The organism is Streptomyces liliiviolaceus, assembly GCF_018070025.1.
Taxonomy (GTDB): Bacteria; Actinomycetota; Actinomycetes; order Streptomycetales; family Streptomycetaceae; genus Streptomyces; species Streptomyces liliiviolaceus.
Genome location: NZ_JAGPYQ010000001.1, coordinates 4,291,962 through 4,349,632 on the forward strand (window position 1 = coordinate 4,291,962; position 57,671 = coordinate 4,349,632).

The 57,671-nt window shown below is 69.6% G+C and carries 46 protein-coding genes and 4 pseudogenes (1 of these 50 only partly in view); 35 read left to right on the plus strand and 15 right to left on the minus strand.

The genetic code is table 11. From position 1 onward, the window contains the following. Nucleotides 1–259 precede the first annotated feature (259 nt). From J8N05_RS18810 to J8N05_RS18905, 20 genes and pseudogenes are all read left to right on the plus strand, one after another. The gene (locus J8N05_RS18810) at nt 260–1,198 is read left to right on the plus strand and encodes a conjugal transfer protein (RefSeq protein WP_210884251.1); all 939 of its coding nucleotides are present in this window, start codon (nt 260–262) and stop codon (nt 1,196–1,198) included. Further along, complete coding sequence (locus J8N05_RS18815) at nt 1,195–1,536, plus strand: hypothetical protein (protein WP_210884254.1); 342 nt, start codon at nt 1,195–1,197, stop codon at nt 1,534–1,536. The genes J8N05_RS18810 and J8N05_RS18815 overlap by 4 nt, the downstream gene beginning before the upstream one ends. Beyond that, complete coding sequence (locus J8N05_RS18820) at nt 1,533–2,096, plus strand: hypothetical protein (protein ID WP_210884255.1); 564 nt, start codon at nt 1,533–1,535, stop codon at nt 2,094–2,096. Before J8N05_RS18815 ends, J8N05_RS18820 begins: the two co-directional genes overlap by 4 nt. Continuing rightward, nucleotides 2,093–4,828 (plus strand): ATP-binding protein, encoded by a 2,736-nt coding sequence (locus J8N05_RS18825; protein WP_210884256.1) that lies wholly within the window; start codon nt 2,093–2,095, stop codon nt 4,826–4,828. The genes J8N05_RS18820 and J8N05_RS18825 overlap by 4 nt, the downstream gene beginning before the upstream one ends. Before the next feature lie 342 nt (nt 4,829–5,170). Continuing rightward, nucleotides 5,171–7,894, plus strand: coding sequence for a hypothetical protein (locus J8N05_RS18830; protein ID WP_210884257.1), 2,724 nt, complete (start codon nt 5,171–5,173; stop codon nt 7,892–7,894). 38 nt (nt 7,895–7,932) lie between these two features. Then, nucleotides 7,933–9,042: a C40 family peptidase gene (locus tag J8N05_RS18835; RefSeq protein ID WP_247706327.1), complete on the plus strand. Its 1,110-nt coding sequence runs from the start codon at nt 7,933–7,935 to the stop codon at nt 9,040–9,042. Continuing rightward, nucleotides 9,039–9,689: a hypothetical protein gene (locus J8N05_RS18840; protein ID WP_210884259.1), complete on the plus strand. Its 651-nt coding sequence runs from the start codon at nt 9,039–9,041 to the stop codon at nt 9,687–9,689. Before J8N05_RS18835 ends, J8N05_RS18840 begins: the two co-directional genes overlap by 4 nt. Continuing rightward, the gene (locus J8N05_RS18845) at nt 9,665–12,286 is read left to right on the plus strand and encodes an ATP/GTP-binding protein (protein ID WP_210884260.1); all 2,622 of its coding nucleotides are present in this window, start codon (nt 9,665–9,667) and stop codon (nt 12,284–12,286) included. Before J8N05_RS18840 ends, J8N05_RS18845 begins: the two co-directional genes overlap by 25 nt. 379 nt (nt 12,287–12,665) lie before the next feature. Then, the gene (locus J8N05_RS18850; RefSeq protein WP_210884262.1) at nt 12,666–13,475 is read left to right on the plus strand and encodes a hypothetical protein; all 810 of its coding nucleotides are present in this window, start codon (nt 12,666–12,668) and stop codon (nt 13,473–13,475) included. Nucleotides 13,476–13,572: 97 nt separating this feature from the next. Next, a pseudogene (locus tag J8N05_RS18855) lies at nt 13,573–14,121 on the plus strand (hypothetical protein); the annotation flags it as partial. Between the two features lie 799 nt (nt 14,122–14,920). Then, nucleotides 14,921–15,382, plus strand: a complete 462-nt coding sequence (locus tag J8N05_RS18860) for a hypothetical protein (protein ID WP_210884263.1) — start codon at nt 14,921–14,923, stop codon at nt 15,380–15,382. Further along, nucleotides 15,328–16,266: an ATP/GTP-binding protein gene (locus tag J8N05_RS47345; RefSeq protein WP_247706328.1), complete on the plus strand. Its 939-nt coding sequence runs from the start codon at nt 15,328–15,330 to the stop codon at nt 16,264–16,266. The genes J8N05_RS18860 and J8N05_RS47345 overlap by 55 nt, the downstream gene beginning before the upstream one ends. A gap of 137 nt (nt 16,267–16,403) precedes the next feature. Next, nucleotides 16,404–17,006, plus strand: coding sequence for an SAF domain-containing protein (locus tag J8N05_RS18870; protein WP_210884264.1), 603 nt, complete (start codon nt 16,404–16,406; stop codon nt 17,004–17,006). Nucleotides 17,007–17,008: 2 nt separating this feature from the next. Beyond that, complete coding sequence (locus tag J8N05_RS18875) at nt 17,009–17,911, plus strand: hypothetical protein (RefSeq protein ID WP_210884266.1); 903 nt, start codon at nt 17,009–17,011, stop codon at nt 17,909–17,911. A 253-nt stretch (nt 17,912–18,164) separates the two neighbouring features. Continuing rightward, the gene (locus J8N05_RS18880) at nt 18,165–19,526 is read left to right on the plus strand and encodes a CpaF family protein (RefSeq protein ID WP_210884268.1); all 1,362 of its coding nucleotides are present in this window, start codon (nt 18,165–18,167) and stop codon (nt 19,524–19,526) included. Beyond that, the gene (locus J8N05_RS18885; RefSeq protein WP_210884272.1) at nt 19,523–20,440 is read left to right on the plus strand and encodes a type II secretion system F family protein; all 918 of its coding nucleotides are present in this window, start codon (nt 19,523–19,525) and stop codon (nt 20,438–20,440) included. Before J8N05_RS18880 ends, J8N05_RS18885 begins: the two co-directional genes overlap by 4 nt. Then, nucleotides 20,437–21,336, plus strand: coding sequence for a type II secretion system F family protein (locus tag J8N05_RS18890; RefSeq protein WP_210884273.1), 900 nt, complete (start codon nt 20,437–20,439; stop codon nt 21,334–21,336). The genes J8N05_RS18885 and J8N05_RS18890 overlap by 4 nt, the downstream gene beginning before the upstream one ends. 51 nt (nt 21,337–21,387) lie before the next feature. Next, the gene (locus J8N05_RS18895; protein WP_210884275.1) at nt 21,388–21,594 is read left to right on the plus strand and encodes a DcrB/PsbP domain-containing protein; all 207 of its coding nucleotides are present in this window, start codon (nt 21,388–21,390) and stop codon (nt 21,592–21,594) included. A 2-nt stretch (nt 21,595–21,596) separates the two neighbouring features. After that, nucleotides 21,597–22,013, plus strand: coding sequence for a TadE family protein (locus tag J8N05_RS18900; protein WP_210884277.1), 417 nt, complete (start codon nt 21,597–21,599; stop codon nt 22,011–22,013). Beyond that, the gene (locus J8N05_RS18905; protein WP_210884285.1) at nt 22,010–22,525 is read left to right on the plus strand and encodes a TadE/TadG family type IV pilus assembly protein; all 516 of its coding nucleotides are present in this window, start codon (nt 22,010–22,012) and stop codon (nt 22,523–22,525) included. The genes J8N05_RS18900 and J8N05_RS18905 overlap by 4 nt, the downstream gene beginning before the upstream one ends. Before the next feature lie 20 nt (nt 22,526–22,545). Here J8N05_RS18905 and J8N05_RS18910 read toward each other — a convergent pair whose 3' ends face one another. After that, the gene (locus J8N05_RS18910; protein WP_210884287.1) at nt 22,546–22,881 is read right to left on the minus strand and encodes a hypothetical protein; all 336 of its coding nucleotides are present in this window, start codon (nt 22,879–22,881) and stop codon (nt 22,546–22,548) included. A 36-nt stretch (nt 22,882–22,917) separates the two neighbouring features. Further along, complete coding sequence (locus J8N05_RS18915; RefSeq protein ID WP_210884289.1) at nt 22,918–23,451, minus strand: DUF4262 domain-containing protein; 534 nt, start codon at nt 23,449–23,451, stop codon at nt 22,918–22,920. A gap of 113 nt (nt 23,452–23,564) precedes the next feature. On the opposite strand from J8N05_RS18915, the gene J8N05_RS18920 reads away from it, so the two are divergent. Then, nucleotides 23,565–24,008 (plus strand): hypothetical protein, encoded by a 444-nt coding sequence (locus J8N05_RS18920; RefSeq protein ID WP_210884291.1) that lies wholly within the window; start codon nt 23,565–23,567, stop codon nt 24,006–24,008. A 5-nt stretch (nt 24,009–24,013) separates the two neighbouring features. After that, entirely contained in the window at nt 24,014–27,409 is a 3,396-nt protein-coding gene (locus J8N05_RS18925) for a LysM peptidoglycan-binding domain-containing protein (protein WP_210884295.1), read from the plus strand. Between the two features lie 509 nt (nt 27,410–27,918). Here J8N05_RS18925 and J8N05_RS18935 read toward each other — a convergent pair. From J8N05_RS18935 to J8N05_RS18965, 9 genes and pseudogenes are all read right to left on the minus strand, one after another. Beyond that, on the minus strand, nt 27,919–28,194 hold the full coding sequence (locus J8N05_RS18935) for a hypothetical protein (RefSeq protein ID WP_210884296.1): 276 nt from the start codon (nt 28,192–28,194) through the stop codon (nt 27,919–27,921). After that, nucleotides 28,173–28,826 (minus strand): SbtR family transcriptional regulator, encoded by a 654-nt coding sequence (locus J8N05_RS18940; RefSeq protein ID WP_407699972.1) that lies wholly within the window; start codon nt 28,824–28,826, stop codon nt 28,173–28,175. Before J8N05_RS18940 ends, J8N05_RS18935 begins: the two co-directional genes overlap by 22 nt. Continuing rightward, nucleotides 28,750–28,977: pseudogene (locus J8N05_RS48140) on the minus strand (TetR family transcriptional regulator); the annotation flags it as partial. The pseudogene J8N05_RS48140 and the gene J8N05_RS18940, both read right to left, overlap by 77 nt. Before the next feature lie 177 nt (nt 28,978–29,154). Continuing rightward, nucleotides 29,155–29,679 carry a S1 RNA-binding domain-containing protein gene (locus tag J8N05_RS18945; RefSeq protein WP_210884297.1) on the minus strand — a complete coding sequence of 175 codons (525 nt, stop codon included), beginning with the start codon at nt 29,677–29,679 and terminating at the stop codon, nt 29,155–29,157. Nucleotides 29,680–29,833: 154 nt separating this feature from the next. After that, nucleotides 29,834–31,192: a hypothetical protein gene (locus tag J8N05_RS18950; RefSeq protein WP_210884299.1), complete on the minus strand. Its 1,359-nt coding sequence runs from the start codon at nt 31,190–31,192 to the stop codon at nt 29,834–29,836. 458 nt (nt 31,193–31,650) lie between these two features. Beyond that, a complete protein-coding gene (locus J8N05_RS18955; RefSeq protein ID WP_210884305.1) occupies nt 31,651–32,412 on the minus strand; it encodes a hypothetical protein in 762 nt (253 codons plus the stop codon). 391 nt (nt 32,413–32,803) lie between these two features. Continuing rightward, entirely contained in the window at nt 32,804–33,016 is a 213-nt protein-coding gene (locus J8N05_RS47350) for a hypothetical protein (RefSeq protein WP_247706329.1), read from the minus strand. Next, a complete protein-coding gene (locus J8N05_RS18960; protein WP_247706330.1) occupies nt 33,013–33,915 on the minus strand; it encodes an ISAs1 family transposase in 903 nt (300 codons plus the stop codon). The genes J8N05_RS47350 and J8N05_RS18960 overlap by 4 nt, the downstream gene beginning before the upstream one ends. Before the next feature lie 223 nt (nt 33,916–34,138). After that, a complete protein-coding gene (locus J8N05_RS18965) occupies nt 34,139–34,555 on the minus strand; it encodes an ATP-binding protein (protein ID WP_210890250.1) in 417 nt (138 codons plus the stop codon). 249 nt (nt 34,556–34,804) lie between these two features. On the opposite strand from J8N05_RS18965, the gene J8N05_RS18970 reads away from it, so the two are divergent. From J8N05_RS18970 to J8N05_RS19015, 10 genes are all read left to right on the plus strand, one after another. Continuing rightward, on the plus strand, nt 34,805–35,074 hold the full coding sequence (locus J8N05_RS18970) for a chaplin (RefSeq protein ID WP_210890251.1): 270 nt from the start codon (nt 34,805–34,807) through the stop codon (nt 35,072–35,074). A gap of 275 nt (nt 35,075–35,349) precedes the next feature. Beyond that, nucleotides 35,350–36,966: a sulfite oxidase gene (locus tag J8N05_RS18975; RefSeq protein WP_210884307.1), complete on the plus strand. Its 1,617-nt coding sequence runs from the start codon at nt 35,350–35,352 to the stop codon at nt 36,964–36,966. A 98-nt stretch (nt 36,967–37,064) separates the two neighbouring features. After that, nucleotides 37,065–37,724 carry a fasciclin domain-containing protein gene (locus J8N05_RS18980; RefSeq protein WP_210884309.1) on the plus strand — a complete coding sequence of 220 codons (660 nt, stop codon included), beginning with the start codon at nt 37,065–37,067 and terminating at the stop codon, nt 37,722–37,724. 297 nt (nt 37,725–38,021) lie between these two features. Then, nucleotides 38,022–38,768 (plus strand): anti-sigma factor, encoded by a 747-nt coding sequence (locus J8N05_RS18985; RefSeq protein ID WP_210884311.1) that lies wholly within the window; start codon nt 38,022–38,024, stop codon nt 38,766–38,768. 588 nt (nt 38,769–39,356) lie between these two features. Beyond that, nucleotides 39,357–41,447, plus strand: coding sequence for an ATP-binding protein (locus tag J8N05_RS18990; protein ID WP_210884313.1), 2,091 nt, complete (start codon nt 39,357–39,359; stop codon nt 41,445–41,447). A gap of 91 nt (nt 41,448–41,538) precedes the next feature. Next, the gene (locus tag J8N05_RS18995) at nt 41,539–41,787 is read left to right on the plus strand and encodes a DUF6368 family protein (RefSeq protein ID WP_210884315.1); all 249 of its coding nucleotides are present in this window, start codon (nt 41,539–41,541) and stop codon (nt 41,785–41,787) included. Between the two features lie 247 nt (nt 41,788–42,034). Then, nucleotides 42,035–42,589, plus strand: coding sequence for a hypothetical protein (locus tag J8N05_RS19000; protein ID WP_210884317.1), 555 nt, complete (start codon nt 42,035–42,037; stop codon nt 42,587–42,589). A 116-nt stretch (nt 42,590–42,705) separates the two neighbouring features. Beyond that, complete coding sequence (locus J8N05_RS19005) at nt 42,706–43,122, plus strand: DUF4259 domain-containing protein (protein ID WP_210884319.1); 417 nt, start codon at nt 42,706–42,708, stop codon at nt 43,120–43,122. Between the two features lie 268 nt (nt 43,123–43,390). Then, the gene (locus tag J8N05_RS19010) at nt 43,391–43,702 is read left to right on the plus strand and encodes a hypothetical protein (RefSeq protein WP_210884321.1); all 312 of its coding nucleotides are present in this window, start codon (nt 43,391–43,393) and stop codon (nt 43,700–43,702) included. Nucleotides 43,703–44,018: 316 nt separating this feature from the next. Further along, complete coding sequence (locus J8N05_RS19015; protein WP_210884323.1) at nt 44,019–46,772, plus strand: SpoIIE family protein phosphatase; 2,754 nt, start codon at nt 44,019–44,021, stop codon at nt 46,770–46,772. Between the two features lie 110 nt (nt 46,773–46,882). Here the strand turns inward: J8N05_RS19015 and J8N05_RS47355 are convergent. Next, nucleotides 46,883–47,102, minus strand: a pseudogene (locus J8N05_RS47355) (IS30 family transposase); the annotation flags it as partial. Between the two features lie 120 nt (nt 47,103–47,222). Continuing rightward, nucleotides 47,223–48,173: a helix-turn-helix transcriptional regulator gene (locus tag J8N05_RS47360; RefSeq protein ID WP_247706331.1), complete on the minus strand. Its 951-nt coding sequence runs from the start codon at nt 48,171–48,173 to the stop codon at nt 47,223–47,225. A 299-nt stretch (nt 48,174–48,472) separates the two neighbouring features. Between J8N05_RS47360 and J8N05_RS19025 the strand changes: the two genes are divergently transcribed. Next, nucleotides 48,473–49,408 (plus strand): helix-turn-helix domain-containing protein, encoded by a 936-nt coding sequence (locus J8N05_RS19025; protein ID WP_247706729.1) that lies wholly within the window; start codon nt 48,473–48,475, stop codon nt 49,406–49,408. Between the two features lie 380 nt (nt 49,409–49,788). Beyond that, nucleotides 49,789–50,760, plus strand: coding sequence for a helix-turn-helix transcriptional regulator (locus J8N05_RS19030; RefSeq protein WP_210884325.1), 972 nt, complete (start codon nt 49,789–49,791; stop codon nt 50,758–50,760). Between the two features lie 1,013 nt (nt 50,761–51,773). On the opposite strand, the pseudogene J8N05_RS19035 reads toward J8N05_RS19030, so the two are convergent. Together J8N05_RS19035 and J8N05_RS19040 are read right to left on the minus strand one after the other, a co-directional pair. Further along, nucleotides 51,774–52,445, minus strand: a pseudogene (locus J8N05_RS19035) (transposase). 111 nt (nt 52,446–52,556) lie between these two features. Continuing rightward, nucleotides 52,557–52,847, minus strand: a complete 291-nt coding sequence (locus J8N05_RS19040) for a hypothetical protein (protein WP_247706332.1) — start codon at nt 52,845–52,847, stop codon at nt 52,557–52,559. A gap of 496 nt (nt 52,848–53,343) precedes the next feature. On the opposite strand from J8N05_RS19040, the gene J8N05_RS19045 reads away from it, so the two are divergent. Continuing rightward, a protein-coding gene (locus J8N05_RS19045; protein ID WP_210884328.1) for a non-ribosomal peptide synthetase crosses the window boundary here: on the plus strand, nt 53,344–57,671 show its 5' portion. Its footprint extends 6,154 nt past the window's final position; the window shows 4,328 of its 10,482 coding nt (coding positions 1–4,328); it begins with the start codon at nt 53,344–53,346; its stop codon lies off the right edge, out of view.

Sequence of the window (57,671 nt, forward strand, 5' to 3'; positions counted from 1 at the left end):
ACGTTGGTGTTGTACGGCCGTGTGTTCCATCCCGTCAGCTCACGTGCCGGCCCCGACCAGGGGGACGGCCACCAGAACCGACCAGCGGGCACGATCCAGCAACAGCCCGCCGAGCTGCTGTGGTCGGGCCCATCTCCCCGACCACGGGCTTCGTGTCTTCATCGTGACCGTGGTCGGCCTCTCGTGGTCGGTGGTCGGGTTGGGGCGGACAGGTTTCCTCCAGGGCAGCAACATCCGTTCCTGAACTGGGAGTTTGACCATGTCTCCTGGAAAGCAGGCTGCCAAGAACGAGGCCGAGGCCGGTGTTTCGATGGCGGCCGGTGTCCGGCTGGAGGCGATGCAGCGACGCGTGCGCCTGTCGCGTCTGGCGCTCTGGATCGCCATCGCGGCCGGACCGGTCGCCCTGGGCGTCGCCGTCACCTCGTCCCCGGCCACGGTCGAAGCGGCCGCCACGGGCAGGCCCGCCACCGTGCGCACTACGGCAGCGACTGCCGACCCGGCCGGCTATGCGCAGCTGTTCGTCGGCTCGTGGCTGCGCAGCAGTACGAGGGACGACATGAGTGCGCAGGCCCGTCTTGCGCAGTCGATGGCGCCGGACATCAAACTGCCCGAACCGGTCACGGGCGGGCGATCAGCGCACCGGTCCGTGACGGCGGTGCGCAGCGCGCGGCGCGCGGGCGGTGTGTGGTCGGTGACGGTGGCTGCGCAGTCCGCGGACGGTGCGGTGCGCTACTACGCGGTGCCGGTGGCCGCCGGCCGCACTGGCAACTCGTTCACTGTGACCGGTGCGCCGGCCGTGGTGGCCGGCCCGGCCCGGGCCGAGGTACCGAAGACGCCGTACGGCGTGCGTGTTCCGCAGGGGCCGCTGTCGTCCGCGGTCGGGGAGTTCCTCGCCGCCTACCTGACCGGCGCGGGTGGGGTGGACCGCTACCTCGCCCCCGGGGTGCGGCTGACGGCTGTCTCCCCCGCCCCGTACACGGCGGTCACGGTGCAGCAGGTCCTCGCCGTGGAGAAGGCCGCGGCCGGCGGGCGGGTGCCGGCCGACCACACGAAGGTCCGCGTGCTGGCACGGGTGGAGACCCGGGATGCGGGCGGGCGGTGGCCGCTGGCGTACGAGCTGGCGCTCACAGCCCGCTCGGGCCGGTGGGACGTCGCGGCCCTGGAATCCGGCACGGCGCGCACCGGGAATGAGCGGTGAACGCCGTGAACAGCCCGCTGCTCGCCGGGGAGCTGGACGAGTTCGGCGACGCGTGGATCGGCATGCTCCAGGACTGGGCGACCAAGGGACTGCAGGCGGGTCTGCTCGCCCTCGTCGTCGTGATCATGATCCAGAAGTTCTCACTGAAGGCCGGGATCGGCGCACTCCTCCTGATGATCATCGCGCTGGGGCTGTACAACTCCCGCGAAGACCTCTCCGACATGTTCGAGGACGAGGTCAAACACCCGGCAGGCGGCGCACCCACCGCTCCCGGCATCGTGCACGGTGTGGATCCGGCTGCACAGGTGCACGCCGCCGGCGCCGGGAGCCGGTGGTGAGCGCGCCCGCCGGGCGGGTGGGACGCTTCTACACGGCCGCCCGCCGTCACCCCTGGGTGCTGGGGAAGGTCGCGGACTGGAAAATCCCGCTCGGCCCGTACACGCCCGCGCAGATCACACTCGCCGTCGGCGGCGGCTTCCTCCTCGTCAAAACCGCCGGCTGGTGGTCGTGGATGGGGCCGGTCCCGATCGTGGCCTGGCTTCTGGCGATCTGGACGGTCCGCCGTCCCACCGTCCGGGGCCGCGCCCCGGTGAAGGTGCTCTGGGGCTGGCTGCTGCTGGCCTGGCAGCCGCGCGGGGGCCGGATCGGCGGCCGGGCGGCCCGCGACCGCGCTCCCCGCCCGCTGCTCGGCGGCTTCACCATCGAGGAGGCGCCCGGGCCCCGCCCTGCATCTCGGCCCCGCGCCGTGCAGGGAGCAGGCCCGGCCCCGGCCGCGGGCCGCCCGTTCCGGCGCCGTCGCGCGCAGCCGGCTACTCCGGCAGGGCCGCCGGCGAGGGGCCCGGTGTCGGGTGTGCAGCAGCTGCGCGCGCTCGCCGGGCGGGGCGGGGGCGTGCGGTGAGGGTGCCGATCCGGCACATCGCCGGACACCTGCTCTGGTCGACGCAGGGCAGCGTGTGGGCCCTCTACCGCCTGCACCCAGGCCACGACGCGCGCGGACCGGGCGAGGAGAGCGTCCAGGGCACCTATGTGCCCGCCGCGGTCCGCGACGAACAGCTCGCCAGGATCACACATCTGGTGCGGTCCCTGTCCGGAGCGCCGCGGCTGTTCGGGCTGTGCGCGCAGGTCGATCCCGGGGAGATCGCCCTGCGCATGATCGAGGGCATCGAACCGGCCGACACGACGCCGGACGACGGCCCGCATCCGTGGGTGGAGAACGTCGAGGCGGCCCTGGATCTGCTGGCCGGCCAGGAAATGCACCGCCGCACCCTCTGGCTGGCGGTGCCACTGCAGAGCGACGCATCCGCCCTGCAGCTGTCAGCGGTCCTCGGCGCGGTGGGGACGGAGCTGTCTGCAGGCCTGGGACTGCGGACCGCGCCGGTGGCCCGTCGCGAGGTGAACGCCTACCAGCAGCAGGCCGGCCGGGTGGAGGCCGCGCTCGGCGGCGGCATCACCTTCCGCCCGGCCCGCCCGGCGGAGATCGTATGGATGATCCAGCACGCCCTCCACCGCGGCCTGACCGAACCCCTCCTCACCGAAGCCGAAACCAGCACCCGGTACGGCGGGCGCCTGCACCAGGGAGTGCTGCACTCCCCCAGCTACGCCGACCTGGGCCAGGCCCGCCTACAGGAAGGCGGCACCCATCCCGGCCCCGACGACGACCCTGACGGCAATGCTGCCGCCGGCGGCGAGCTCAGGAGCGGCGGCAAGCTCAGGAGCGGGCGCGGGACCAGGCGCTCAGGGCGCCGGGCCTGGTGGCGGCTGCACACCGGCTCACCGCTTGGACGGCGCTGGCTGCAGGTCGAGTCCGACGCCGGGGTGGGCTACCAGGCGCAGGTGGCCTTGGCGGAGTGCCCGCCCGCGGTCGGCCAGGACGCCGCCGACCTGTTCGCCCAGCTGGAGAGCCTGGACTTTCCCGTCGACTACACCGTCGACCTCACCCTCGTGCCCGCGGAGAAGGCACGTGAGCAGGTGCGGCGCAAGAAGAACGAACTCATCGACCAGGCCGACCAGTACGACGCCCGCCCCACCGGCATGCCCGCTTCCCTGACCGAGGCGGCCCGCGATCTGGGCGAGCTCGATGCCCGGCTGTCACGGACGTCGGTCGAGGTCGAGGTGCAGTCCGTCACGGTCCTGACGGTGTGGGGGCCGACTGCCGCCGTCTGCGACGCCCGCGCCCGGGCCCTGGCCGCCCTTCTCGGCGGGGCCGACTACCGGGCGGTGCGCCCGGTAGGCCTGCAGGAAACCCTGTTCACCCTCGGGCTACCGGGCACCGTACGGCCCGCGGTGGTACGGGAGTTCACCCAGCACCAGGTCTCCGAGGACTGGGCGCTGAACGGAGCCTTCACCACCGCCGAGACCGGCGACCCGAACGGAATGTTCCTCGGCATCGACCTGGACGCGGGAACCACCCGCCCCGTCATGATCAACATGGCGGACGCGCCCAAGGTCGACGCGTCGGCCTCGATGGGCATCGTCGGCGACCTCGGAGCGGGCAAAAGCGTCCTGCAAAAACTCATCGCGGAAGCAGTGTGGGCCCGCGGCGGCTGCGCCATCTGCATCGACCGCACCCCGATGCGCGAGTGGGCCGCCTTCGCCCGCACCGCCACCGCCGGCCGCGTCCAGATCATCGACGCCGCACAGGCCGAAGTCTCCATCGACCCGCTGCGCATGTTCAACGGCCCCCAGGGCCGCCACTACGCCCTGTCCTACCTCACCCTGCAACTCGGCATCGGCCCGATGAGCACCAGCGGTGAAGTGCTGCACCACGCCGTCGAACAGGCCGCCGCCAGCGACGCCCCTTCCATGCACCGCGTGCTCCAGGCCCTGCAGGAGACGGCCGCCGACGGGGCGGGCACACGGCAGGACACGGCCGCGAGCCTGGCCGGCCTCATCCGGGTCGTGGCCGCCAACTCCCTGGCGCGGATGGTGTTCGACCCCACGCTCCCGCCGGTGACACCGGACCCCTCCAGCACCTCCGACATGATCGTCATCACGACGGCCGGCCTGACACTGCCGCCCCGGGCCGCGTTCGACCACCCCGAGATCCTGCACCAGCAGCCACTCGAAGCACTCATCGGGCGCGCCGTGCTGTATCTCATCGCAGCACTCGCCCGGCAGACCGCGTTCGCCGACCCCGCACGATTCACCGCAGTCGTCCTGGACGAGCTGTACTGGCTCACCTCATCAGCCGAAGGCACCGCCCTGGTCCACGAAATCCTCCACGACGGCCGCAAACACGGCGCCGGACTCCTCGCGGGCGCACACACCGCCCCCGAACTCGGCCCCGACCGCGGCCTCATCGCCTACCGGGCACTCGCCCGCACCACCGACCGCGAACACGCCCGCCGCGGCCTGGAATTCATCGGCCTCGACCCCAACAGCGCACAACTGGTACGGCTGGTCACCACCAGCCTGTCCCCCGTCGGCCGCACCGGCCGGGAGGGCGAACTCCTGCTGACCTGCCCACGCCAGAACACCGGCCGCGTCAAGGTCTCCATCCCCCGTATCCCACGCATCACCACCTCCATCACCACCACACCCGGACACCGCACCAGCACAGCCTCGCGTTCAGAGCCTGAGCCGCAGTCCGAGGAGCACGCGGGTGTCAATCCGAAGGAACCCATCCGATGACCTCTTCTTCAGGGCGCGTCCGGTGTCTGGCCGCCGCGGGTGTCCTCCTTGTGATCGCCGCTGCTCTCGGGGTGCTCGTCCTGACGATCGAGGCAGGTGCGGACGCGTGGTGGCCACGCACAGGGCAGACCCTCGCATCCCGCTCACCAGGGCAGGATCCGTGCGACCTGATCGTGGGCCCGGGCCGGGACTACTGCGAGCGGGACACCTCCCCCACTCCCCCCACCCGGGACCCGGATACGGCCCGCGCGGTGTCGCGGCTGATGCCGGCCAGCGCGGGCCTGGCTGCCCTAATGGTGTCGCGGCGCCGGAACACTGGTGCCAGGCGAAAGCAGCACTGACATGAACCGCCCCCACCGCACCACCCTCCGCCCGGCCAGCCTCGTCGTGCTGCTCGCCGGGGTATTCGTCCTGGTGAACAGCCAGGTCGTGTACGCGGCCAGCAGTGACAGCGGGACAGGAGACTTCCTCGCTCCGCTGAACATCACCTCCTCCGAGGGCGTGCCGATCAACGGCTACGAACTGAACGCCGAGGGCGGCTCCATCGTCAGCTTCAAGACCCAGGCCCTCGCCTTCGCGCTGTCCGGGCTGTTCACCCTCATCCGCCTGCTGGTCGGTCTGGCGGGCTGGGCGATCGAGATGGCCTTCAGGTTCCCGCTGCTGAAGATCCTGATCCGCCCGGCGCAGAAGGTCTCCGATGCCTACAGCACGGTGGTCGTCGACGCGCTCGGGCTGAAAGGGCTCCTGCTGGCCTGGGCATTTGTTTTCGCCGGTTTCATGATCGTGCGGGGGCGGGTGGGCCGGGGGCTGGGTGAGATCTTCCTGACGCTGCTGATCGCGGCGTTCGCCGCGTCCGCGTTCGTGCGCCCCGACTACCTGCTCACCCAGGACGGCCCACTGGGGCAGTCCCAGCAGGTGGCCGCCGAAGTCGCCAAGGAGAGCGTCAACTCCTACCACTGGGGCGGCAAGCTCGCCGCCCTCGGCCCCTGCGACGGCATGGCCGGCATGCAGGAGACCAAGTGCCAACGGCGGCAGAACGAGGCCCCCGTCTCCTCCACGGAGGTGGCCCGCCCCCTGCAGGACGCCATCAGCAACGCGGTGATCGTCAAGCCGTACATGCTGCTGCAGTACGGCCGCATCCTCGATCCTGCCAAGGCCTCCGACGCCAAGGCCTACGCCGTCCATCTGAAGTGGGTCAGCGGCGGCTACAGGGGCGGCGCCGAGAAGGGCGGAGGGAAGGACTACTGCGCCAGGCTGGCCGGTCCGGCCAGGGATTACTGCCGTGAGCGGGCCGACGACGATCCCTGCCGCTGGGTCATCGGGAAGCAGGCCAAGAAGTGGTGTCAGCGAGAGGACGACGCCGGTCGTGGGCTGCCCGAACTGACGCCCGGCGGTGAGCTGCTGGATTCCGTCAGTCCGATCCTGTCCGAAGAGGACCGGGAGTTCGCGTCCTTCCTCGCCGATCTCAGCCGGGCCGGGCCGGTCGGCAAGGCGGCTGCCGCCTATGCCGAGAAGCCTACCTGGTGGCGGGTGGGCGGTGCGGCCTTGCTGCTGGTCGCTGCCCTGTTCATCTGCGGCATGCTCCTGTCCTCGGCGATCGTCCTGCTGGGCATCCAAGGCATCTGCGCCGCGGCCGCGGCTGCGGGGGGCGTCGTCTTCGTCGCAGGCATGCTGCCCGGGCCCGCCCGGCAGTCGGTGTGGAAGTGGCTGTCGCTGTGGGGGGTCTCGGTCCTCGCGCTCGTCGGTGTGTGCGCGTTCATCCCGGCTTTCGGTATCGCCGTGGACGCCACCATCACCGACGGACCCGACCTGATGGTCGAGCGGATCCTGATGATCGACGTGCTGGCCATCGCGGGCGCGGCCGGCCACCGACGCCTGCTCACCGGCATCGCCTCCTTCGGGCGGCGCATGGCGATGCGGATGCGCTACGCCACGGTCGGCGGCACCCACCTGCCCGGCGACACCTCCGAACTCGGCGCCGCCCTCGCCATGAACTCCCCCACCGCGATGGCCGGCTACCGCGGGCTGCGCCCCCTCATCGGTGTCGGTGCCGGTGGGGGCCGGTACGGGATGCTCGGCACCCGGCATCGGCTGATGGGGGCTCTCGGTGCTCTGAGTGACGGGGCGGGCCTGCCCGTGGACACCGGCAGCATGCTCGCCGATGCCACTGCCGAGGCCGGGCGCGGGCTGGCCCCGCTCACCGCGGCCGCGGCAGTAGGCGGGCTGGGGGTACGGCTCGGCGGGAAGGGCGCGTACGGGCTGCTGATCGGCCGTCGGCCCGACACCGAGCAGTTGGCCAAGTGGCGCAAGCCCACCGCCGACGGAGATCCGGGGGCGGGCGGCCCACCGGCTGGCGGCGCCGGTTCCGGCGGCACAGGGCCGCTGCGGCCTCAGGGCCCGCCGGACCGGTACCGCAACGAGGACGGCGAGGTCGTCGACCGCACCACCGGTCAGGTGCTGCACGACCAGCACAGCGACCGCACCCTGCTGTCCACCCGCGCCCACAACCGGCTGGTCCGGTTCCGCGGCTACCGGATTGTGCACCGCGCAGGCCGCACCGCGTACGGGGCGACGGTCGGTCTGCCGCCCCATGTACAGCAGGCCCGCGCAACCGGCTCGCGGTACTCCCAGGACGCCCGCCAGCAGGTACGGGTGTGGGCGAACACCGTCCGCGAAGACAGCCGGGCCTGGGCCGACACCGGACGTCACGTCGCCCATACGTTGCGGGACCACACCAACGACCGGGGCGGACCCGGTCCCTTCACCACCCGACGCCTGCCGGCTCCTCCGGCACCCGCCCCGCGGCCGGCCGGGTCGTCCAGTTCTCCCGGACGTGGGAGGCCGGCGTCCCCGCAAGCCAGCGCGGCCCCGCCTGTGGCCAGCCCACCACCGGCCCGTTCGCGGCCCCTCTTCCCCGGGGGCAAGGGCGCGAGCAGCAGCACCCGTGCCCGCGCGCTGGACCGGTTCCAGGAGCTGCTGCGGCGGACCTCGCCCGACGCCGAGCGGGCGCGCCAGCAACGGGAACAGCGCCAGCGCGGCGATGACGACGGTGGTGAGGACGAGTGAGGCGGGCCCGGCGCCGTATCGCGCGATACGGGTGTGTGGTGCTGCTGTTGGGGTTCGCGGCCGTGTGCTGTGCCGTACCGGCAGGGAACGCGATCAGTGCATACCTGGCGCTGACGACGGGTGGTCGGGGTGACGCGGGGATCGCTGAGGGCGGCAGTGCCGCGGACATCCCCGACCGGATGCTGAGCGCGTACAAGAAGGCCGTCCGGCAGGCCGGAACCTACGTGCCGGCGTGCCAGGGCTTACGCTGGCCGGTCCTGGCCGGCGTCGCCAAGGTCGAGTCGAACCACGCGGTGGGTCGGAGCATCGCCGCAAGCGGCGACATCCGCCCGAAGATCTACGGGGTGCTCCTCAACGGCTCCGGGCAGGGCGGGAACACCGCCGTCGTGCCGGACACCGACGGCGGCACTTGGGACGGCACCGCCGCGGGTGAGCGTGCGGTCGGCCCGTTCCAGTTCCTGCCCTCCACCTGGGAGGCTGTCGGAAAGGACGCAGGCGGCGACAAGGTGGCCGATCCGCACAACGCCGACGATGCCGCTCTCGGCGCCGCGGTCTACCTATGCGGCCAGGGCCGGGACCTGACCAGGCGTGCCCAGCTCACAGCCGCCCTGCTGCAGTACAACCACTCCAGCGCCTACGTCTCGAACGTGCTGGGCTGGATCGGTCAGTACACCGCGGCCGCCCACGATCCGGACCTGAAGAACGTGTCGGGGAAGGTCCGCACTGTCATCGAGGCGGCACTCGCCCAGCGGGGTGTCCCCTACGCGTGGGGCGGCGGCAACACCGCAGGCAAGTCGACCGGCATCTGCTGCTCGCCGAGCGGGAAGAGCGGCGCGCACATCGAGGGCTTCGACTGCTCGGGCCTGACCCAGTACGCGTACGCGAAAGCCGGTGTCCGCCTGCCGCGCACCGCGGCCGCCCAGGCAGGAGTCGGCCGGCGGATACCCGCCGGCCGCGGCACCGGTGCGCTCAGGCCCGGGGACCTCGTCTTCTACGCCACCGCTCCCGGACGCGATCAGACGATCTACCACGTCGGGATCTACCTGGGCAGCGGACAGATGATCAACGCCGCCCGCCCGGGGACCGTCGTGCGCCTCGACGCGGTCCGTGCCATGCCCGGCTACGCGGGCGGAGCGCGGCTGCTGTGACCACCACACCACCATCACCGCGCCTGCTGCTGGTGAGCTCACTCGTGCTCGCCGCCCTGGGCGTCGCCCTGCTGGGCCTGCCGCACGGCCCGCACCCATCGGCATCCGAGCCGTCGTCGGCCGCGACCGCGAAGCGGTCATCAGCGACTGCTGCACCCGCCGCCGACAAGACGGCCGACGGGCGTGCTCGCTCCGTGGCTCCCACTGCTCCCACCGGATCGGCGCCGCGGGTGCGGGAGCCGGCGCTGCCGCTGCTTGGCGAGGGGGTGGCCGGCGACCGGGTCGTCCAGCGGTCGCTGGAGACGGCCTGGCCCGCCGGCCTTCCCGTCCACGACGAACGGGAGTTGCTGGCCGCCGGCCGTGAACTGCTGCGTGCGGACGCCACCGGCGTCGGCCGTTCGCGGTGGCCCCTCGTCTTCCCCGGCCGCTCGGGTAGGGCGGTGGCCCCGGCGTTCGCCACCGCCCGCTTCCGCATCCAGGCCGCCATCGCACGTTCCAATGGCAGCCGCGACAGGGCGGTAGTGCACCTGGTGTGGGCGGGCACGGACCGCGGCGGCACCTTCACCGACCTGCGCATCACCGACTGGCACTTCACCCGCACCATGACGAAGGGATCACCGACGTGGACTCCGCTGCCCCCAACCTGACGGACCGTGCCATCGAACCGCTGAGCGGTGAAGTACTCGGCCTGGTCACCAGCCTGGCCAAGACTGCCGACTGGCTCTACGACCACTGGTACCTGCCCGCACTCGCCCTCTGCGTGTGCTGGGGCGGGGGCGAGATGCTGGTGCGTCATCTCGCCGCCCGGGCCTCGGCCCAGCGGATGGCCCTGGAACTGCGCTCCAGCCGCCACTTCGACCCAGGTCTGGAGGAGATCTTCCGCCGCGGCGTGCAGCTCGCCCGGGCGTCCACCTCCGTGCCCTGGTCGGCGCCCCGCCGGACGAAGACCGTCCAGATCCGGCTGCGCGCCGACGGCTCCCACCCGCTGCGCTACCGCATCGAGGGCCCGGCCGGCGGTGAACGGCTGCTGTCCATCACCCCGTTCGGGCCGGACGTCACCGTCCACCGCGCCCGGCCCATCACCGACAAGCCGCGTGAGCATGTGGTGCGGGCGGAGTTCATCCTCCGCGGCAAGACCACCGCTCCGCTGCGCGACGTCCCCCTGGCCCCTGATCCGCTCCAGCCGCTCGTCGACGCCGTGGCCGACCTGCGTGCCGAACTCGGCGACCTCGCCGAACTCCGGCTCGACATCCAGCGCGCCCCGAAACTGGTACTGCGGGCGCGCCGCCTGCAGCTGATGGGCGCCGCGCGCCGCACCGAACGCCGGGAGGCCCAGCGGGCCGCACGCTGGCTGCGCCAGGACGCCAGCGGCGTCGAAGACTCGATGGGCTGGCACCTGCAGCAGCTCCTCAGTGGCACGCCCGGCGCGCGGTCCGGACGACGGCTGGTGATGCCTCCGGTGCCCCGCCGGGTGGAACCGGCCGAAGCCCTGGGTAAACTCGCCGAGAACGACCACCTGGTCCGCGTCCAGCTCCTCGTCATGTGCGCCTCAAACATCGCCGGCCGCGCCCAGGCCCGGCTCGCCCAACTCCAGGCCGCTCTCGACGTGTTCGGCGGCCGCTCCCGGTGGGCCATGCGCGGATGGCGGATCGGACCGTGGCGGATCGGCGCGGACCACTGGCCCACCCGGCGCGGTTTCGAACGCCGCTGGGATCTGGGGCACTGCCAGCCGCCCCGCGCGAACTGGGTCAGGCTGGAAGAGATCACCGGTCTGCTCAAGCCCCCGACCGTGCACTGCCGTATGCCCATGTTCGCCGGGGACCTGCCCGCCTTCACGTTCGGGGATCCCGCGCTGCTGCTGCAGGGCCTCTACCGCGGCCCGGACGGCAGACCACGGCTGGTCGCCACCTACGCCGAGGAAACCCTCTTCGAGGTCGCCGTCGGCAAAGCGGGCGGCGGCAAAACCGAACGCGCCCTCGCGCAGGCGATCGGCTGGGCACACGCCGGCGGAGGACTGGTCTTCGTCGACCCGCACCGCGACTCCTGGCCCCGGGCCGCCCCGTTCCTGGCCCACGAGGATCTGATGGAACGGATCGCACTGTTCGACCTCAACGCCCTTGGCCCCCACCCGCGGTTGAGTTCGTGGAATCCGCTCGGCATGCACCACGGGCAGAGAGCGCACGAGGTCGTCGAAGCCGTCGCCGACGCCTACGCCTCCGTACTGGCCTGGGACGACGCCACAGCCCCCCGCGCACTCACCATCCTCACCGCCGCACTCACCGTCCTCGTCACTGTCAACGAGGCGGCCTGCCGGGCCGGCCGGCCCGAGGACCAGGCCACGCTCTTCCATGTCCGGGCCCTGCTCACCTCCGCCGCCTTCCGCCACGCTGCGCTCGCCGCGGTGGCAGAGCAGTTGGATGCGGAGACGCGGTCCTGGTGGCAGGCGGTGTTCCCGACCCTGCCGCCCGACGCGTTCGCCGTGGTCCTCAACCCGATCGCCCGCCTCGCCGCCAACCCCGTCACCCGGGCCTTCCTCGGCCAGCCCACCGGCGCCTACAACATCCGCACAGCCATGGACACCCGAAAGATCGTGTGGCTGTGCCCCGGCGGCAACGGGCCCACCGACCGGCTCGTGACCGCACTCCTCGCCCGCGACCTGCTCCGCGCCGCACGCTCACGACGCGACACCCCACAAGAGCGGCGAGTACCGTTCCGCCCCTACTTCGACGAACTGATCACACTGACCGGCGCGGCCCCGGAGACCATCGCCGCGATGTTCGAGGACTTCCGCAAGTACCGGTGCCACGTCCACGGCATGACGCAGTTGCTGGCCCGCCTGCCCACACCGGTCCGGCTGTCGCTGGTGCAGAACGCGTCCACGCTGGCTACCACCGCCGGCTCGATGTCCGCGATCGCACCCGTCACCGCCGAATGGGGCGATGACCCCAGCCCTCACCGGATCGCCACCATGGAGCGCTTCGAGCACTACGTGTCCATGAGCGTCCACGGACATCGCATCGGCCCCGTCCAACTGAGCGGGCCCCATCTCGACGACGTCTTCGCCGACTACGCCCGCCCGCAGGACGTCCCCGCACTGGAACAAGCCGCCCGCGCACGCGCCGGGGCCCTCCCCCTCAATGAGCTCACCGCCAGCGCCACCGCTCAGCTCGACCGCGTCACCACCCTCCTCACCGACCTCACCCCCACCGGAACCGGCCCCTCGGCGACGAAACAATACGAATAACAACCCAAAAACTCACACGCTATGCCTAATATTCCCAAACCCCTCGAATGTGACATTCAACCCGCCCCATGCACACGGACACCAGACAGGGCGTATCCCCGAGGCGTCACTACTCTCGCCGTACCACGATGCCTAGGAGAGACATCCGCCGTCGTCCAGACAGACCTGGAATTGCCGGCGGGCTTACAGTCCCTCACGAAATGGTGCGCCGCGGCTTGCGCTGTTCCAGGTGAGAGAAGAGTGCTCGGCCCTGCTGCCTGGGCCACGCGGCGGTCTGGAGACGCTGTTACCGCCGGTGTCGGATTCTCCTTCGCCGCGAAGTTCATTAAGTACCTGTACGGATAGAAGCCGTCCGCACAGGTAGCGAACGATGGACGCCATGACCACCACCCTCTGGATCGTGATCCTTCTCCTGGCCGCGCTCCTGGTTTCTGCCACTTCGACATGGACCGGGTCTCGGGTTCCACGGCACCGGCACAGGTCCCGGCTACGCCGCGTGATCTGCTTACCTCTCACAATCATCGTGGTGCTCGTCCTCGCAGCGTGCGGGCGCGCGACCAGTGCAAAGACCGTACACAGACTGGCTGGCAGCCCAGAAGCAGTGAAGGCACGCCAGGAGGCCGAGTTGGCGACCCGAAATACCATCGCCGTCTGGGACAGTGATACGCCGCTCACGCTAGGGCTCGTTGTTCTGGAGGATGTGTGCGTCGGCGGGAAAGCGAAAGAGTGGTTCTTTCACACAGGTGACGACCAGTACAAGATCCGCTGCATAATGTCCGTCACGGCCTACTTCGGTGCAGACCCCCAAAGCATGGCGGACACCATAGACGGAATCCTTACCGCAGGAGACCGCACAGGACCCCCCATCCCTTTCAACCACGACTTCCAGTACGCGCGCACAGTCGTCGAGTACTACCGCGGCAAAACAGGCGACCCTCAAGGGCCAGGTACCGGCGAACCGACCGGGCTGTTCAGTGCAGGCACCATCGAGGTCAGCTGGGACCAGATACGCGGCGGGCAAACGTCTCAGCTCATCGAGGAACCAAGGCCGTGCCCCCCTCATGATCCGCCGGAACGACGGTGCCTCAACGAGCCGACTTCTACCAGCGTGTCCGAGCTGCGCCGCACGTACGGGATGGTCTTCAGAATCACCCTCCCCGTCAAGGAATACTTCACTCTCCGGAAGTAGCCAAGCCGGGGCTCACGACCCGGCAGCGGCAGCGTCTCAGGAGCAGGCCCGCCACGACAGCCGTTGAGGTACAAGGACCGAAGCCCTCGCAGCCACTGGGTTCGACGACGTCGTGGTGGGCAACCACTGGAACGGCGACAGGGTCCAGATCGCGTTCGGGTCGGCCCCTGGCCTGTCCACGGAGCGCGTACAGACCTTCGACCAGGACCTGCCCGGCTTCCCCGGCGTGGAGGAGAAGGGCGACGGGATCGGCTCCAGGGTCTCGATGGCAGACGTCAACGGTGAGAGCTTCGGCGACATCGCGCTCGGCATCCCGGGCGAGGACATCGGCGACATCACCGATGCCGGGTCCGTCACCCTGGCCCCCGGCAGCGCCTCCGGTGGCACGGACGCTGGCACGCAAACCTTCCACCAGGACACCGCCGGGGTACCCGGAGACGCCGAGAACGACGACCAGTTCGGCGTGAGCAGCGCGCTCCTGGACGTCAAGGGCGACGGCCATCTGGATTTCGCGGCCGGCTCCACTGCCGAGAACGGCGCGGTCTGGGTGCTGAACGGCACGGCGACCGGCCTCACGGTCACGTCGTCCCTCGCGTTCGGCGCCGGCGACCTCTCGGCGCCCGCCACGGGCGCCCGCTTCGGCGCAGAGCGAGCCGATCGGGCAGCGGGGGGCCGGTGGGGCGGCCTGGCGCCGCCCCACCGTCGAGTCCGGCTGGGGCGCGCCGGCTTCGGCCGAGGTGCACGGGCCGCCTCACCGCCTCGGTACAGGTGTGTCGGCACGAACATCCGCAGCACCGCAGGCAGCACGACCACCGAAGGGCCGGGCGTGGCAGGGAACTTGGCGAGGACGGGCGCCTGTCGCCGAGGCTCGACCGCTGAACCATCAGGCTGATGCCCATGGTCTGAGGTCCGAAGCGCTGGACGGACTCGGGCAGGTCCAGTGCGAGGGAGCGCGGCGTTCGCTGGGCGTTCAGCCGGGAGGGGGCGGCGTGCTCAATCTGTGGTCCTCACGCTGAGCTACCCACTCATTTGTGGCCTGCGCCACACCTTTCGAGGCGACCAGGAGTGTCTATATCGGCTTGCCGATTTACCATCTCACAGACGCCCCAGTATATGTCGCTATTGGCCATTTGGTTCGCTGTCTCTGCTGGGATGCCGAGCGTGGGTTCCCTAGCCTCGAACTACACAGGCACAGCGGGCCTGTTGAACCCGTTCGATCCGACATCCTCGCCGTTTACCCGGCGGACGGATCACAGCCGGCGGCAAAGCTGCCGTAGGGGGCCATCGTGGCACGCGAGCAACGTCATCAGCGGAGACGCCCCATTCACACGTGGCACCGTGTCCGTGTGCTGGCCCTCGCGGGCAGTTGCCTCACTGCGTGCAGTCTGTCCGGCAACAGCACGGACGGCTCGCCGTCCCAACCATCCACCTGGGCGCCGAACACCGTGCCGTCGCACTCCCCTTCACCGACCGACGCGAAAGCCGTCGAGGAGAAGGCCCTCCTGGATGCCTATCGCCACTACTGGGCCGAACAGGTCAAGGCCTACAGGACCGGCACCATCAGGGGAACTGCCCTGCCGAAGTACGCCGTGGGTGAGGCCTTGGCCCGGGTCGAAGGCGACCTGCAGACGATGAGGGACATCGGCGTCGTCGCAGCCGGGGCTCCTCGCAGCGACGTCCGCGTAACTCGGCTGAATCTGCAGGCCAGGGTTCCCTCGGCGGCCCTCACGGACTGTCTCGACATCTCTGCCTGGAAGCGGCTGTACCGCAGCACCTGCAGGGAAGTGCCAACGCCCACTGGGCACATCGATCACTACCGGACTGACGTAACAGCGGAGAAGTGGGGGAAGCAGTGGAAGATCCTCAGCGCAACGCCGCAGCAGCAGCAGGAGTGCGCCACTGGCTGATCAGGGCTGCTGCCCTGCTCGGGTCTGCCGGTCTGTTCGCCGTCGGGGTGCCGGCCCCTCCGGTCTTCGCCGCGCCGCCCGACGGCGGCGGTGTGTGCCGTAAGCACACGGACACCTGGGTGTCCGTGTGCGCCAACGACGCAACCCAGCACGCGGGCTCCTCCGCCGCATCCAGCCAGCCGGGCCACACGAGAGCCTCGAAGGCCGTGCCGCCGCCGTGCTCGGTGCAGAGGCTGGTGCCTCAGCCACCGACGAACAGCGTGCTGTGGCAGGGACACCAGCCGGGCGACGGCGGCGTGTACACGCGCATCTGCCCGGTGGCCGCCTCCGGATCCCAGGCTGTCGGCGGGCTCAGCATGGCAGCGTTCGACACCTTCTGGGCGGCCGCCGCCCCCGCGCCCGCCATGGATCCCCGTGTCCTGGCCCAGCAGGCCGTCGACAAGATGCTGCTCCAGGGACCGGACATCGACATCAGTCCCAGACCTGGCGGCACGGGCCTCGTGGGCATGCCGGTGTGGATGGCCGTGGACGAGTCGCAGACGACCTGGGGGCCGAACACGGCGAGCGCTTCGGCCGGCAGGGTCACCGTGACCGCAACGGCGAAGGTGGCGAGGGTCGTGTGGGCGATGGGTGACGGCTCCTCGGTCACCTGCACAGGTCCTGGCACGGTCTACCGGACGTCGTATGGCCTGAAGGCTTCGCCGGACTGCGGACACGTCTACACCCGGCCGTCGGCCGACACATCCGGTGGCACGTACACGGTCACTGCGACGTCGACCTGGGTCATCGACTGGCAGGGCGGCGGCGCGAGCGGCCAGCTGACCGAGATCCGCACCTCCTCGGTGACGGTGGCCATCGTCGAGTCGCAGGCCGTCAATTCGTAGACGTCGCACGCTATCGAAGGGCCGCAGCCATGATGGACAGCACTCGGACCGCTTTCGCGCCGCGTCATGACGCACAGCGGCCACCCGACCTGCCCGTCAGCACTGGCACGAAGAAGCGATCAGGCCGCAGGTGGTCGGTGCCCGTTCTGCTGATGCTGGTGACGCTGATCGGCGCGCTCGGTGGTGCGGTCGTCGTGGCACGAGCCGGAAACCGGGTCGATGTCCTCGCCGTCGCGCGGGATGTCCCGGTCGGCCAGCAGGTCACCGCACGGGACGTGAAGGTCGTGTCGTTCGCGGACGATCCCGGCTTGTCTCCGATCCCCGCCACCCAGCGCGCCTCGGTCGTAGGCCAGCGCGCAGCAGTTGACCTGCACCCCGGTGAGCTGTTCACCCGCAAGCAACTGCGGGTGCGCGGCGGGCTGGGAGACACCGATCAGGTGGTCGGCGTCGAACTCAAGCGGGGCTTCGTGCCGCGCGACGAGCTGCGGCCGGGCGACAAGGTAGCCGCCGTAGTCCTTCCCGCCCAGGGAACGGACACGGGATCTACGGGATCTGGGGTCACGGGGAGCGAAGCCCCGGACACGATCGACGCGACGGTGAAGTCGGTCGGCACCCCGGACTCGACCGGCGCCCTGGTCGTCAACCTGGCGGTGGCGCCCGCGGACGGTCCCCTGCTGGCGACGAATGCGGCGGCCAAGCAGATCGCGCTCGTACGGCAGCCCCGGCAGAGTGGAAGCTGACTGTGACTCTGATCGTTTTGGTGTCCGCGAAGTCGGACGGCGCGACGACGTCGGCGGCGGCCCTGGCCCTGGCCAGCCGCAGGCCGGTGCTGTTCGCCGAGCTCGACATGGCCGGCGGATCCCTGCGCCACGGGCTCCTGCGCGACGTGACCCGCGGGGAACATGGCGAACGCCTGGACGGGACCATCGGCTTGCACCGCCTGCCGCAGGCCGACTGGGAACGCGCCAGCGCCGAGCAGGACTTCGCCCCGCACGTCGCGCAGCACCTGTGGCCGCTGGACGACAGCGACTACCGGACGGCGCTGCCCGGCTTGACCGATCCCCGGCAGGCCGCCTCCTTGACCTCGACCTGGCCGACTCTGCTCAACGTCCTGCAGCTGACAGACCAGCAGTTGGGCTGGGACGTCCTGGTCGACGGCGGGCGGATCGTGCTCGACGGCGGCCACCTGCACCCGGTCCTGACCCCTGCACCCGTGCTGCGGGAAGCCGATCTGGTGCTGCTGGTGGTCCGCACGACCGAGGCGTCCCAGGCGCTCGCCCATCCGATGGTGCGCGCGCTGCAGGACGACCTCGCCGCGCAGGGAACCAGCGCCCGGGCCCTGGGGCTGCTCGTACTCGGCGAGGGCTACCGGCCCGGCGATGTCACCCGGGGCCTGGAGGCGCCGGTGCTGGCGGCTCTGCCGTGGGACGAGGCGGCCGCCGCCTGGCTGCGCACCGGCGGACGGATACCGCGGGGAGTGACCCGTTCGAGACTGATGCGCGCCGCCCGGGACGCCATGGAGCCGCTGCGGGAGTACGCCGACCGGCGGCGCCTGCACCTGCAGATGCGGCAGGTGCAGGCGGCCAACCCAGCAGTGCAGCAGATCGTCCACCAGCTCGGACAGCGGGCGGTGCGACATGACTGAGCAGCCAGGCCTAGGCGGAGTCAACAAACGAGACGTGGCCACCCGGTTGGGAGGTCTGCTGGCCGACCACGCCGCAGCCCGCCCGCCCGCGCATCCTCCGCATCCGGTTCCTGCTCCGGTGCTCCCGGCATCGTCGGGAGGTCCTGCTCCGATGGTTCCGGCATCGTTGGGAGGTCCGGGACAGGTGCATGCCCCGCCGGGGGCCGGTCCTGCCAATATCACCGCGCCGGCTGCGCTGCCCGGAGCTCTTCCAGTGCCCTGGGGCGAAATCACTCAGCTGCGGCAGCAGGTCGCCGAGGACGTCGACCCGGTCAAGAAGGACCGGCGCCAGACCGGTGCCCCGCTGGCTGCCAAGGACCTGGAGGAGGCCGTGCGCGCGAGGGTGCGCTCCCGGGTCGCCCAGTGGGCCCAAAAGTGGTCGCTGACGAACCCGCCGCTGTCGGGCGAGGAGTTGGAGCGCGTCCGCACCGAGGTGTTCAACCTGATCTTCCTGGCAGGTGCGCTGCAGCGGATCCTTGACCGGCCGGGTGTGGAGGACGTCCTGGTCGACGGCGCCTGGATGTACATCGACTCCCACGGCACACCACGGGAACGGGTCCGCTCGCCGTTCTCCGGCAGGGCGCAGGCTGTGGAGTGGGTCAACCAGATGGCCGCGACGTCCGGGCATGGTGAGCGGCTGCTGTCGTACGCCACCGGCACAGTGGAGTTCGATCTGCCGGACGGCTCGCGTGTGGCGGCCACGCTGCTGACCGACGACGTGACGATCGCGATCCGCCGCCACGTGGCGGAAGCGGCCACCCTCGCCGACCTGGAGGCGTGGGGTGCCGTCGACACGGTCGTCGCCTCGTTCCTGTCCGCGGCGGTGAAAGCCGGACTGTCCATCATCATCGCGGGCGACATGGCGACGGGGAAGACCACGTTGATGCGGGCCCTGGGCCGTGAAGTCCCCGCGCATGAACGGCTGGCGACGCTGGAGAGCGAACCGGAGCTGCGGCTGAACTACGACGCCCCGGACCGGCACGCGCACGTGCTGGCTTTCCGCACCCGGCAGGGCAACGGCGAAAAGGGCGCCGCCGGGCAGGTCACGCTCGCCGACCTGGTGCCCGTCTCGCTGCGGTACAAGGCCACCCGGGTCATGGTCGGCGAGGTCCGCGGCCAGGAGGCGGTGGCCATGCTGGAGGCGATGATCGCGGGCGGTGCGGGCTCGATGTGCACGCTGCACGCCAAGGACCCCGAGGCCGTCATCGGCCGGTTGATGGTGCCGCTGGCCCGGGCCGGGCTCAGCGACCAGGCCTCCTACCGGCTGATTGGCGCGGCCATCGATCTGATCGTGTACGTCGACGCGATCGACGAGACCGACCGGGGCGGCACGGTGCACCGGTTCGTCTCCCACGTGTGGGAGACGGCCGGCCGCGGCGAAGGCGGCGGTGTGGCGTTGTCGCAGCTCTTCGCGCCGCGCGAGGACGAGGGCGAGATGCGCGCAATGCCTACCCGGACGCCGATGAACGAGCGCCGGATGCGCAAGCTAGAACGTAAGGGCTTCCACCGGCGCTGGCTGGTCGACTACCCAAGCGGACAGTGGCGGCCGCTGCACCGGGCGGGAGGTGCCGCATGATCTCTTCCTACCTGTCCGCCCTCGGCATGTTCGCCGGCGTGGTGGTGGCCCTGGGCCTGACCGGGATCGTCGCCGCACTGCGCGGCTGGCGGCCCGCCACACGGCGGTCCCGGCGCGGCCGGATACGGGGCCGCCTGGTGCGGGCGGTTGAGGAGTTGCCGCCCGGCTGGCGGGACAACTACCGGCTGCTGCTGGCCGGGGCGGCGGGCGCGGGTGCCCTGATGTGGGCGGTCACGGGATGGCCCGTGCACGGGCTGCTCGCCTTCGCGGCGGTGGCCGGGCTGCCGTTCGTGCTGTATCCGGGTGGTTCGGGCCGTGCGGAGATAGCCCGGCTGGAGGCGATCGCGGAGTGGCTGCAGCAGCTCGCCAGTGTGCGGGCCGGCGGTAAGCCGCTGGAGGCCACGATCGTGGATCTGGACACGGTCCCTGCGCTGTTGGAGCGGCCCGTCGGCCGGCTGGCCGACCGGCTGAGGTCCGGGATGCCGGCGCGGCGCGCCTACCGTGAACTGGCCGATGACCTCGGCAGCCGGATCGGCGACGACATCGCCCAGTTGTTCATTGATCACCTCACCAGTCGCGGCCCGGGCCTGGCACGCGCGCTGTCCGCACAGGCCGCCCTTGTGGCCCGGCAGAGCGCGGATCTGCGGGACATCGACGCCGAACGCGCCAAGGCCCGTTCCGAGGCCCGGCGGGTGTCCCTGTTCGCGATCACCGTAGTCACGGTGATCCTCGTCAACGGCTCCTACGCACAGCCGTTCGCGACCCCTTCCGGCCAGCTCGGGCTGCTGGTGGTGGGGGTGCTGTTCGTCGCATCGCTGCTGTGGCTGCGCCGCATGGCCGTGCTGGAGGACGAGCCGCGCACCCTGCTCACCGCCGAGGAACGGGCGAAGGAGATAGAAGGTGAGGAGGCATGAGTGTGTCCGCCCCCGGCATGATGCTGGGCGCCGTGACCGCGCTCGGTGGCACGCTCGCGGTGCGCAGCCTGCTGCCCCAGCGGACCCCGCTCGATCAGGTCCTGGACCGTACGCACGCTCCGGCCCCACGTGCCGCGTCCACGAGGAGGGTGGCGAAGGGGTCCGCGGGGTGGGCGGAGCGGGTCGGTGCCCGGCTGATGGAGACCGATGCGTTCGTGACCCGGCTGCCCGCCCGGGACCTGAGCCTGCTGAAGATGGCTCCCGCCTCACTGCTGGGCCGCTGCGCCCTGTATGCGCTGGGCGGGTTCCTCATCCCGCAGTGGATCCTGTTTCTGCTGCGGGTGGGCGGGCTGGCGTTGCCGTTCGTCATTCCGGCGGCCGCCGGGGTGGGCGTCGCCTTGTTCATGGTGGTCAAGTGCCTGGACGACGTCCGTGACCAGGCCACCGACGCACGCCGTGAGTACCGCTACTACATCGCGTCCGTGCTGGAGCGCGTCGCCCTGGCCCGCAACTCCGATGCCGGCGCGGCCGAGGCTCTCGCCCGGGCCGTGGAGTCGGGGGACGGCCCTGCCGCGGTCCGTATCCGGGACACCGTCGAGCACGCCCGCCTCGCCGGCCTCAGCCCGTGGGATGCGCTCGGCCGGCTCGGCGCCGAGCTCGGCGTGCCCGACATCGCCCGCCTGTCGGCCAGCTTGTCTCTCGCCGGTGAGGAACAGGCCGCGGTCTACGACCAGTTGGGAGCCCAGGCCGAGGTCGTACGGCGGGGTCTGCTCGCGGACCGCAAGGAGAGGGCGAACGTGGCCACGGAGAAGATGCATGTGCCGTCGCTGGCGATCGTCTTCCTGATGGCCGTCTTGCTTCTGGCCCCGGCCCTCGTCCGCATCTTGTCGTTCTGACCTGCACCCACTGCTGCGTCGAGTGAGCGCCATGAACCTCAGGAGGAAACCATGCACACCGTACGAAGCCGCTTCTGCCGTCTGCTGGACGCGCTGCGCCGGCACGGCGCCGTGGCCCGGGCTCAGGTGCAGGACCGTGGCGCTTCGGCCACCGAGTGGGCTCTGATCCTTGTTGCCGGGGGAACGATGGTCGGCGTCGTGTACGCCGCGGCCAACACCACGGTCGGCGAGAAGGCCGCCCAGATACTGGGCTTTTGACCATGCCGGCGACACGCGTACGGCCGCAGTCGTACCTCGCCGGCAGACCGTGGTGGAGGCAGGATCGCGGCTCCACCGCCTTGGACATGTCGATGGTCGTCCCCCTCGCGTTCCTGCTGCTGTTCACCCTCATCCAGGGCGGTCTCTGGTTCCACGGCCGGTCGGTGGCGCACCACGCAGCCCAGGAGGCCGTGGACGCGCAGCGGGCCTACAACGCCGCACCGGGCGCGGGCAAGGCGGCGGCCGCCGCATTCCTGGCCCGGATGGGCGGCTCCCTGAACGGCGCGTCTGTACAGGTCCGCGATGACGGCGAGACCGTCAGCGTCTCCGTGGAGGGCAGCGTGATCAATCTGGTGCCGGGATGGAGCGGGCACGTCCACCAGAGCGTGAAGGCTCCCGTCGAGAAGTTCCGGCCATGACCTGCCGAGGGCGGTGGCCCAGCCGGTGGGATCGTGATCGTGACTGCGGAAGTGCCGCGCTGACCACAGCCATCTTCGTGCCCGTGGCACTGATGCTGATCGGCTTGACGATCGCCTGCGGGCGAGTGGCGCTGGCCGAGGGCGCCGCCGACGCGGCCGCCAGGGATGCCGCGCGCACCGCGTCCCTGGCCGGCGACCCGGCGTTAGGCGAGGCGGCCGCGCGGCGGGCCGCGCAGAGCAGTCTGGCCACCTCAGGCATCCGCTGCGCCGCGATCCGCGTCGAGTTGGACACCAGCGGACTCGCCGCGCCAGTCGGGCAGGCCGCCCGGGTGACGGCCACCGTCTCGTGCACCGCGCCGCTGAGCGAACTGGCGCTGCCCGGCGTCGCCGGGTCGAAAACGCTCACCAGCAGGAGGACGTCCGTCGTGGACACCTGGTCAAGCAGAGGCGATGGGTTGGCAAGTTCTGAAGTGTCGTGGAGTACGAACCGACGTGTGGGGGCTGAGCAGTGACCGCGCGGGAATGCTTGCGTTCATGCATCGCGAGTCGAGCGTGTTCGAGCTTTTGCTTGGCAGATTGCCCGCGCTGTGAGCCAGATAATCTCGAACTCTCCGGCGGTAAGGTCTTGCGGTTCGTGTGCGTCCCACTCGTGGACGGGAACCTCCGCTGTGGCACCGAACATCGCTTCGTAGTCTGCGAGGGTTCCAGCCTGCCGGGCAGCTTCCCATTCGGCCGACGCGACTGCGGTGACGGGTTTCTCGAGGGGGCCTTGGAGTTCGACCTGACGGGTGACCCAGCCGTCGGCATCGACCTCGAAGTAGAACCAGGTGTTGTCCTCGGCCCAGTAGCTGCGGAACCAGCGCGTCATGCCGTCATTGTCCCGGATGGCGTGGCGGCGGCCTCGTCACAGGTCCTGCGTCCAGATCCCCACGGGGTGTTCGTCGGGGGGCAGCGACAGGCGGGGCTGGAGTTCCAGGAGGTCCTGTCCACCGGGCTGCCAGGGGAAGGATCCGTCGCGGTTGGGCCAGACGACCTGGAGGAACGGGAACGGTGGCTTGCGGTAGTAGCTGATCGCGGTGCCGAAGAACGCCTTGTACCAGCGGTAGTCGACGGGTTTGAGGACGACCGGGACGTTCGCGACGTCATGCCGCTCATGGTCGGCTTCCAGCAGCTGCCCCTCACTGGCCCGCTTCGCAAGGTCGTTGAGGAGTGCCTGCATCCCCAAAATGTCCAGGCCGAACAGTGCCAGCTCGGGTATCCGGTGCTGGTGCCACAGGCCGATGGTGTAGGCCCAGCCCGGCCCCTGGTCGTCGGCGGGAATCATCATGACCTGCCAGCCGTGCTGATGGATGGTGTCGACGGTCGACTGGGTACGGGGGTCCAGTTCGTTGACGTCCTGGCAGACGACGCAGTGGCAGGCGGTGTGACCGGCGGGCATAGCCGTGAGGTTACGGGGATGGGTTGGCCGCAGGGGCGGCGGGAGGGGCTTGGTCACTTCGACGGGGTGGCGATGGCTGCCGAACTGGCGACTTCTCCGACACGGGGTGGCACATGACCAGGTGGCGTCGGCGCCTTCGCCTGCACGGCAGTTGCCAGGACCGGGGCGGGCTGGAGCTGTTTTACGCGGGCACCGTGCTGATCGCGTTCCTGATCATCGGCCTGGTCGTCGACGGCGGGCTGGCCCTGAACCGTATGTCCGAGGCTGACTACCTCGCGCAGGAGGCCACCCGGGCTGGCGCCCAGCAGATCGATCCGGGACAGGCCATCACCGGGGAGGCCCTCGTGGTCGACCCGGACGCCGCACAGGCAGCCGCCCGCGCCTTCCTCCGTCGTGAGGGCGTCGACGGTGACGTCGCGGTCGCCGAGGACGGGCAGAGCCTGACGGTGACCGTGCACGCCACCTACCAGCCCTACTTCGCGTCCCTGATCGGCGTCGGCGAGGTGCCGCTGACGGGACACGGCGCTGCCACCCTGCTCCACCGCCCCGGAGGCTGACCCGCATGCCCCACTCCCCCGCCCCCGTGCACCACCGCGGCAGCGGCGGGCCTCGCGCTGTCGTACGCGGCCTGCTCGCGCTCGCCGCGCTGACCGCGCTGTTCGGCGGCGTGCCCGCGCTGCTGCTGGCCGCCGGCACGCTGCCCGCGGCGGTGCCGACGCTGGACGCGGCACGCGAGATGCTGCTGCGCCCGGACGAGGACGGATCGGGGCTGCTGGCCACCATGACCGTGGCGGCGTGGATCGCGTGGCTGTGGCTGGTGGTCCCCGTCCTGATCGAGGTCATCGCCGTCCTGGCCCGGCGGACCACACCGCGGCTTCCGGGCCTGGCGGCCGGTCAGCAGCTGGCCGGGCTCCTGCTGGGCAGCATCGTGCTGGCCACACCCGCCGCCGCGGCCAGTGCGGTCACCCCGGCGCCCGCTGCCACCGCCCTCCATGCGCCCCCGGCCGACCAGGCGACGAACAGTCAGCCAAGCGTCCCCGCCCCGAGCGAGGCGTCGGAGAAGACGGCACCGGCCGGGAAGGTCCGGGAGTTCACCGTAGGCGCGGAGGACACCACATGGTGGGAACTGGCCGAGCAGCTCCTGGGAGATGGCGCCCGCTCCACCGAACTGCAGCGCCTCAACCCCGAGGTGCCCACCACCGCCACGGTCGTGCCGCAAGGCACGACCCTGCGGGTGCCCGGGCACGCCGGGATACTCAGCGAGACGCCCGACTCCGGCCTCCGTACGCAGTTCGCCTCCACTGTGCGGAACGCTGCGCCGGACCAGGAGGGGGCGCTCGTCACCGTGGAGCCCGGCGATTCCCTCTCCCGGATCGCGGCCGAGGAACTCCACGACGGCAATAAGTGGCCGCAGTTGTTCGAGGCCAACCGGGGCACACCGCAGCCCGACGGCCTGCCGAGGATCACAGATCCGGACCTGATCTATCCAGGGCAGCAAATCGCCGTGCCCGGGGCAGCACCCGGGCAACCCGCTCATCCCCGACAAGACACGGATGACGGCTCCGGCAATAGGGACTCCGCTCCCCCGCGCGAGGACGGCGCAGAGCGGGATCCGGGCGCCGCGGGTCGTGGCCAGTTGACGGCACCGAGCCGGTCCGCCACCCCGGAAGCGACCTCTCCCGCGCCGAGCGAGTCGCGCGGTCCGGCCGAGCGGCCCAGCCAGAGCCAGGGTGTGGCTGCCGGACCGTCATCCAGCAGCAGTGCGTCGTCCGCGCCTTCATCGGGCGCCTCGGCCGGAGCGGCACCGCCTACGAGGCCGGCGTCCGAGCCGCCCGCGTCGTCGCCCGACGATCAGGCACCGCGGCTGCGGCTGGTGCTCGGCGCCGGTGCGCTGCTGGCCGCCGCCGTGACCGGTGCCCTCGCCACGCGCCGCATGCTGCAACGCCGACGCCGCAAACCCGGCGAGACGATCGCGATCGCGTCGGAGACTGCGCCGGCCGAAGCGCAGCTGGCGGCCGCCGCCGAGTCTGGCAGGCCGTCCCGTCTGGATGCGGCCCTGCGGACGCTGGCCCATCACCTGATAGACGGCGCACCTGCGCCCGCACTGCGGGCCGTACGAATCGGCGCGCGCTCGGTGAAGGTGCTGCCCGACGATCTCACCGTGGAGGCGCCGACGCCGTTCACCGCCGGACGCGAGGGCTGGTGGGCGCTGTCGGAAGACGCCGAGCTCCTGGACGACGGGGCCGCACGCGGGGTGGCGCCGCCGTATCCGGGGCTGGTGACCCTCGGCAGCACCGACGACGGTGACCTCCTGCTGGTGAACCTGCCCCAGCTGCGCACACTGCTGCTCGACGGCGACCCGCTCCACATCACCGAGGTGTGCGCCGCCCTCGCCCTCGAGGTCGGCATGAGCCCATGGGCGAACGAGGTCGAGATCATCGCCATTGGGTTCGGCGAGGACCTGCCGCATCTGCTGCCCACCGCACGGGTCGCCCACGTGCGCCACCCCGCGCACGCGCTGCGGGATCTGAGCGAACGGCTGCTGGAAGCCCACCAGCTGCCGCAGACCCGTCATCAGCCGTATCTGCTGCTGTGCGCCTCGGCTCTGGATGCGGACATAGCCTGGGCGTTCGCCGACGTCATCGACAAGGCAGGGACGGTCCCCGTCGCTCTGGTGGCTCCCGCGTCCTCGACGGCCGCGCATTTCCCCGAGGCGGAGGTCCTCAACGCCTCGCGCAGTGAGCCGCAGCCCCTCGGCTACGCCGGCGCCGAGATCACCGTGCAGCGCCTGGAACACGCCGCCTATCGGCAGATCATCAACGCGTTGAAGGTGTCCGGGCAGCCGCCGCACGCGGCCGAGGGTCCTTGGAAGGGGGTCCCCAAGGAGACCGTCAGAGGGCATGAGCCCGCCGAGCCAACTCGCCAGGCGCCCAGCCCACCTGCCGCCACCAGCTCCTCATGGGAGGCGGACGCGAGCGGCGAGATCTTCCAAGCCCTGCTCGCCGCCACCACGGGCCCGTCCGGACTTCGCCTGCCCACCGCAAGGACGGAGCATCCGCCCGCCGCCGGGAGCGGCCCGGGCAGCGAGGTAGGGCTCCCGTCGCTCGCGAAGGCGCCCGGCGTTGACGAGGCCGGGGTTGGCGACGCGCGGGAGGAGTCCGCCCAGGGCAGTCCGGCCGTAGAGGGGGGCGAGGGCGAGGCACACGGCCCGCACGCTCCGGAGATCCAGGTGCTGGGCCCGGTCAAGGTGACCGGCGTGGACAGCACCGGCCACGGCCCCCGGATGGCACAGCTTGCCGCCTTGCTCTTCTTCCGGCCCGGGCGCAGCGCAGACGTCCTGTGCTCCGACATGGACCCTGTCCACCCGTGGACGACAAGCACCCTCAACGCCCGGCTGCAGGGACTGCGCCGCTGCCTGGGCAACGACCTGGCTGGCCAGCCCTACGTGCCACGCCGCAGCTCGGGCGAGGCCCCCTACCGGCTTTCCCCCGGCGTGCGGTGCGACTGGACCCGCTTCCTCCAACTCGTCGAGCACGCCCTGCCCCTGGGCCTGGAGGGGCTGCCGGATCTGGAGAACGCGCTCGCTCTGGTCCGGGGCCGGCCGTTCGGCAACAGGCCCCTCCCCTGGGCCGAGCCTTACCAGCAGGAGATGACCACCCGCATCATCGACGTCGCACACGCCGTGGCCACCCACCGCACCGAACCGGGTCCGTACCGCGACCTCGGTGCGGCGCGCCGGGCCGTCGCGACTGGCCTCGACGTCGACGACACCGCGGAGTTGCTGTACCGCAACAACATGAGAATCGAAGCCGCAGCGGGCAACCGCTCAGGGCTGCACACCGTCATCGCCCGCGTCCAACAGATCAACCACATGCTGGACTGCTCGCTGGAGACGGAGACCGAACAGCTCATCAGTGAGTTACTCGGTGGTCCCAGCCGCCGCAGCACCCCACTCTGAACCCGCCAACACGTGGAAACTGTGGGGGAGGTTACGGAACAGGGTGGTCCCCGCAGCTGCCCCAGCAGAAGTTGCCGCGGCACGCCTCAACCCGTCGTTGCCCGGCCGCCATCACCCCACGGGGCCACACGCCGAATCCTCTCGCCCGCCGAGGCCCCGCCGGAAGGTGACCGGATCCAGATCGAAACCGCCCTAGCCAGCTGCCCTGAACGGACGCCGCTCACCGAGCGTGTGCACTTCTTCGGCCGCACGCTCACCCACCTTCCCGGCAACCGGCTCCCCGACTGAATCGGAAAAGTTGACACCGCCACCGAACTACCCAGCCTCCGCCCCTTTGCCCAGCACCTCCTGCGCGACCTCGACGCTGTCATCGCCAGCCTCCCCCTGCCCTGGAATTCCGGCGTCGTAGAAGGCCACCTCAAGTGGATCAAGATGCTCAAACGCCAGATGTTCGGCTGCGCAGGATTCGAACTCCTCCGCACGCGCGTCCTGCCCTCATCGATCCCAGGTCAGGAGTCGTCCTCGGAAAATCCGAAACCTTCAGGGAAGTTCTCCAGGAACGCAAGGCGCGAAGGATCGGCCTCCTCCGCAGCCATCGAACTGAGCAGGTCGATGAATTCGCTTCGCTGATCACTCGACAGCTGCGTCACCAGATGGGCGACGCCCTCCAAGACCGTGACCGCGTCATCCGGATCTATCTGTTCGTCCTCGCACCCCTCAACGAACCAGAGGACATCCACCAAAGCCTCCGCCAGAGCGTGGGTCAGCGACGGGTATACAGGCATCGGAACGATCTCCCACTATACGAAGAACAGAGCGCGGACATCCTGCCAGGCGCCTCGGACTGCACTATCGGTGAGCCCTCCACGCCACGTGGGCCACAACATGGTGTCCCCGAGAAAATCGGCGCGCTCTTCGACGGACAGTCGATCCCGGGAGGGGCTTCGTAGATTTCCCGCTCGTGCTGCTCAGCCATGGGCTTTGATGCCGTCCAGGGCCATGGCGAGTACACGGTCCCGTTGCGCCTCCTGGACGAAGTTCGCCCCGCTGACGCCGTTGACCAGGAAGAGCACGTCGTTGTCACGTCGGGCCTGGCCGCGCCGGCGGCCTGGGCACATTCCAGGAGCCGGCGGCCCGCCGCGTGGATCATGTCGCGGCCGGTCGCGAGCATCTCCGTGCGGTGGGCGATGGCGTCGTAGATGGCCTTCTTGGTGGTCGCGTAGCTGAGGAACTGGCGCAGCCAGCTCCAGGGCGTCCCACGGCTCCAGACTGACCACCAGCTCGGCCGCCATACGGGCCAGGGCTTCGACCTCGTCCAGATAGACGGTCTCGAACAGATGCTGGCGTGTGGGGAAGTTGCGGTAGAGGGTCGCGATGTTGACCCCGGCCTGCCGAGCGATCCCCTCCAGCGAGGCATCGGCGCCCTCGGCGGCGAAATTCCCACGGGCGGCGGAAAGCAGTGCGTCGAAGTTGCGGCGGGCGTCGGCGCGCGCGGGCCTGCTCACGACGGAACGGGCTTCGCCCCGCCCGCCGGACTCGATTCGCTGAGGGGGCACGGATGCGAGCATCGAAGTCCAAAGTTCAGCTATACGCCGCGAACCGACGGGATCACCGGATCGAGGACCTGTCGATCCGTCTGCTGGCAGAGCGGTACGGAGTTCACCGGCGTGAGGTCCGTAAGGGGCGACGGACACATGATGACCTGCGGCTTGACACAGATTATGCCGCCGTGAGACGGCAACCCATCACGAGCGGAGGGACAGCAGGATCCGGCGTCTATGCAGGTTGATGCCAGCAACTTCGACCATGGCCTCATCATCAATCTGCAAGACGCTCTCAGGCTGATCCGCATCCCGCTCTGCGAGCTCATGGATCGGAACCAGTCCCGCGAAATTCTCGTGGACTTGCACGAACGCTCCGATCCTCACGACCCTCTCCACACGGCCCGGAATCAGGCGACCGAACTGAACGCGAGCGAACTCCTCAAGCGGATCCGGATAAAGCGCCTTCAGCGAAAAGGAAGCCCGTTCCCGCTCGACATCGACGTCCAGGACCACGATGGTGACCTCCTGTCCGACCTCCACGATGTCCGACACCGCCTCGAAGTGATGAGCCCAGGTCAACTCGGCTGCGTTCACCAGTCCGTGGAATCCTCCGATGTCGACGAACGCGCCGAACCTCTCGATGGACGACACCACCCCTTTGCAGACCTGGCCCCGCTCCAGCGTCTCCAGGACCGTCCAGCCACCTCGGCCTGCCGTCTCCGCCATACCGCCACCCCATCGTCAACGGCCAGGACTCTCACGTCGGAACAGCGCGAGAGAGGCGGCAGAGCGGCCTGAAGGTGGGGCCAAAACTCGTTGTTGGGTGGGGCCACGACTCATCGGTGAAGCCAGCTGCGCGCGTGTCTCGCACCGGTTGGTGTCACAGGCCGGCGGCGGCGAGGATCCGGTACATCGTCGCCAGAGGCAGCAAGGAGTTGGCGGCTGCGTCGTCCACGACCTCGGGGTCTTCATCCGACAGCAGTCGCTTCCGAAGTGTTTCCGGGGTGTTGGGGTGCCGGGCGACCCCGCGTCGCAGAAACGGCTCGGCTTCGAGGGCGAGTTGGTCCAGGACCTTCGCGGGTAGCTCCCGGTCCTGCAGTGCGACGTAGCGCACATACGGGCTCGGTTCGTCGGCGAACGTACGCAACCTGTGACGAGGGAAGTTGGGATGGTCGACGAGTCGCGCGCGAATGTGGAATACGTCGCCATGAGCGCGCACCAGCTGCTCCAGGACTTCCGCCGGAGCGTCCGGCCGACGGGCAGCAGCACGCCGAACGGCGAGATCCGGATCGTCGTCCAACCGACGCCAGGCTTCCTCGGGCAGGTCACGGCAGGAGGCCAGTACGTGTCGGAACGCGGCGTGCGGACAGTCGAGGTAGGTCATCCGCTCACTGAGGGGCGCGTCGCGCAGCCAGTCCGGCTTGGCCGTATTCCAGTCCAGCATCTCGGCCTCGATGTTTCCTGCCGCGCGTTCGGCTGCGACGCGTGTATGGAGTCGGTCCCGGGTTTCGGCGTCGACGTGGCGGCTGTTGGCCACCGTGAGACGTACCAGCGGGTTGTCGATCTCCAGCAGCCGGGCGGCCATCTCGGCCGACAGATGCGGGTTACCGGCGACAGCCTGGTGGACCTCCTCGTCCCCGCTGCGCATGAGGTGGACGAACTGGTCCGACGTGAGGGGGATGTAGTGCGACACGTTCACGCGCATCGCGGGGTCAGCGAGGCAGCGGTCCCGCCATGCTGGCGGGACGCCTGGTTGGCTGCGTTCGGTGGCGGCTGCGCGCACCCGCTCGTCCGGGTCGGCGAGCAGTCCTACTTGTATGTCGAGGGGCCGGTCGTGCCAGGTTCCCGCGACCGCGGCCCGCAGCATCGGACTCGGTGCGCCTGCAAGTGCGGTCCGGGGCCGGCCGTAAGCCTCTTCCAGGTCATCAATGCCGAGCGTCACCCCGCACTCGACCATGTTCCGCACGAAGTTCGTGTACGCGTCGCGGATCGCGGGATCAGGATGCTCGGCGATGCGGCGACGCATCGTTTCAGAGACTCGCTCCCCGTGAAGCCGCACCGCGGTGTCGTGGTCGCCAGACGCCAGCAACGCCTCGACCACGGCGTCCGCCAGCAGGCCGTGCCGCGCCACCAGCCCATGCCGCCCGGCCCGGTGCGCCGCCAGGCGCACCTGCACGTCCTGAGGGGCGGCTGGATTCCGCCCCAGGCCGGACAGTTGAGGGTGCTGAAGGCTCGTCATCCGCACAACCTAGCCGCCCCTGCCGAAGACACCCGACGGCACCGAGCGCACAAGGGTGCTCGATCCTTCCGCCGCATGCAAACCCGCTCGCACTGCCAAACGCTCGACCCAGGCGTGCGACCCGTACATCGCACTGATCACGTCGGTGAGCCGGCGCCGCTGCCGGTCTCCGGGGAAGGGCAGGAGAGCGTCACGGTCCTCTTCGGCCTTCGGACGCTGAGCCAGGCGACGGCAGGCCCAGTGCGAAGGCGCCGCTCTATGCTCCTCTCGTAGGCTGCCATCTCCACCAGCCGGACACGGCCCATTCGTCCCTCTGGTGTGCGGGCTGGCTTGCCACGGTAGGCGAACGTCACCTGGTCATCGCGTTCGAGGCACTGTCAGACGAGGCCGTTGATAGCGCAGCCTACCGAGGGCGGCGGAAACCGCCGTTGCAACATGGGACGGCGACTGCCCTGTCACTACTCTGTCGGCGCCCGGTGGCGGGTGAGAGCCTCCCAACGCCGTGTGAAGTCCTCGACCTGGCCGACCAGATAGGCAGTGGTGATGGGCTTGTTGTGCTGCGCAGTGATCCCCTGCCGTGCACACTCCTGCGCAATGGCATCAAGCGATACAGTGCCGCCGCGCGCCCGCTGCTCGGCCCAGAGGTTGTAGAGGCGGAAGGGCAGCAGATAGCGACGCAGGTTGGAGGGGCTGACGGGCTCCGCCCCTCGGCCTTTCATGCCTTTTTCCTCCGCAAGGTAGGCGGACAGTCGCTCAGCCTCCTTCGTCGAGGACTGCAGTCCGTGGCCGCGACGCGTCTGGAACTCCGACCACGCCAGGTAGTACCGGTCGACGGTGGTGAGTCCAGCAGTTGCGGCAGCCGCCTGCCCCTTCTCTCTTGAGGGCGGCGGGGTGTCGATGGCAGTGCTCACGTGGAGGCCGACCGGCTCCCTGGTCGCTCGGGCCGCACCCTTGGGGGGCGCCTGCTGTGGTTCGGGTTCTACCGCCTTGCGCTCAGCGGCCTTCTGCTCGGCCGGACCAGCTGCCGTGATCTGCGTGTGAGGCTCGGGTCGGGCAAACTCGCGCTCCTGGAAACGCGCGACAAACTCCTTGAGGTCTTCGCCGGTGAGGCGCCGGCCACCGGCGCCCGTGACGACGTCCCGCTCGTACACGTACGACGCGAGGTTGTCCGCGTCGGGGTGGACGCCGTATTCCTGCTCGTAGCGGTGACAGGCGCCCACGAAGTACTCGGACCACGACAGGTCTGACGGCGCTTCCCCGACGGCCGTCTGCCCGTCGGCGACCTCGTAGCGGTGCTGAAGGACGAGCAGGAGCGGCTCCAGTTGCTCTTCGGTAAGCGGCTCGCCGGCCCCGTTGGAGATGCCGTAATGGTCGCGGAGCCAGAGTGCCCATTGCGCGACGGTGGGTGCCGTCTGGAACCGTGCGATGAACTCCCGGTGGGTCTCGGCGAACCGGTCCTCCGCGCCAGCGGATGGCCTGCGCGGTGTCCCTGAGCGTTCGGGCGGCGCGGTGGACGCCTATGCCCGCGTCGATGCCGATCGGGAACACGTAGCTGAAGTTCCCGAAGCCCTTCTCCAGGGCCAGTTCACGCACCGCGGCGTCAGGGCGTGATCAAGTTCCCTGAGCGTCCGGGTTGTTGGTGATGCCCAGGAGTGGGAGGGTTCGGTCGGGCTGATCGCGGATTGCGCGGGTGGTCTTGGCGATGTTGACGGCTCCGAGGGTTTTGAGCAGGCCGATGGCGAGGTTACGGAAGGTGGCCATGGCGCGGGGTGCGGTGCCGGTGTGGAGGGTGGAGGCGTCCTCGGCGTAGGTCACGTCTCTCACGTGGTGCAGGGCCTCGACGGCCCAGTGGCCGCGGACGGCGGCGGCGAGTTCGGCCGGGTGGTCTGGTGGGCGTCGAGGCTGGTGACGGCGTAGATGGTCTCGCGGCTCTCGCGCTCGCCGGTCTGTTTGCGGCGTCGGTGGACGCGGAGAGCGAGGCGGCCGTGGGGGAAGGCGATCCCGCCGAGTTCGTCGGCGATGCCGCAGGTCTTGATCGAGCGGGACTCCTGGCGGCCGTGTCCGGCAGAGGAAGCGGTGTGCTGGACGGCGATGTCAGGCCAGGGCAGGGCGGCGAGCTGCCGGTGGGCGGTCGGCTGATTCCGCTTGATCATGGCGATGTAGTGGGCGTTCTTCGTCTCGACCAGCCAGGTGACGTTCGCCTTGACCGAGTGCAGGGCGTCGAAGGTGACGACGGTGCCGGTCAGGTCCAGCGGTTCGAGCAGGGGCCGGAAGTGCGCGGTCTCGTTCGTCTTGGTTCCGACCTCGGCCTGGGCGAGGGTCAGGGCCCGGTGGTGAGTGACGGCGGAGAGCAGGTGTCTGCGGCTGGCGGACAGGCGGGCCGATCCCCGCAGTGACTTGCCGTCGACGGCGATCACCAGTCGTTTACCCGGGACTGTTCCCGCGGTGTTCCGGGCGGTGAGGTAGGCGCCGACCGCTTGGTCCAAGGTGTCACCGTCGACGGCCGCGAGCACGCGGCCGATCGTGGTCCGCGAGGGGGCACGGCGCCACCTGAGCGGATGCCGGCGGACTCCGACGGCCGTCAGCACGGTGTCCGAGGCCCGTGCCGCCCACTCGGCGTTCTCATCCACGCTCCTCATTCCGGAGACGGCCGCGCAGGCACAGACGAGGAGGATCGCGGTCAGCGAGTACCAGCGGCCCCGCCTCGCCCGCGGGTCAGGCACCCGCTCCAGAAAGGGCCGCAGGTCAGCGACTTGACTGGCATCCAGCGGACCCAGCTTCACCAGCACCGGCGGGATGAGAGAAGATGCAGCGGCAGGCACGGGCCACCTCATGATCGTTGAGCTTCGACACCCCAATGATCACGAAGCCCGTGCCTGCTCTGCTATGCACCCCAACCGGTCACGGCCCGCCCGACCCCGGAACTCGCCCAAGCCCTGGCGCCGGTCACCGGGTAGTACCGCAGGGAAGTTCTGCCCAGACCGTGTGGCCTGAGCTGACGGGTCGGTCACCCCAGTCGCATGAGAGCTCCTCGACGAGGCAGAGTCCACGGCCTCCTATGCCAAGGCCGAAGGACGGGTGCCGCCAAGTCGCCCGGACAACTTCAGTATTGAAGGCCGCGCCGTCATCGGTGACCTCAATCCTCAGCCGCTGATTACCGGCTGCGCTCTGAAGGGTGAGCACAAGACGCACCGGCGGTGAGCCGTGACGGAAAGCGTTGGTCAGTAGTTCGCTGGCGATGAGCACGGCATCGTCGGCGATGTCGTTCCTTCCCCATCCGGCAAGCTTCTCGCGGATGCCCTGGCGGGCTGAACTCAGGCAGCGGGCTGAGGCATTGATGACGTCTCCGCATTTGTTTTTCATCACAGATCATCTTCTTTCACGCTTACCTGTGATCCGTATCTGTCGCTGTGCTGGATTGCCGCGCAGGCCACCAATACGGCAGCCGAGTCGTGCGTCGTGGGTGTGCGGTCGCCTATTGCTCTTTTGGGGTGAATGCTTTGGTCGGCAGCAATCCGCGCCGGCCACCGACACGGATAACCGGTGATCGCCGCAGTACGCGGTGATTCCGGTGGTCTCTGGCTGCCGGCAGCGACCGAAAAAGAGGTCCGTATGAAGTCTCGTGTCATCAAGAGTGCCGCCCTGCTGGCTGCGGCCGGCTCCATCATTCTGGGTGGCGGGGCCGTGGCCTCCGCAGACAGTGGCGCGCAGGGTGCGGCCGTGGGCTCTCCAGGTGTGCTGTCGGGGAACCTGATTCAGGTGCCGATCCACGTGCCGGTCAACGTCTGTGGCAACACCGTCAGCATCATCGGCCTGCTCAACCCGGCCTTCGGTAACAGCTGCAGCAACGGTGGCCACCACCAGGGAGGCATGTGGCGCTGACCGCTGCGTCCTCTGAGCGCAGCAGGGTGTGAGACGCACGCCCTGACCTGACGGTGTGGTGTGTGAGCGGTCCCGTCCGTTCGGCGCCGGTGCAGTGAAGCCGGCGCCGAACGGACGGGCTCTCGGTCGCATCCGCCCGGCCGTGGGAACACCAATCGACGTTGTGTGAATAGGGTTAATCCGTAGCCCGGGGGCCTGCGGATTGGTCTGAAAAAGAAGTGCGCCGGATCGGGTGATCGACCAATCCGCGCAGCATTCAGGACCGGATTCCCCACGTGACGGACGACAAGAAGCACTCGCGAATTACCCGCAGCCTGGTGCGGCCGGCGCTCGGTGCGCTGAGCGGCCTGCTGGCCGGTTTCGCGGCGCTCGCCGTCGCCGAACTGGTGGCCGCGGGGGTGCGTCCGCAATCCGGTCCCGTCGTCGCGGTCGGGGGTGCGGCGATCGACCGCACTCCTCCGCCCGTGAAGGACTGGGCGATCCGGAATTTCGGCACCAACGACAAACTGGTCCTGCAGCTCGGGATTCTTGCCGCACTGGTGCTGTTCGCCATCGCCCTGGGCGTGTTCGCTCTGCGGTACCGGCGAACCGGGGCCGCGGGCGTGCTGGTCTTCGGTGTGGTCGGGGCGGCGGCGGCGCTCAGCCGGCCCGACTCGACCGGCCTCACCGACGCGTTGCCCTCCGTGGTGGGCGCGGTGGTCGCCGCGGCGCTGCTGTACTTCCTGATCGGCAGGCTCCTGATCCGGAGCGAGGCGCCGAAGGACGCCGGTTCGGCGGGGGACGACTCGTCCCGCGGCGCCGGCTGGGACCGCCGGGGCTTCGTGATCCTGGCGACCGCCGCCGCCGCCGCGTCCGCCGGGACCGGACTGCTGGGCCACGTCCTGAGCGGCTCGAAGAGCCGCGAGGCGGCGGCCTCACGGGCCGACGTCGTACTGCCCGCCCCGGCCTCTGCCGCGAACGCGGTTCCCAAGGGTGCGCAGCTGCGGATCCGCGACGTGAGTCCCTTCACCACCCCGAACAAGGACTTCTACCGCGTGGACACCGCCCTGGTGGTGCCCAAGGTGGACGCCACCACCTGGAAGCTGCGGATCCACGGCAAGGGGGTCACCCGACCGGTCACCCTCACCTTCGACGACCTGCTGCGACGCGAGCTGATCGAGCGCGACATCACGCTCACCTGCGTGTCGAACGAGGTCGGCGGCCCGTACGTGGGCAACGCCCGCTGGATCGGCGTACGGCTCGCCGACCTGCTGGCCGAGTGCGGGGTCAAACCGCCCTCCAAGGGCGGCCGTGCCGACCAGTTGGTGTCCCGTTCCGTCGACGGCATGACGATCGGCAGCCCGGTCGAGGACGTCATGGACGGCCGCGACGCACTCCTCGCGGTCGGGATGAACGGGGAACCGCTCCCCTTCACCCACGGCTTCCCGGTCCGGATGCTGGTGCCCGGCCTGTTCGGTTACGTCTCGGCCTGCAAGTGGATCGAGGACATCGAACTCACCTCGTTCGACGACTACGACGCCTACTGGGTCAAGCGGGACTGGGCGCGGCAGGCACCCATCAAGACCCAGTCGCGGATCGACACCCCCAAGCCGTTCGCCCGCCCCAAGGCCGGTTCGGTGATGGTCGCGGGGGTCGCCTGGGCCCAGCACCGCGGCATCGACAAGGTCGAGGTGCGGGTCGACGACGGCCCCTGGCGGGAGGCCCGGCTCGCCGCCGAGGACTCCCGCGACACCTGGCGCCAGTGGTCCTACGACTGGCGGGCCACCGAGGGCGGCCACACCCTCACCGTGCGGGCCACGGATCGCACCGGCGAGGTGCAGACCGAGAAGCGCACCAAGACCGTCCCCGACGGCGCGAGCGGCCGGCACTCGGTCGTGGTCACCGTCGAGTGACACCACGGACCAACTCCCCCCAGCCATACACCCCGAGCCACATGTCCGACCCCCGAATGAACGCAGCTTCGGCTGTGTCAACCCATAGGAGAAACACCATGAACACTCGCATCAGCCGTATCGCCGTGATCGTGGCCGCGGCCACCGTTCTCCCGCTGTCCCTCAGCGCCTGCTCCGACAGCGGCAGCGACTCCGCCAAGTCGGACTCCTCCAGCAAGGCGTCGGCCGCCGCCACCGAGTCCGACGACAGCATGGGCAGCTCGGGCGACACCGCGACGACGGACGAGCCGTTCGGTCCGGGCTGTGCCTCGGTGCCGAAGAGCGGTTCCGGTTCGTTCGACGGCATGGCCCAGGACCCGGTCGCCACGGCCGCCTCCAACAACCCGGCCCTGTCCACCCTGGTGACGGCCGTGAAGAAGGCCGGTCTGGTCGACACCCTGAACAACGCCAAGGACATCACGGTGTTCGCGCCGACCAACGACGCCTTCGCGAAGATCCCGAAGGCCGACCTGGACAAGGTCCTCGCCGACAAGGCGCAGCTGACGAAGATCCTCACGTACCACGTCGTGGGTCAGAAGCTCGCTCCGAAGGACCTGGAGAACGGCTCCTTCCCGACGCTGGAGAAGTCGAAGCTGACGACCTCCGGTTCGGGCGAGTCCTACAAGGTCAACGACTCGGCGAAGGTCGTCTGCGGCAACGTGAAGACCGCCAACGCCAACGTCTACATCATCGACACGGTCCTGATGCCCACCAGCTGACCGCCGCCGTACCCCGGGCCACAACAGGTGACGACCGGCGGTGAGGCGTGGGAGGGGGAGTAACAGGGGTGGGGTGGTCCGCCCCGGCCAGGCTCCCTGCCGCCCCGGGGTCTGCCCGCCCGGCCAGGACCGACTGTGCGGTCCTGGAGGGTGTCTTCAGGCTCAGATCCTCGCCTTTTTGCATGTCACCGGTCCACCGGCCGGTGGCCGCCCGTCCGTCCGTGCACCCCCGGGGGGGGCGGCTGCTTCGTACCCCCCGGGGAAGATCCGACTGCGTCAGTGTCCGGGAGTGAGCGCATGAGCAGCAACGCTGATATCCACTCGCTGACCGGTGCGTATGCCCTCCACGCGCTGGATGAGGACGAACGTGCCGTGTTCGACATTCACTTGAGGGCCTGTCGGCCGTGTCACGACGAGGTGGCTGGCTTTACCGCCACTGCCGTGAAACTGGCGGCGGCGACAGCCGTCACCGCCCCGTCGGCCATGAAACACCATGTGCTTTCCAGACTCTCCACAGCCCGGCAGGTCACCCCGCTCCACCTTCAGCCGCCCGCGAACAGCGCGTTGCGCCGACGGTTGTCCAGGCTCGCACTGGTCGCCTGCCTGATCGGTGCCTGCGCACTGGGTTCCGGCATCGTGTGGCAGCACCATCGCGCCGACGCTGCCGCGGCTGCCGCCCGGCAGACTGTCCATCAGTCGGACCAGTTGGCCGCCGTCCTGGCCGCCTATGACGCCGTCTCCCACCGGGCCAGCCTCCAGAACGCCGCCCAGGCCACGGTCGTCGTATCCCGCTCACGAGACCAGGCCGTCCTGATCGCGGCGGACGTCCCACCTCCGCCTCCGGGCAAGGTCTATCAACTGTGGTATGGCATAGGGGAGTCGATGCGTCCGGCAGGTTTGATGGACACGCGCAAGATGGCTCAGGCCGTCATGCTGGCGGGTTCTGCGAACACCGCGTTCGCGGTGGGAGTCACTGTCGAACCCGCCGGCGGATCCGTCCATCCCACGTCCGCACCCCTCGCGCTGCTCGCCCTGACGGCATGAGCGGATCCGCCGAGCAGGGGTGAGGACACGTGTCGGCCCTCTTCCGAGTCCGCGTCCTCGCAGTGTCGGGCACCCGGCTGTGGTGTGCCGTGGCAGGACGCCTGACGGTGAAGACCAGCGGCGCCCTGCACGAAGAACTCACCGCCAAGTGCGGTGACGCAACGCTGGTCGTCTTGGATATGCGGGAGATGCAAGTTCTCACAGACGGTCCTCTTCTCATCACGCCATGGCCTGCGGGCCCTCAGACCATTCACCTACTGGCCCCCTCCGGGCTACAGGCCCAGACAGCCGACCCTCGTATCCACCGGCACACCGAACTGGACACAGCGTGGCAGGCGTGGGATGGAGGGTCCTCCTGAACTGCCGACCCGGAGAAGTGGGTCCCTGCGGCCCGCACGACGCGGGAAAGCTCAACGGTGCAACGGGCTGGTGTCGTCAAGGGGTGCTATCGCCTGACCTGACTGGCCCCTTTTAGCTCGTAAAGAATCAACACGTTGCTTCCCGGCGTCTCTGACATTGGTGCGGTATGCGCACGTGGCCTACCCAGGGTCTCCCATGGTTTAGGCCCGGGGCATAGAGCATGCGGCAATGCCCGATCTGCTGAGGACTCGTCAGGGGAAACAGCAGGATGGCGGTATGGCGAGGATGGATTGGGAAGAACAGACCTCTTTCATCGGTCGGTCGGAGGAACTCGGCCTGATCGGTGCCGTGCTGCGCGGCAGCCGCTTGTTGACGCTCACGGGTACGGGCGGAGTGGGCAAGACCCGCCTCGCCCGCCGAGTGGTGTCCTGCGACGAGATGGCGGCTGAGGACAATGTCGCCTGGGCGGATCTTTCTCCCCTGCTCAACGCGCAGCTTCTGGCAGCCACGGTCGCGGGCGCGTTGGGGCTGTCCGACCGCACTGAGAGGATGCCGGCGGAGGCGATCTGCGCGTGGGTCGGCAGCCGCAGGGCACTGCTGGTTATGGACTCCTGCGAGCATCTGCTGGACGAGTGCCGCAACCTGGTCGGCAATCTCCTGACGGCATGCCCGAATCTGAGGATCCTGGCCACCAGCCGGTCGCCACTGCGAGTTCGCGCCGAAGCAGTTGTAGAGATCGAGCCTCTCTCCTCCGTGCGTGAGGCGGTTGCTCTGTTCGCGGACCGCGCCGCGGTGGCGGGCCACCCGCTCAAAGACGGCACTGATCACCAGCTGGCCGCGAATCTGTGTGAACGTCTGGAACGCCTGCCGCTGGCGCTGGAGCTTGCCGCTGCACAGTTACGGTCCATGTCGCTGGCCGAACTGTGTTCCGGCCTGCCCACGGTGGTGGATCTTCCTGCCACCGCACAGCGCGCGACACCGTCCCGGCACGCCGCGCTTCGCACCACGATCGGCTGGAGCCACGAACTGTGCACTCCGCTGGAGAGACTGCTGTGGGCACGGCTGTCGTTCATGCCGTCCGCCTTCGACGACACCAGTGCCTGGCAGGTAGCCAGTGGAGGTCCTTTGTCGCCGGGTCGGATCAGTCGAGCCCTCGTCTCGCTGTGCGACAAGTCCGTCATCACCGAGCGGCAGGGAACATTCCGGATGCTGGATGCCGTGCGTGAGTACGGCCGAATGTGGCTGCGCGAACTCGGCGAGGAACAGGCGCTGGCACACCGCCATGCCGAACACGTGCTGGCCCAGACCCGGCAAGCCCACCACGAGTGGTTCGGTCCGGCGCAGCGGGGCTGGTATCGGCGGATCGAGTTCCTTCACTCCGATATCCGGCTGGCGGCCGATCACTTCCTGGCGGCAGACCCGGCCGCGGCCTTGGAGCTGATCGGCCACGTCACGTTCTTCTGGGTCTGTTCCGGTTACCTGCACGAGGCCCGCCAGTACCTGGAGGCGGCGATCGCGCTGGCGAGCGGCGAAAAGGGATCCCAGGCGTGGGTGCAGGGGTTGTGGTGCTTGGGCCTGACCCAGACGCTGCAGGGCGAGCACGACACCGCACGTGAAACGAGCGCCAATTGCAGACACGCCGCCACTGCCGCGTTCGACACCGAAGGACTGGGCCGGGCCGTCTATCTGGACGGCCTGCTGCACCTGCTCGTCGGCCGCCCCCTGGCGGCGGCCGACGCCGTGGAGACGTTTGAGCTCCATACCGGCGTCTCCCGCCCTGAGCCACTCACCACCGCGACGGCCCTGTGCCATCTGGTCCACGTCTTCGCCCTCACCGGATCCGGACGATTGGACCAGGCGCGGCGCGAGGCGCTCGAACTCCGTGACATATGCCAGGCGTTGGACGAGTACTGGACACGCTCGTATGTGGAACATCACCTGGCTCTCATCTCCCTCATGGAGGGGAGAGCTCAGGACGGCACACGTCATGCACGCTCGGCGCTCGCCGCGCAGGAGCACATCAGGGACGCGTTCGGCATAGCCATGGTCATGGACGTTCTTGCCCTCGCTCTCGCCGATGCGGGAGACGGACCTGCCGCCGTCTACGCCTTCGGCGCGGCGGCGCGTTTCTGGGAGACGGTCGGTAATCCGCAGCGAGGAACGCCGGAGATGGCGTCGCTGCGGGACGAGTGCGAGACCCGGCTCGTCAGCAGCATGGGGCGGGAGCGGTACGAACGGGCCGTTGAGCAGGCGGCCGCGTGCGACACAGCGAACCTCGTGGCGTGGGGAGCTCACGGAGGGCCCCTGCCCGAGAAGTGAATTCCCCGAAAGGTTCAAGCAGTGCATCACCTGACTCAACGCCGTCAATGACCTGATCGCGGGCGTCGGGCCGGTCGGCACCCGGCGCGGCTTGCTGCGCATCCTGGAAGCGCTGCTGAACCTGGACGGTTCATCGTCTCCCTCATGGGCCCTGATGCCGACGATGAGGCGATCTTCCACGGCCGTCAACGTCATCGCGTTCTGCAGCAGCACTGTTGATCACGTCGTGACGGCACTGCTGACCGCAGCCATCATGAACCTGACCGGCGGCGCCGCCAATGCAGAACTGGCAGCCAACCAAGTAGCCACCGTTGGGGGCTGCCCGGCGTCATCACGGTGACGTCCGGTACGTGGCCTGCCGCGTATGGCTCGGCTGAGTTCCTTCCGAGCATGGGCTGCGCAGCGCGGATTCCGGCTCCTGAAGTAATTCCGACTAAGTTCAGCCAGCTCAAGCCAGCAGGACTCGTTTGCGGAGGAGCTCCAGTCCTGCGCGGCCGAACATCTGCCGTTTGAGCATCTTAAAAGTTACGTGGAGTCTACCGGGGTGATCTTGTCTCCTCGGTACAACCACGGCCTTGGGAGGTGCCTTGAGCAGCACGATGCTGCTGACGGAGAGGTGGCCGGTGCTCGACCGACACGAGCAGGCGGCGGCATGGCTGACGATCTGGACGGACGTCGGACGAGCCCCGCGCACGATCGACGGCCTCCAGCCGGGGCCTGGCCGAGTACTTGCTGATGTGCGAGCGAGAGAGCATCGATCCGGTCGCCGCGACCGTTCCCATATTGCTCTCTACCTATCAGAGTTGAGCTCGCTACCGCATCGCTGGGGTGCGAACGTGATCTCGATCGACTCGGGTGTGGGGCTGGCGAACTCAACGATCCAGCAGCGGCTCGTGCCGGTCCGCCTGTTCCTCGATTTCCTCATGGAAGAGGGGCTATGGGATTCCGACCCGGTCGGCCGGGGGCGCTACACGCCCGGCCGACGCAACGGCGGTCGGCAGCGCGGCCTGGTGCCGCGGCTGACGAAGCTGCCGTGGATTCCCGGCGAACAGCACTGGCTGAGCGTCCTGGAGGTCGCCAAGACGCGAGTCAGACCAGGAAGTAGCGGTTCAGCGTCACGTCGTACCCACATGCCGGACTGATCAGAGCCGGCCGCCCCTCGGGCACTGCCAGATCACCCAAACCCTCGCCCTCTGACCGATGTCAGTGGCGTATGGAACCATTCCTTCGTCCAAGACAGTCGAACCAGGAGTTATGCATGGGAACGTGGGGAACCGGCCCGCTTCAGAACAACTTCGCCGCAGAGTTCGTCGATGAAGTGGAGGAACTCAGCGGACCCGAGCTTATTGACGTGCTGGAGCGGACATTCCAGCGAGTCACCGATTCGGGAGCACGCGTCGATGGCAAACACGGGGCCGAAGCCGTGGCCGCTGGCGCTCTCGTCGCCAACACCCTTCCGGACAGCCCCATCGGGATCAACCCCGATGAAGGACCCAGTCAACCGCTGCCCAAACTGCCGGCCTCTCTCTGCGTGTCGGCAAGACTCGCACTGGATCGGGTTCTCCAGGACGGATCAGAAATGGCAACCTGCTGGGTGGACAGCACCGACGCGGACCGCTGGCGCATGCACGTGCGACAGATCATCGAAGTGCTCGAAACACACACTGATCACTGATCGTGATCGCTTCACGGAAGCCGTGCAAGAACCCGGCCTTGGGACAAGGCCCCACGCGAGATCCCCCGTCACCCGGGCACGCTCCGGCCTCCGGGTGGCGCTGGTGCGGGCAGCAGGCGCCGGCCTGCTGCCGCGGTGTGCCCGCATATCCTCTCGACATACGCCCCAGACTGATGCAGGGTGCGGAGGCGGCACACGCAGCGTGAGAACTGACCAAGCCCCGGCGGTTCCGCCCGCCACACGGCCACGCCGAAGGGGGCCGACGGCCATGGATGCGGCGACAGCCAAGCTGATGTCCGGTGTGGTGGCCACCCTCCGAGGAGCGGGCTTCGACTTGGTCTGCACCACCTGGGACTCCGGCGAACCCGGCCTTCATGTGTGGTGTGAGGCCGACGCGGTCCACATCGGCTGGAGGCCCGCCCCGGCCACCCGGTCAGACCTGCCGCGCCCCGTCACGTACCACGGACTGCGGCAGGCGTTTACACGCGCTGTGACCATGGTGCTGTCCGAAGGCGGTTACACGTTCGAGATCCACTCCCCGGCCCAGCTGATCCGGGTCGTGTCCGGCAGCGGCGGGTGAGTTCCGGCCCATGCCACACCTGGGCAATGAACACGAAATTTCCTCTACCAGTCGCAAAAAATGCAATAACCGCCAAAGCGTCCTCCACATACCCGAACCCTCATAGATTCAGCCATCCGATGAGGCGCGCGCCTTTCCTCAGGGCCCAAACGCCGGAGGACCACGGCGGCGCAGGAGCAGCAGGCAGAGCGAGGGCATGATCGACACACCGGCTGGAAGCACTCCGCGCACCCTGGCAGCAACTACGCAGTCGGAGACACCGCTGCGCTCGGGGCTGCCGTTCAATGCAAGGGGAATCAGTAGGACACAGCACACGGTGAGCGTTCTGGCCTGGCTCACCGTCGCTCTGGGCGTGCTGGGGCTTTCGGGATGGGTACTGCCCGCCCAGGTGCTGCGAGACGCCTGGCCCGGGCCGGACGGATGGATCAAGGCCAACACCTCGCTGGCCCTCACCCTGCTCGGCATCGGACTGACCCGCCTCGTGGGCCGCTCGTCCGGTCCGCTGCACATCAGCCTGTCGAGGGCCGCGGCTGTGTCCGGCGCCCTGATCGGGATCGCGAGTCTGTTGGAATACGTCAGCGGCGGCTGCTTCGGCATCGACCAGCTGCTCTTTCGTGACGACACCACGGACGACCTGCCCCAGGTCGCCTCCCCGCCAGGGCGGATGGCCCCGAACACGGCAGTAGCCCTCATTCTGGCCGGAGCGGCGCAGTTCATGCTGAGCCTGCCCCGGCAGGCGGTGGTCGCCTGCGGGCAGGTGCTGGGCCTGTTCGTGCTGATGCTGGGCATGCTGCGCTGGTACGGGCTGGCTTACCGGGTGCCGGAACTGGGCCGGATCGGTGCCTATGTCGGCATGGCGCTGCACACCGCGACCGCGCTGGTGCTGCTGGGCGCGGGCCTCTTCCTGGCCCGCCCCCGACAGGGCCTGGCAGCTCTGCTGTGCAACACCGGGACGACCGGAATGCTCGGCCGCCGTATGACGGCGACGATCCTCCTGCTGCCGCCGCTGATGGGATGGCTGCGTCTGACGGGGCAAGACCACGGCTGGTACGGCACCCGCCTGGGCGTCGCTCTTCTGGTCTCCGCGCACGTGTGCGTCTTCCTGACAGTGAGTTTCCTGTCACTGCGCGCTGCACGCCGGGTGGAGGTGGCACATACACGTGCGCAGCATCGGCTCACTCAATCCCGCTGGCTGCAGGCGTTCATGGACCACGTGCCGGCCGTGGTCTTCATCAAGGATCTCGAAGGCCGCTACACGGCCGTGAACGCCGAGTTCGCACGGTCGACGGGGCGCCCGCGGGAAGAGATCGTGGGCCGGCTGGCACAGGATGTCCTGCCACCGCTCTTCGCCCAGGCCGCCCGGGCCGCGGACGCGGAGATGCTCGCCCGGGGATTGGCGCTCCACAAGATGGATCACCTCACCCTGGACGAACGGTCCGTCATCTACTCCACCACCCTCTTCCCCTTGCCCGGCCCAAACGGGCGGCCGCACGCCGTGTGCGGGATCTCCGTCGACGAAACGGCGAAGACTGCGGCGCGACAGCAGGCCGAGCGTGCCCACCAGCGCTTCCGCGACCTGCTGGAATCCGCACCCGACGCCGTCCTGATCACCGATGCCGAAGGCACCGTCGTCATGGCCAACGCCCAGGCCGAACAGCTTTTCGGCACACCGCGCGGCCATCTCCTCGGCAGCCCCGTCGAACACCTGGCACCCGCCTCCCACCGTCTGCGACTGTCCGCGCTGCGGCGCTCCTACCGCCAGCTGGGCAACGGCCGTCCGGTGACCTTCGACAACGACGTGTGGGCCCGGCACGCGGACGGCCGCGTCTTCCCCGCCGAGGTGAGCATCGGCACCCTCGACGGTGAGGCCGGACACCTGACCAGTCTGTCGGTCCGGGACATCAGCCGGCGCAAACACCTGGAAACCGAACTCGGGGAGCGCTACCGCGAGCAGCAGCGCATCGCCTACACCCTGCAGAACAGCCTCATGGGCGACCCGCCCCGGCTCGCCCACCTGCCCACCGCACGCCGCTACCTGCCCTCCGCGCAGGACGCTGGCGTCGGCGGCGACTGGTTCGACATCATCCCCCTGGAGAAGGGACGCACCGGCATCGTCATCGGCGACGTCATGGGCCGGGGTATCGACGCTGCGGCCGTCATGGGCCAGCTCCGCGCAGCCACCCACGCCCTGGCCAAGGCCGACATGGACCCCGAGTGGCTGATGAACCACCTCGACGCCTTCGTCTGCGAACTACGCGACCAGCTCGTCACCTGCTGCTACCTCGTCCTCGACCCCCGCCAGCAACAGCTCACCCTGTGCAGCGCCGGCCATCTGCCCGTGCTCGCCGCCGAGCCCGGCCGGCGCCCGCGCCCACTGGATGCCCCCATCAGCGTCCCGCTCGGCGTGGGCGGCGTACCCCACCGCCAGATCACCCACCCCCTGGCCCTGGGCGCCACCCTCATGCTCTACACCGACGGACTCGTCGAGGAACCGACCGCCGACCTCGACACCCGTATCACCCTGCTCGCCGACACCCTCCACACCGCCCTCACCGAAGCGGATCACACCCTGGGTGCCCTGGAACAGACCGCGGATCTCGCCCTGCACACCCTCATCCCTCACCCCGAGGAACACGACGACGACGTCACCCTGCTCGCCCTGCGGCTGCCCGAAGCCCGCACCACCAGCCTGCGCCTGGCCCCCGAACCGCGCTCGGCACCCCATGCCCGCCGCTTCACCACCCGCACGCTCCACGACTGGCAGCTCCCCCCGCACCTCACCGACACCGCCGAACTCGTCGTCACTGAGCTCGTCACCAACGCGATCCGGCACAGCGACGGCGCCGCCCTCTTCCTGACCCTCCACCTCACCAGCACCTCCCTCACCGTTGAACTCGCCGACCACAGCCAGGCCCTGCCCCTGGCCCGCCAGGCCGGCCCCACCGACGAGAACGGCCGCGGACTTGGGCTAATCGACGCCCTCTCCACCAACTGGGGCACCCGAATCCATAGCCAGGGAAAATCAGTCTGGAGCACGATGGACACATCACCCCTCATCACGAGCGCCTGAACCTGCAGCAAGCATCTGCCCGGAGGCGGTGCAAGCCCTCTCCATCCCTCAACTGCCAACAAGGCAGATGCCATTACACCGTCAGGGCAATACGTTCGATAATGCGATTTCTATCGGTGGTTTCGAATCACCTGTTCACTGAGCCAGTTAAGGCATCCTCGCAGGGCCTCCGCTGGGGTCCAGCCCTAAAGCACGAGACGGGGCGTCGGTTGAGTGGCGGGCGACTTCGCGAAGGTCTCGTGCGGTGTGGGCCGAAAGGCCGGTGCCCTTCGGGAAGTATTGCCGCAGCGGGCCGTTCGTGTTCTCGTTCGTGCTGCGCTGCCAGGGTGACTCTGCGGTGTCGTCGACATTCCAGAACGCGTCGCGCCTCACCGCCCCGTCCCTTACGACGGACCATGTGGAGTAGGGACGGTATCCGCCGCGTTTCTGCGCCCCGGCTCCCGGACGCGGTCAGCTGTTGAGGGTGACGGCCGGATTGACGCCGTAGGCGCTTCGGTAGGCGGTGGCGAACCGGCTCGGATGGGCGAATCCCCACCGCGCCGCGATGGCCGTGACCGTCCCCGTCGTGGGGTCGGCGGCGCGCAGGTCGGTGTGGGCGCCGTCCAGGCGGACCCGACGCAGGTAGGTGAGCGGTGTCGTGTCCGCATGCCGCTGAAAGGCGTACTGGACGGCTCGCGGGGTGACGGGGATGGAGGCGGCGATCTCCGCGAGGCCGATGTCGAGGTGGGCGTTGTCCTCGATGAACGCCTTGGCGCGGCGCAGGGTGTCGCTGGTGGCGTCGCTGCCGTCCGCGGGGAGCGGGTCGGTAAGGATCTCGTTGGGGAAGACGTGCAGGGCGCAGGCCGCGGCCAGACGGGCCAGCTGGCCGACGATCAGGTCGCTGAGGTCGGCGCTGGTCAGAGTGGTGTGGATGTAGGCGGCCGTCATGGCCCACAGGTGGGTGTCGCTGTGCCGTGTCGGGGTCAGGCCGGTGAATGCGGTCCGCCGTGGCGGGGCGTGCACATCGCGCAGGAACGTGTCGAACAGGTCTGGGCTCACCGACAGGGCGTCCATGGCCGTATGGGTTGCCCGGGCCTGGTAGGGCATGCCCGGGGTGATCAGAACCACGCCGGTTCCGGCCAGGCGGACGTCGTGGCCGCCGAGTTGCACCTGCCACCGGCCCGCGGTGGGCATCGCCACGAGCAGGCCCTCCAACGGTTCGACGTCGGCCGACCAGTCACCTGGTATTACCGCACCGTCCCACGACAGAGGGCCGGCCGCGAGCCGGTCGTAGCTCAGCGGCAATGTGGAGACCTCGCCGTGCGCCCGTATACCCGTCCCGTAGGCCCGCCCGAGGAACTCCCAGCTCTCCTGCGTGGTACGCGACACGAACCGTGACCGCTCCACCGTGAGTTGCTCCATGAGCGCCACACCCCGATCCCTCCAGCCCGCCGGGCACGCAGCCTTGACCCTACGCCCTGCTGGCCGTCATACGAAGCGACGTCGCAGGTGATCAGAAGTGACCGTTTTCCAACACGGCGATGGATGTGCGTTGTTCGAAATGTCAAGGACCTTGTCCGTGAGGTGGTAGCCATTTGCTGCGTGCGCGCAGCGGGAGTGTGGGGCAGGGTTTCGCCCTTGCCCACCGTGGTAGGCGCAGAGGATGTCCGGGTGTGCGGGGAGGTGTCGGAGTGCAGCAGCAGATTCCCATCACGCGGTCCGTGCTCGACTTCACGGACCCGGAGGCCTCATACGATTTTCTCCGCCACACCTATGCCGACCTGCGTGTTTGTTCCAGCCGTCATGAAGGTGACTACCGGATGTCGGTCAGCAGCTGGGCCTGCAGCGAGTTCAGCATGGACGACATCCGGCACTCCACCCACCTGCTGGTGCAGACCGGCCCCTTCCCGCGGGAGACGTTCCTGTACCTGCGTGCCGGCCGGGTACGGGCGACAGCGGACGGCGGGGAGTACCGGTGGCTGCCCGGCGACTGGGGCGTCTATCCCTCCCGCACCCCTATCGGCTTCGACACCCACCCCATCGACGACAGGGTGGTCTCCCTGCCCGCGGGTGCCCTGGCCCGGGTCGCGGCCACCCTGGGCGACGACGACGGCGTCCGTTTCACCGGCTGGGCTCCGGTCTCCGCCGACAAGTGCCGCCTGTGGGACACCACCGTCGCCTACGTCCACTCCCAGCTCGCCGCCCAGGACAGCCCGCTCTGCGAGCCCCTCATCCGCGAGAACATGCTGGACACACTCGCCACGGTCGCGCTCACCGTCTTCCCCAACACCACCATGGCCCACGTCTACACGCCCGGCCCCGGCCACACCGGCGCCCGCGCACTACGCCAGGCCCTCGCCTTCATCGAGGACAACGCGCAGCGGCCGATCACCATCAGCGACATCGCCACCGCGGCCGGCACCACCGCCCGCGCCGTGCAGTACGACTTCGCCCGGCACCTGGACACCACCCCCACCCTCCACCTGCGGCGCATCCGGCTGGAACGCGCCCACCAGGAACTCTCAGCCACCGACCCCACCACCGGGACAACCGTCAAACAGGTCGCGGCGCGCTGGGGCTTCGCCAGCCCCGGCACCTTCGCGGCCCTCTACCGCAGCGTCTACGGCACCACCCCCAGCCACACCCTCCGCAGCTGAGCCGCAGGGCCGGCCACCTTCGCCACCGGATCCGAAAGAACCCAGACGAGCACAACGACGGCTACTGCGACGGCGTTCAAGACAGCCAGCCCCGACGAGGTGGGCGCCTTCATGACCCACGCCTGCGCAACGCGCCGCACATCCGGGTCGCCAAGCCCGACCGGTGAGAGCGTTCTGCTCCTGACGACAGCGGGCCACTACATCCTCCACAAGCACCGGCTCGGCCCGCCACCGCCATGGCAGCGGCGACGCGCGCACAGCATCGAGCACGGCACGGCCGCGCCCACCGTCCGGCGCGCCAGATTGGGCGTCAGGGCAGAAGTCCAACTCGCAGGGCAACGAGGGGCGTAGCGTCAGCGGCACAGGACTGGTGGGGGCGGGTGGTCTCTGTGGGTGGCGAGGGCACGGTCACGGTGGGGCGGACGGTTTTCGCGACACGGGACAACGGCGTCGCCAGGCAGTTCCTGGATGCGGCGTACGGTTCCAGTTTCCACTTGTCGGGAATGGCGGACGGGCAACGGCTGGAGCACCGGCGGGTCGATGCCGGCCTGTTCACCGTGGACCGGCTCGTCCTGCCCGGAACGCTGTCGTTCACATGCGAGCCGGTGGACCGGTTGATCGTCATCGACGTGCGGGCCGGAGGGCTGGAGATGAGCTGCGCGCACGCCTCACAACAGGCCGCCGCCGGAGGCATGGTGCTCAACCCGGCCGGCATGGCCTACGCAGCCCGGACCGTCGACGGCATCCAGTCCACCGTGTCGGTGGACCCGGCCGTGCTCAGGGACGTGACCGGCGTGCCGCGGGAGGAGCCGTACGCACCCCTGCGGTACCCGACCGGAGCGGTCAAACCGGCCGCGGCGCAGCAGTGGCGCTCCGGCGCCGACTTCGCCATTGCCCTGTTCGCCGACGAAGCCACCCGGCCGGCCCTGCTCGTCTCAAACGTGGCCCGGCTGCTGGCCGCGACCGCCTTGACCGTTTTTCCTCTGCAACCGGCCCCCGCGTCCCGGCCGGCCGACGGCGTCGATGCCACTCCCGACACGGTGCGCCGCGCGGTGGCGTTCATCGACTCCAACGCTGAGAAGGACATCAGCCTGGCGGACATCGCGGCAGCCGCGTACGTAACGCCGCGGGCAGTGCAGTACGCCTTCCGCCGCCACCTCGGCACCACTCCCATGGCCTACCTGCGCCGCACGCGTCTGGACGGCGCCCACCAGGACCTGCTGTCCGCCGACCCCAACGCCACGACCGTCGCGGCGATCGCCGCCCGGTGGGGTTTTTGGCATCCCGGGCGCTTCGCGGTCCTCTACCGCACCACCTACGGCCGCATCCCCAGTCACACCCTCCACAGCTAGAGCGTCAGGTCTGCCTTTCGGCCCCGGCATGAGGTGAGTCGGGCGAAGGCCCTCCGACGGACCGGCACAGCCGTGCCGGAAGAAGGCTGGTGACCACGAACTAGGGGACGACGTGCAAGAAGTTCCAAGAGCCTGTCTTGCAGGGACAGCGGCACCTTTCGCTTTTCGGATAGCCCCGGGCTGTGGACTTCGTCCTGGGCGCAGCCCAGCACGCCGACACCACGGCAGTCTGGAACAGCCACGGTCCGCAGCCGGCCCAGACCCCGCCGAGAGCACCCTGCGGACCGGGGTCCTGTCCCACCGCAAGCACCCCATCGACCGACTCCGGGTGCAGACCTCCCTCCATGACAGCGCAGACGGTGGCCGACGGGAACAGCCTCCTCGCACTGCTGCGGACCGGCCGGACGCGAGCACGGTTCGCCACCGGCTACGAAGTCCAGACCCGGTGGCGCCTGAGCCGGTCCCGCGCAATACCGGGAGCAGCGGGTCGGAGCAGGGAAGAGTGGTGGAAGTTGCCGGCAAGCCGGTGTCGGACACGTCGGGGTGAGGGTGGACCGGAGCGGGCGCGGGCACCAGACCACGGTCGATGACCCGGCGGGCGCACACGCTGAGCAACATCCGTTGGGAGCGGGTGTAGTGGCGCAGCAAGTGGAAGGCGTGATCGCGACTGACGCGCTGGCGTGCGGCGAATTCCTTTCGCCTGCTCGATCAGGATGCGGCTCTGCAGGGCGGTGTGGAGCTGGTTGTTGACGGTGAGCTGTTCGCGCAGGGTGCGGGCCTGGAGCAGGCCGATGGATGCCGCGTCCGCGAACGCCTGCGCCAGGAGCAGGTCCTCGGGGCTTAAGGGCTACTCGGCGGTGTGCAGGAGCAGCAAGCTGCCGACGCCTTCCTTACGCAACCGCCATCACGAGCACGGGGACTGCATGCCGCTGTATGCGGAGGTCTCAATGAACCCGGTTCGCGGGAGGCATCGCCGCCCCGCACTCGAACAGCCCACTGGAGCGACAACCGCTCTAAGGTTCGTGGATGTCGTCGCGTCGTTCCCAGCGGATGCACAGACGGCGGAAGCCGTACGGCCAGGCGATGGTGCGCTCGACGACGTACCGGAAAGTGCCCAGGCCGGTGCGGTGTGGTTCGCCTCGTTTCGCGATCACGGGGCGGATCCCCCGCGGCCAGAGCAGGCGGCGGTACGTGTCGCGCTCAGTCCTAGCCGCAGTCGGCCAGCAGCGCGACGGGGCACCGGCCCGGTCTGCCGACCCGGCCCGAGATGGCCGGGATCTTGTCGAGCAGGGGCAGGAGCTGGGTGACGTCGTTGCGGTCGCCGCCAGTCAGCGACACGGCGAGCGGGATGCCCTGGCGGTCGAGGATGAGCTGGTGGTTGCTGCCCGGACGTGCGAGGACTCGATCACCGCCCGGTCCCAGTCCAGCTGATTTGTCGAGCGCAGCTTCTCCAGCAGGACGACGTGGAGCTGGTCCCAGACGCCAGCCTCGTTCCAGGCGGCCAGCCGACGCCAGCAGGTCATGCCCGAGCCGAAGCCCCAATCCTGGTGCAGGTACTCCCACTGGATGCCGGTGTGCAGCACGAACAGGATCCCGCGCAGGGCCTGCCGGTCCGGCACCCGCGGTCTGCCCTGCACCAGCTTCGGTGCCGGTTCGGGCAGCAACGGTTCGATGAGCGAACACAGTTCACACGGCCCGTAGGCGCCTCACTCTCGGGCGGGAATGGGCTCTGTGACGACCCAAGGGCGACGCCGACCTGATGCTCCGGCTGAAGCCGGGCATCGGGTCGGCCGCTCTCAGGGGCGAACGCCGCAGCGGGACAGCAGGCACAGATTGAAGCCCTGGGTGTTGCTGGGGCCGGAGCTCTGCTCACCTGTGGAGGATCCGACCGAGCAGTCGGACAGCAGGCAGAGGTTGCCTCCCTGCACGCCGCGATAGGCGGTTGAGGACATCCCCTGCGCCGAGGGCGCGCCGCCGTACTGGTTCGACAGTGCGGAGTGTGTCTGTCGGCTGGTCGTCTCCTCGGGTGTGGCCGCTCCGGCGGATGTCGCGCCGGCTATCAACAGTGCGCCGGCGGCGGTGGACACAGCACCCCATCGCAGGACAGTGGCAGGCAAGTTCATGGACTCTCCAAGACCTCGTACGGCAGACGGTTCGTCATGAGGTCTCCGATGCCGTGGGGCCGGGCGGCTTGGTCGACGCGGGAACATTCTTCGGCGTACGGCTGTACGCGTCGGCGAACTGCAAAAGAAGAGCCTCCGCGGACGTGTCGTGCGTCACAGCACCAATCCGGCACCTCTGTGGCCCCGGACCATTCCTGTGAAGAACTTTCCGGGCCACACCGACGCTTTAGGGATCGACGGCACGCAGGTGCATCCCTGCGAGTAGCCGTTCGCAATCGTGACGCAGAACGAAAGGCCGGGGTGAGCGGACACCTGCATCAGCGCAGCTCGCAGCACGCACTCACCATGTGCCGCCAACCGCAGATCGGCTCGCTCAGCGCACCCGTACGTACCGAATTCGGACCCGTCACCGGCTTTCGGCGGCGGGACCTGCGCAGGACTTCCACAGAGGTGAAAACACGTGACCGACGCACCGCACACCGACCCTTCGACGGGGCATCTGCCCTTGACAGCGGCGCAGCGGGGGCTCTGGTTCGCCCAGCGGATCGACGTGGAGAACCCGTCGTTCAACGTGGCCGAGTACGCGGATGTCCACGGGCCGGTCGACCCCGCGATTCTGCGGGCCGCGGTCGGGCGGGTGGCGGTGGAGGCCGAAGCGCTGCGGGTGACGTTCGGCGACGACGACGGAGTTCCCTTCCAGCGGATCGGCTCCCGAGCGGACGCGGACATCGACGTTCCGCTGGTCGATCTGTCCGGGGCCGAGGACCCGCGAGGTGAGGCGTTGCGGCGCATGGAGTCGGCTCTTCGGCAGCCCGCCGACATCGTCACGGGCCCGTTGGTGAGCATGACCCTGTACCGGCTGGCGCCGGGGCGTCACCTCTTCCACCAGCAGGTGCACCACCTCGCGCTCGACGGATTCGGGGCCGCGCTCGCGCTCGCGCGGATCGCCGAGGTCTACACCGCACTGGTCTCCGACGCCGACCCGTCGCCCTGCCCGGGCGGCACCCTTCGGGCAGTCGTCGAGCAGGAGAGCGCGTACCGGGACTCGCCACAACTGCGTCTCGACCAGGAGTTCTGGGCGCGCTACCTGGCCGACGCGCCCACTCCGACCGGCCTCAGTGATGCCCGGCGGCGCCCCGGGCACTCGGCGCTGCGTGTCAGCCGGGACTTCGACGGCATCCGGACGGAGCGGCTGCGCGCGGCGGCCAAACGCGCCGGTGTCGGCTGGCCGACGTTCTTCATGGCGGCCATGGCCGTCTATCTCCACCGCAGTCGCGGACTGGGCGAGGTCGTGCTCGGTCTGCCGGTGACCGGCCGGCGTACCGCTCTGGCCCGCACGACACCGGCCATGCTCAGCAACGTCCTGCCGATGCGGCTGCGCATATCACCGGCGGACCGGGTGGCCGACGTGGCGAAGCGTGCCTCCGCGCAGGCGCGTGAGGTCCTGCGCCACCAGCGCTATCCGTCGGAGGACCTGCGCCGCGATCTCGGACTCATCGGTACGGACGTGCCGTTGACCGGACCGACCGTGAACATACTGGCCTTCGACGACACGCTCGCTTTCGGGCCGCACCGCGCGACCCTGCACAACCTGTCCATCGGCCCGGTCGAGGATCTGGCCGTCGCCGTGCATGCCTCGTACGCCGATGGTGGTCTGCGCGTCGATCTGCTGGGCAATCCGGGGCTGCACAGCCCTCGGGAACTGGCGGATCATCACGAACGCCTCTGCCGGTTGCTCGACGCCTTCGCGCAGGATCCCGACCGTGCGGTCGGCTCCCTGCAGTTCGTCGGCGCGGACGAACGCCGTGAGGTCCTTGGCCTCGCCGCGCAGAGTCCCCCTGACACCGCCCGGCAGGCGGTCGACCGCTCGCCCCTGCCCGAGCAACTCGCGGCGCAGGCCAGGACCTCCCCCGACGAGACCGCTGTCGTCTGCGGTGCGACGCGGCTGACCTTCGCTCAGCTCGACGTCAAGGTCGACGCCCTGGCGGGTGCGCTGGCAGTCGCGGGTGCCGGGCCCGGCACGCGGGTGGCCGTGGGGCTGCCCAGGTCCACCAACCTCGTGGTGGCGATGCTGGCGGTGATGCGCACCGGTGCCGCCTATCTGCCGCTGGACCCGTCGTATCCCGCGGACCGGCTCGCCTTCATGGTCGAGGACTCACGGCCCGTCGCGCTGGTCGCGACGGCGCACACCGTCGACGTCATGGATCCGCGGCGGGAGCTGCCCGTCGTCGATCCGGCGCTCGCCGAGCAGGAACCGGATGTCGGCGCGCTGTGCCGTCCGGGCGGCCGTGACGCCGCGTACGTCATCTACACCTCGGGATCCACCGGTCGGCCCAAGGGTGTCGTCGTGGAGCACCGTTCGCTCAGCAATCTGCTCGACCACCACCGCATGGAGGCGTACGCGCTGGCCGAGGGGACCCTGGGGCGCAGGTTGCGGGTCGCGCTGACCGCCGCCACGTCCTTCGACGCCTCGTGGGACCCGGTGCTGTGGATGGTCGCGGGCCACGAACTGCACATCGTGGAGGACGGTGTACGCCGTGACCCCGAGGCGCTGGTGGATTTCCTCGTGGCGCAGCGCATCGACGCCATCGAGACGACACCCGCCTACCTGCGCCACATGCTCGGCGCCGGTCTGCTCACCTCGCCCGACCACCGGCCGCGGGTCATCGCCCTGGGGGGCGAGGCGGTCGACGAAGACCTGTGGGACGAACTGGCGGGCCAGGCCGATCTGCTCGTCTTCAACTTCTACGGGCCCACGGAGACCACCGTCGACGCGGTGACCACCCGGATCACCGGCGGCAGCCCGGTCATCGGCCGGCCGATCGCGGGCGCCCGCGTCTACGTGCTCGACCCGTCCCTGCATCCGCTCCCCCACGGAGCCGTGGGTGAGCTGTACGTCTCCGGCGAGGGCGTGGCACGTGGGTACGCGGGCCGCCCGGGGCTCACGGCGGAGCGGTTCCTTCCGGACCCCTTCGGCCCGCCCGGCGACCGTATGTACCGCACAGGAGATCTTGCCCGCTGGAGCGACAGCGGGGCCCTGGAGTTCCTCGGCCGCAGCGACCGCCAGATCAAGGTCCGGGGCCATCGTGTGGAGACCGGGGAGATCGAGTCCGCGCTGCGGGCACTGCCCGGCGTCACCGGAGCGGCGGTCACGGTGGCCTCGTCCGACGACGGAGTGGAGCGGCTCGCCGCCTATCTCGTACGTGACGGTGCGCCCCGGGCCGATACCGATCTCACCGACGTCCGTGACGCGCTCGCGGGAACGCTGCCCGAGCACATGGTGCCCTCCGCCTACGCGGTGGTACCGGTGCTGCCACTGACCCCGAACGGAAAGCTGGATGCCGACCGGCTGCCGCGGGCGGAGCCTGTCTCCTCGCGCGGCGGCGATCCGCTCACCCCCGACGAGACGCGGATGTGCGAGGTCTTCGCCGCATGCCTGGATCTGCCCCGGGTCGGCCGGGACGACAGCTTCTTCCTGCTCGGCGGGCACTCACTGCTGGCGACACAGCTGGTGGGCCGGATTCGCCGCGCCTTCGGTGTGGAGCTCCCGATCCGCTCCCTGTTCGAGGCGCCGACCCCGGCGGGGCTCGTCGGCCGGCTGGCCACCGCTTCGGTCGCCAGGCCGCCGGTACGAGCGGTGCGCCCTCGTCCCGACCGGCTGCCGCTCTCCTACGGGCAGCAGCGGCTGTGGATCCTCCACGAGGTGGACGGGAAATCTGACGCCTATCACCTGCCGGTCGCTCTGCGGTTGTCGGGCCCTTTGGACACGGACGCACTGGCCATGGCGCTGTCCGACCTCACCGAACGTCATGAAAGTCTCCGGACAGTTTTCGCCGAGGACGAGGACGGTACTCATCAGCGGGTCCTGCCGCCGGCATCCGCCCGCCCGCCGCTCGTGGTGATGCCCGCGTCGGCAGCCGTGACCCCCGAGCCCGACCGTACCCCGTTCGACCTGAGCCGGGACCTGCCGCTGCGTGCCCAGTTGTTCCCCACCGCGCCCCAGGAGCACACACTCGTGCTCACGCTGCATCACATAGCTGTGGACGGCTGGTCGTTGGGACCGCTGATGCACGATCTGTCGGCCGCCTACGCCGCCCGCTCCGCCGGCACACCGCCGGACTGGCAGCCCCTCACTGTCCAGTACGCCGACTACGCCTTGTGGCAGCGAGCCCTGCTCGGAGATCCTCGTCACGCGGACAGTGTCGCCGGGCGCCAGCTCGCGCACTGGTCGACGGTCCTCGACGGCCTGCCGCAGGAGCTGACGTTCCCTCTGGACCGGCCGCGGCCGACCCACGGTTCGGGCCGCGGCGGGAAGGTGCCGGTCGCGATCGACGCGGCGACGCACCGCGCACTGGTGGGATTGGCGGCCGAGAGCGGTGCCAGCGGGTTCATGGTGCTGCACGCCGCGCTGGCCGCCCTGATGTCCCGGCTGGGTGCGGGTGAGGACATCGCGATCGGGACACCGGTGGCGGGCCGCGCCGATGAGAGCCTCGCCGATGTGGTGGGCTTCTTCGTCAACACCCTGGTGCTGAGGACCGATACGTCGCAGTCCCCCACCTTCCGCGAGCTCGTCGCGCGGGTCCGGCACGCCGACCTGGCGGCCTACGCCCACCAGGACCTGCCCTTCGAGCGCATCGTGGAGGAGATGACGCCGGAACGTTCCCTCTCCCGGCACCCTCTCTTCCAGGTCATGCTCAGTCTCAACAACACGCCTCCGCCCTCTCTTTCCCTCGACGGGCTCACCGTCCGCCACGAGACGGCGATCGGCGGCGCCGGGGCCAAGTTCGA

Bases quoted from the DNA above. Each gene is read 5' to 3' on its own strand.
- J8N05_RS18810 (WP_210884251.1), top strand. From the start codon at position 260: ATGTCTCCTGGAAAGCAGGCTGCCAAGAACGAGGCCGAGGCCGGTGTT.
- J8N05_RS18830 (WP_210884257.1), top strand. From the start codon at position 5,171: ATGAACCGCCCCCACCGCACCACCCTCCGCCCGGCCAGCCTCGTCGTG.
- J8N05_RS18850 (WP_210884262.1), top strand. From the start codon at position 12,666: ATGACCACCACCCTCTGGATCGTGATCCTTCTCCTGGCCGCGCTCCTG.
- J8N05_RS18885 (WP_210884272.1), top strand. From the start codon at position 19,523: ATGATCTCTTCCTACCTGTCCGCCCTCGGCATGTTCGCCGGCGTGGTG.
- J8N05_RS18890 (WP_210884273.1), top strand. From the start codon at position 20,437: ATGAGTGTGTCCGCCCCCGGCATGATGCTGGGCGCCGTGACCGCGCTC.
- J8N05_RS18895 (WP_210884275.1), top strand. From the start codon at position 21,388: ATGCACACCGTACGAAGCCGCTTCTGCCGTCTGCTGGACGCGCTGCGC.
- J8N05_RS18900 (WP_210884277.1), top strand. From the start codon at position 21,597: ATGCCGGCGACACGCGTACGGCCGCAGTCGTACCTCGCCGGCAGACCG.
- J8N05_RS18905 (WP_210884285.1), top strand. From the start codon at position 22,010: ATGACCTGCCGAGGGCGGTGGCCCAGCCGGTGGGATCGTGATCGTGAC.
- J8N05_RS18910 (WP_210884287.1), bottom strand. From the start codon at position 22,881: ATGACGCGCTGGTTCCGCAGCTACTGGGCCGAGGACAACACCTGGTTC.
- J8N05_RS18915 (WP_210884289.1), bottom strand. From the start codon at position 23,451: ATGCCCGCCGGTCACACCGCCTGCCACTGCGTCGTCTGCCAGGACGTC.
- J8N05_RS18920 (WP_210884291.1), top strand. From the start codon at position 23,565: ATGACCAGGTGGCGTCGGCGCCTTCGCCTGCACGGCAGTTGCCAGGAC.
- J8N05_RS18925 (WP_210884295.1), top strand. From the start codon at position 24,014: ATGCCCCACTCCCCCGCCCCCGTGCACCACCGCGGCAGCGGCGGGCCT.
- J8N05_RS18935 (WP_210884296.1), bottom strand. From the start codon at position 28,194: ATGCCTGTATACCCGTCGCTGACCCACGCTCTGGCGGAGGCTTTGGTG.
- J8N05_RS18940 (WP_407699972.1), bottom strand. From the start codon at position 28,826: ATGCCTCGCTGGAGGGGATCGCTCGGCAGGCCGGGGTCAACATCGCGA.
- J8N05_RS18945 (WP_210884297.1), bottom strand. From the start codon at position 29,679: ATGGCGGAGACGGCAGGCCGAGGTGGCTGGACGGTCCTGGAGACGCTG.
- J8N05_RS18950 (WP_210884299.1), bottom strand. From the start codon at position 31,192: ATGACGAGCCTTCAGCACCCTCAACTGTCCGGCCTGGGGCGGAATCCA.
- J8N05_RS18965 (WP_210890250.1), bottom strand. From the start codon at position 34,555: ATGAAAAACAAATGCGGAGACGTCATCAATGCCTCAGCCCGCTGCCTG.
- J8N05_RS18970 (WP_210890251.1), top strand. From the start codon at position 34,805: ATGAAGTCTCGTGTCATCAAGAGTGCCGCCCTGCTGGCTGCGGCCGGC.
- J8N05_RS18980 (WP_210884309.1), top strand. From the start codon at position 37,065: ATGAACACTCGCATCAGCCGTATCGCCGTGATCGTGGCCGCGGCCACC.
- J8N05_RS18985 (WP_210884311.1), top strand. From the start codon at position 38,022: ATGAGCAGCAACGCTGATATCCACTCGCTGACCGGTGCGTATGCCCTC.
- J8N05_RS18990 (WP_210884313.1), top strand. From the start codon at position 39,357: ATGCCCGATCTGCTGAGGACTCGTCAGGGGAAACAGCAGGATGGCGGT.
- J8N05_RS19005 (WP_210884319.1), top strand. From the start codon at position 42,706: ATGGGAACGTGGGGAACCGGCCCGCTTCAGAACAACTTCGCCGCAGAG.
- J8N05_RS19010 (WP_210884321.1), top strand. From the start codon at position 43,391: ATGGATGCGGCGACAGCCAAGCTGATGTCCGGTGTGGTGGCCACCCTC.
- J8N05_RS47360 (WP_247706331.1), bottom strand. From the start codon at position 48,173: ATGGAGCAACTCACGGTGGAGCGGTCACGGTTCGTGTCGCGTACCACG.